Below are 57671 nucleotides of genomic sequence, written 5' to 3'. Positions count from 1 at the left end.
CGGCTCCTACAGGGGGGCTTATGCGCCTGATTCTTGCTGAACCATTCAAATCCCTATGGGCCGGTAAGGATGCCTTCGAGGAAGTCGAGCGCCTGCAGGGGCAGGTTTACCGTGAGCTGGAAGCACGCCGCACTTTGCGTGCCGAGGTCGACGGCAGGGGTTATTTCGTCAAGATTCACCGCGGCGTTGGCTGGGGCGAAATTCTCAAGAACCTGACCACCGCACGTTTGCCTGTGCTCGGTGCTGGCCAGGAGTGGAAGGCGATTCAGCGTCTGAGCGAAGCCGGTGTGCCGACCATGACCGCCGTGGCCTACGGCGAGCGCGGCAGTAACCCGGCGCAGCAGCATTCCTTCATCATTACCGAAGAATTGGCGCCGACCATCGACCTCGAGCAACTGACCCAGGCCTGGCCGGAGCAGCCGCCGTTGCCGGGGCTGAAGTGGGCGCTGATCCTCCGTGTCGCTGACATGACAGGACGCATGCACGCGGCAGGAGTCAATCATCGCGACTGCTACATTTGTCACTTCCTGCTGCACACCGACAAGCCCTTCAGTGCCGATGATTTCCGCCTGTCGGTGATCGATCTGCATCGCGCCCAATTGCGTCCCGCGGTACCGCGGCGCTGGCGCGACAAGGATCTGGCCGGCCTGTATTTCTCGGCGTTGAATATCGGCCTGACCCAGCGCGACTTTCTGCGCTTCCTCAAGGGGTATTTCGCTGCAGCCGGAAGTGTACGTTCGCTACGCCAGATTCTGCGCGACGAAGCCGCGCTGCTGGCCTGGTTGCAGCACAAGGCCGAACGGTTGCTGTCGCGCTACGCACGTAAATACGAAACAGGGGCCAGTCATGAGTGAGTGGCGAGTCACCGCTCTGGCGACGCCAGGGGCTGCCAGAGCGTTTGCTACCCTTGACGCCGTGTTCGCCCTGAAGGGTGAGCCGATTACCCATGATCCGCTCTCGGATGTGATCCGTGTTGAATTCGATGGGCTGCGTTATTACGTCAAGCGCTACCACGGCGCGGGCAAGGGCGTTCGGCGGTTTGTCGGCAGGCCGCGGGTCAAGGCCGAGTGGCAGAACCTCAAGCATTTCGCCGCCTGGGGCATTCCGACTGCGCCCATTGCCGCCTACGGCCTGGAGCGCAAAGGCACCGCCTTTGGTCGGGGCGCGCTGATCACTCAGGAGCTGGTCGACACCATGGACATGTCGCGCCTTGCCGCCAGCGGCGATGCACGCCTGCGTGATCGTGCCTGGGTCGAGGATGTCAGCTACCAGCTGGCCAAGGCCACGCGCACCCTGCACGATCATCACTTCACGCACAACGATCTGAAGTGGCGCAACCTGTTGGTCGACGAGCACCGTCGCCTGTATTTCATCGATTGCCCGACCGGGGCCTTCTGGTGGGGGCCTTTTCTGCGCAGGCGTATCGTCAAGGATCTGGCTTGTCTGGACAAAGTCGCTAAATATCATCTGTCGCGTACTCAGCGGCTGCGCTTCTATCTGCAGTATCGGCGTCGCGAGCGCTTGAACGACAGTGACAAGCAGCGCATCGGCCAGATCGTCCGCTATTTCGAGGGAAGAGAATGAAGGACTTCATCGACAGCGAAGATCGCTCGCTGCTCGAACGTCACGGCCTGGCCAGCTTCGAAGCGCTGTGGGCGCTCGAGCTGCATGCGGTGGATGAACCCAACAAAGCGCCCCGTGGTGGCTGGAGTTCGGTGTACCGGCTCGACCTGGACGGCCACGGGTACTACCTCAAACGCCAGAGCAATTACCTGACTCGCAGCCTGGAGCGTCCATTGGGCGAACCGACCCTGGCTCGCGAGTTCCGCAGTATCCGCCGTTATAGCCTCCTGGGCATTCCTGCCATGAGTGCGTCGTTCTACGCCGAGCGACGCATCGCCGGTGAGCGCCGGGCCATTCTGCTGACCCGAGCGCTGGATGGCTGGCAGGATCTCGACAGTCTGCTGCCAGGCTGGACGCAGCTCGCCGCCGAGCAACGCCTGGCGATCGTCAGTGCCTGTGGGGCGCTGGCCCGTCAGGTGCATGACAAAGGGCAATTGCATGGCTGCTTCTATCCCAAGCACATCTTCCTGCAACCCAGCGACAGCGGTTTCGCGGCTCAACTGATCGATCTGGAGAAGACGCGTCCGCTGTTCTTCGGCGAGCGTGATCGCATCAAGGATCTCGAACCGCTGCTGCGCCGCGCCAATCCGTGGAATGACGAGGATACAGTCGGGTTCCTGACCGCCTATCTGGGGAGTGAGGAGAACGTGGATCATTGGTTGCAGCGCCTGACGGCGCGCTTCAAGGACAAGGCCCAGCGCCCATGAAACTGGCTTCTCTGACCGATGCGGGGCGTAGCCCCGAGTTGCCGCTGCTGCTCGAAACGCCTGCTGGCCAGCTCCTCGAGCTGCAAAGCTTGCTGCGCGTGTTGCCTGGCCAGCGCTATGTGGGGCAGGCGCAGTGGCAAGGGCGTGCGGTGCTGGCCAAGTTGCTGGTCGGCAGCAAGGCCGAGCGACACTTCTCTCGCGAGTTGCTGGGCGCCCAATTACTGGTTGAGCAGGGGTTATGCACACCGTCGTTGCTCGAGCATGGTTCGACCTCTGGCGAGGGCGGCTGGCTGTTGTTCGAGTTTCTCGAAAATGCGCGCAGCCTGGCCGATGACTGGCAGGCGGTGGCCGACCAGCCCTGGTTGAGCGACGCTCAGCAACAGGTGCTGGGCGAAGCCTTGGCCGTCATCGCCGAGCTGCACCGCAAAGGGCTGTGGCAAGAGGATCTGCACCTGGACAATCTGCTGCGCCAGGAGGGTCGTCTGTACCTGATCGATGGTGGTGGCATTCGCGCGGAAGCGCCAGGGCAGCCCTTGTCGCGAGACAAGGTGCTGGCCAATCTGGGCCTGTTCTTCGCGCAGTTTCCCGGTGCCATCGACAGCTTTATCGAAGAGCTGCTGGTGCATTACCTGCTGGTCAATGGCGAGCATGCGCTGCCGCTGGAGGCGTTGCTGAAGGCCGTGACGAAGGCGCGGGCATCGCGCATGCAGGCGTTCATGGCCAAGATCGGACGTGAGTGCACAGCCTTTCGCGTCTGGCGCAGCGCCTCGCGTTTGCAGGTCGTCAGGCGAGAGGAAGACGCACTGCTGGCAACATTGCTGGCTGATCCGGATGCGGCGATTGCCGCAGGCCAGCCCCTCAAACTGGGCGGCTCGTCCACCGTGGCGCGGGTCGAACAGGCAGGCCGGCAGATGGTCATCAAACGCTACAACATCAAGGGCTTCGGGCACTGGCTAAGGCGCTTCTGGCGACCGAGCCGTGCCTGGCACAGCTGGTGCGAAGGCAATCGCCTGGATTTTCTCGGCATCGCCACACCCAGGCCGCTGGCCGTGCTGGAGCGTCGTACCTTGTGGCTGCGCCGCCAGGCTTATCTGATTACCGAACACACGCCGGGTGTGGATATAATTACCCGTTTCGCGCCCTGCCAGGCAGGTGAGTTGCCGCCCGAGGCGGACTTGCAGGCGCTGGAAACCTTGTTCGCGGCGCTGCTGCGTGAGCGCATCAGCCACGGCGACTTCAAGGGCACCAACATATTGTGGCAGGCTGGCCGCCCGGCGCTGATCGACCTGGATGCCATGCAGCATCACGGCAGCGCCAGCAGTTTCACGGCTGCCTATGCCCGGGATCGTGCGCGTTTCTTGCGCAACTGGCCGGCAGATAGCGCCCTGTACCAGGAACTGGATCGGCGTTTGCCAACTATCACCTGAGTCCGCTCCAGGCGGGCTTGGCGAAACCAAACAACCGCGGTTGTCGACGTCCGGCAACCGCACTAAGAGGCTTTATCCGTGGCATTGACGATTCTCGGCCTTTCCGGCGCCCTCAGCCATGATCCATCCGCTGCGCTGTATATCGACGGCAAGTTGATCGCGGCCGCTGAAGAAGAGCGCTTCGTGCGCGACAAGCACGCGAAGAGTCGCATGCCCTACGAGTCGGCCAAGTTCTGTCTGGAGCAGGCTGGTATCAAGCCATCGGACGTCGATGTGGTGGCGATTCCCTTCGCACCCGTCAGCCTGTTCGGCAAAGCGCGCTGGCACTATGCCAAGCGCTACTGGTACGCGCCGGATCGTGCCCTCGATGCCATCCTCATGGGCAACCGTCGCTACAAACGCTACCGCAAGAAGATCGTCTGGTGCCTGGAGCAACTCGGCTTCGACGCCAAGAAGGTCAAGATCGAGCCGGTCGAGCATCACCTGGCTCACGCGGCCAGCGCCTACCACTGCTCGGGCTTCACCGAGAAGACCGCGATTCTCGGTATCGACGGCAAGGGTGAGTACGCCACCACCTTCTTCGGCTATGGTGAGAACGGCCGCATCCACAAGATCAAGGAATTCTTTGACCCGGACTCCCTTGGTGGTCTGTATGGCGCGGTCACCGAATTTCTCGGTTTCGAGATGCTCGACGGCGAATTCAAGGTCATGGGCATGGCGCCCTATGGCGATGCCAGCAAATACGATTTTTCCCGCCTGGCCAAGTTCGAGAATGGCGAACTGGTGATCAACACCGATTACGCCAACGTCATCGGCCTGCGTCGCTACAAGGAAAAGGGCAAGGGCTTCTACTTTTCGCCCAAGCTGATCGAGTGGCTGGGGCCCAAGCGTGAAGGCGACATCGCCGACGATCCCTACATCCACTACGCCGCCAGTATGCAAGCGCTGTTCGAGAAGCTGGCCCTGGAAATGATGGATTACTACCTGGGCGACATCATTCGCGAAACCGGCAAGATCGCCTTCGCCGGCGGCTGTGCGCTGAACGTCAAGCTCAACCAGAAGATCATTGCTCGCCCCGAGGTCAAGGAGCTGTTCGTTCAGCCGGCTTCCGGCGATGCCGGTACTTCGGTCGGCGCCGCCGCCTACGTTTCCCACAAGCGTGGTGTGCCGGTCGAGAAGATGGAGCACGTTTACCTCGGCCCGGCCTACTCCAACGAAGACGTCATCGCCGCTTGCGCACGCCACCCGAACGCGCCGAAATGGCAGCAGATCGACGACATGCCGCAGCGCATCGCCCGGATCATGGTCGACGGCAACCCCGTGGCCTGGTTCCAGGGCCGTATGGAGTTCGGCCCGCGCGCTTTGGGCGGCCGCTCCATCATCGGCTGCCCGAGTATTCCGGGTGTGGCCGACCGCATCAATGAGCAGATCAAGTTCCGCGAGCGCTGGAGACCCTTCTGCCCATCCATGCTCGACACCGTCGCCGAACAGATGCTCAAGGTCGACCACCCGAGCCCGTTCATGACCTTCACCTTCGAGGTCAACGACGAGTGGAAGGAACGCGTCAGCGAAGTCGTCCACGAAGACGGCACCTCTCGCGCCCAGGTGCTCGAGCGCGAATACAACCCGCGCTGGTACGACCTGATGCTGGAGCTGGAAAAGCTCACCGGTAACGGCGTGTCCCTGAACACCTCGCTGAACCGCCGCGGCGAGCCGATGATCTGCTCCCCGACCGATGCGCTGAACATGTTCTTCGGCTCGGATCTGCAGTACCTGATCATGGAAGATATTCTGGTGGTGAAGGACGGGACGATACCGAATGAGCAGCCCTGAGCCCTGGGTTCTGCAGATTTGTCATGGCTATGATGGGCCCTTCCTGGACTGTGCCCGTCAATACGCCAGCCTCTTCGTCGGTACCCGATACAAGGTAATGACGGTTTACCTGACTGGAGCCGCTGACGCCGAGGTCGTGGCCGGCTCCGCTTCGGATGAGGTGGTTTTTCTAGGCTACGGTTCGCGTGACATGCGCGGGCTTAAGGTGCGCGCCATCCGTGATGTCAGCCGTCTGGCTCGCTCGCGTGATTTCAAGCTTTGCATCGCCCACCGGTTCAAGTCGACCTATATTGCCTGCCTTGGCACTGGCTTGCCGGTAATTGGTGTGAACCACGCTTTTGGTGTTTACCAGCGCCTTTCCCGGCGCTTCTTCGCCAATGTTTTTCGTCAGAGGCTGCTGTTGTTGGGCGTCTCCGATGCCGTACGTGACGATATCCGGAATAATCTCGCCGGCTGGTCGCAGGAGCGGATTCTGAGCCTGTACAACCGGATCGATATTGCGCAGGCGCAGGCCCGTGTCATACCTCGTGAAGGCGCTCGCCAGGCTTTGGGGTTGCCTTGTGATGCCTGGGTTGTGGGCAACGTGGGCCGGCTTCATGCGGATAAGGATCAGGCTACGTTGTTGAGAGCGTTTGCCGCAGCGTTGCCGCAGTTGCCGAGCAATAGCGTCTTGGTGATATGCGGGAAAGGGCGCCTTGAGGTTTCTCTGAAGGCGCTGAGTGCCGAGCTCGGTATTGCCGAGCGAACCCTTTTTCTGGGGCAGGTTCCTGATGCTCGTAGATTTTTTCAAGCATTCGATGTTTTTGCCCTCAGCTCGGATCACGAGCCGTTCGGCATGGTGCTTCTGGAGGCCATGGCGGCAGGTGTGCCTTTGATCAGCACTGACTGCGGTGGGGCGCGCGAGGTGGTCAAGGATGTCGGAGTACTGTTTCCGTTGGGCGATAGTGCAGCCCTTGCCGAAAGCCTTGTGAAGCTCTCGACCCTTTCGGTGGAGCAGGTTCGGCAGTGTCGCCTGGCGATGAGCCAGAGGCTGCAAGAGCGCTTCTCGGACTCGGCTGTTCAGCAACGTTTCTGGGCGCTGCCTTTTACCAGCCATTTTCACTGAATCAACCCGGAATTTTTCGATGGCTATGCAGCGAGAGCAGGTGAGCGGAATCCCAAGCATCCGTTTTCTGATCCCTTATTTCGGCCAATGGCCATTCTGGTTCGACTTCTTTCTCGAAGGATGTCGGCGCAATCCCAGTATCGACTGGCTGCTTTATACCGACTGTGCGATTCCTGCCAGCGCACCTGCCAATGTGCAGTTCGTCAGCACCAGTTTCAGTGATTACTGCGCTCTGGTTTCGTCCCGTTTAGGGATCGATTTCCAGCCACGCAACGCTTACAAATTGTGTGATATCAAACCTGCATTGGGCGCCGTGCATGTCGATGATCTTCAGGGTTATGACTTCTGGGCCTTTGGCGACATCGACGTCGTGTACGGCGATCTGCGGGGCTATTTCACGCCCGAGCGCCTGCGGAGCAAGGATCTCTTCGCCACCCATAGTAGAAGAATATCTGGGCATCTGTGTCTATTGCGAAATACCCCCCTCATGCGGGACGCCTTTCGACTGATTCCCGACTGGCAGCGTCGCTACGAGGATCAAGCTCATCAGGCGCTCGACGAAGGCGCTTTCAGCCGGATTTTCGTTCGCCACAAGAACTGGCCGGAACCGCTGCGTGTATTCGTGGCACGTTTCAACGCTTGGAGCCAGCGCAGCGAATTTGTTGAAGCGCACAGCACCTATACTCTTCATGAGGATGGGCGACGCGTGGTGGCCGACAGCTGGTTCCTCCACAATGGTCGGCTGACCAACAGCGAGCAGGGAAACCTAGAGTTGCCCTATCTGCATTTCATGATGTGGAAGAACGAGCAGTGGAAAGGTGTTTCTGCCGATGCGCTGATAGGCCCGCCTGAACTGCACCTTGCCGACTCCTGGCAGGTGGGCGCGCAGGGCTGGCGACCTTGGCCGGTTGGTGAGGTATTGAATGAAACCCACTGAGCTACCTCTCGTCTCGGTCATTGTCCCCTGCTACAACTATGCAACCTACGTGGCTGACGCACTGCGTAGCGTACTGGAGCAGGAGTACGACAATTTCGAACTTATCGTCGTTGATGACGGCTCTCGTGATGAGAGTGTCCCGGTTATCGAACGCACGCTACAGGCTTTCCGGGAGAGCACGCGGGCTCGTCGAATAGAGTTCATTCAGCAAGAGAATCAAGGCGTCAGCGCGGCGCTTAATGCTGGGTTGGCACAGACTCAGGGAACATACATTGCGACTTTCGATGCGGATGATGTGATGCCCGCAGGGCGCCTTGCGCTACAAGCGGCCTATCTGCAGGAGCATCCGGAAGTAGGTTGCCTGGGTGGTGTGGCCGTGCGTATCGACGAGCGGGGCGCGATCTTGCCCAAAAAAGACAAGAACCGACCGATCCGGCGTTATGACTTTGATCAGACACTCGCTGCTGCATTGGTCGTCGGCGGCAATATTGCCGTCTACCGCCGCGATGCGATGATGAAGGTCGGTGGGTACGATCCGGCTATCAAGGTTCAGGATTTCCAGATGACGCTGAGGGTCGCCCATGCCGGGTACTTCGTGGATATCCTGCCTGACGTCGTGACTCTCTATCGCAAACATCCCGATAGCCTGTCAAAAAACTATAAATCCGAGTACGACTATGGGTTGCAGGTGATTCAGCCTTACAAAGGGCATAAGGCTTATGCATCAGCCAAAGCGCGGCTGATCACCAAAGCCCTGCGTATGGCGGTCACGGATGACAAGAAATATGCGTGGAGCCTGCTTCGTCAGGTTCCTCTGCGTGAGTGGGATCGCCAACTTCTGAAGCGAGTCAGGCATCTTCTGTTGAAAAAAGGTACTACTGCAGGGAACCGACATGCTTGAGTCAACGCCTCACCCACAATTCACTGTCAGTGGAGCGCCCGTCTCCATCGACGTTGTCATATTGAGTTTCGCCAAGAATGAAGAGCTTCGGCGTATGACCGAGCATTGCCTCAGTACATTGCTTGCGTCGGAGAGTCCTGATTCGGTTGTTTTTCGAGTCATCGTGGTCGAGTCCAATCATGCTGCGCCGGCTTATGATTTCGCTTCTGTTGAAACAGTCTATCTACCACCACCGTTTAACTATCATCGTTATATGAACCATGGCATCGCCAAAGGAAACAGCCCCTTTGTCGCGATCTGCAATAACGATCTGAGTTTTCACCCTGGTTGGGCTACGAGCCTGCTTAAGGCTTTCTCGGCAGATGACAAACTCTATAGTGCTAGCCCGATTTGCTCGCTGCATCACCCCTGTAATGGATTTGAACTGCATAGCGGTATCCATTATGGATATGGCGTGTTGAGGGAGATATCCGGCTGGTGTTTGGTTTTCAGGCGCGAGATGCTCGATATCACGGGAATGTTGGATGAGCGATTTCACTTCTGGTATGCCGATGATGACTATGCTCACACGCTCAAGGAGAAAGGGCTTTTGCATGGACTAGTGAGTAGTTCGGTGGTCGATCATCTTGATAGTCGAACGCTCAAGACCCACAGCACCCTGCGTCAGTGGCTGATGACGAAAAGATCACAGTACGTATTCGAAAGAAAATGGTCTGGTAAGAGTCGTTACTATTTTTTCAGGAAGTACCTGAAATTGTATTTGAAAATTCCATTGTATTTACTAGGTATAAAGAAGATAAGAAATTAAAGTCCTTTTGTCCGTTTTCTCTTTTGGGCTGCGTTTGGTAGATTCGGGGTTCGTTCGTAGATTTGAGAACTTGCCTGTTGGAATTATTCGATTTTTGAGGCTCTTATGGATTATGAATTAATAGATTTCCAAGTCATGGGTGATGAAACCGGATCATTGGTTGCTATCGAGGGGATGAGGAATATTCCTTTCGATGTGCGGCGAGTCTATTATATCTACGGAACCACCTCAAGCGCTGTAAGAGGCAAGCATGCGCACCGGAATTTACAGCAGCTGATATTTTGTCCTGTTGGCAGTTGCGAATTTACTCTTGATGATGGGCGAGAGCGTAAAACAGTGAGGCTTCAAAGGCCGAACCAAGGTCTTTATATAAAAGGTAACCTTTGGCGCGAGTTCTCTGGCTTCTCTCATGACTGTGTTGTCATGGTTCTAGCATCGAATGTCTACGATGATAGTGATTACATTAGAAGTTATGAGGAATTCTTGCGTGAGGTGGGCGTATGATTCATCCGCTCTCTGATGTGCAGACAAAAAATATAGGAAATGGCACGAAAATTTGGCAGTTTTGTGTTGTTTTAGATGGCGCAGTTATCGGCAAAAATTGCAATATATGCTCTCATTGTTTCATAGAGGGCGGTGCTGAGATTGGTGATAATGTCACGATCAAGTGTGGTGTTCAGATTTGGGCCGGGATTAAAATAGAAGATGATGTGTTTGTTGGGCCTAATGTAACGTTCTGTAATGACAAATATCCTCGCTCGCAGAACGAAAATTGGCAGTTGGACGGCATTGTGGTTCGTAAGGGTGCATCTATAGGCGCGAATGCAACTATTTTGCCGGGGGTTTTAATCGGTGAAAAGGCGATGGTGGCAGCGGGAGCTGTCATCACAAAAAATGTTGAGCCTGGCCAGGTTGTAAAAGGAAAACATTAGGCTTTAGTCAGCTCTATTATTAAAGGTTGCCCATGATAAAGTTTTTAGATTTGCATAAGGTCAACGAGCAGTACGCTACAGAGATTAATGATCGGGTTCGACAGGTGCTGAGCAGCGGCTGGTACCTTCAGGGCAAGCAGAATCAATTGTTCTCAGAACATTTTTCAAGTTACTGTGGTAGCACTTACGCACTAGGCGTGGCGAATGGTTTGGATGCGCTTAGCCTTATTCTGACTGCTTATGGCTTTGGTCATGGTGATGAAATCATTGTGCCTGCAAATACTTACATCGCGTCCATTCTAGCTATTTCTCAGCGCGGCTGCGTTCCGGTTTTGGTTGAGCCAAATATTGATACGTATAATATCGACTTTGATTTGATAGAGGAAAAGATTACTCCTAACACCAAGGCGATTATGGTCGTGCATCTGTACGGCCAGGCAGTTCAGATGGAAAAGATTTGGGCTATTGCTGAGAAATATGGCCTCAAGATTATTGAAGATGCTGCTCAGGCGCATGGTGCTCTTTTTAAAGGTAAGCGGGTTGGAAGTTTGGGCGATGCGGCTGGATTCTCGTTCTATCCAGGAAAAAATCTGGGAGCGATGGGGGATGCTGGCGGTATTACGACCGATGACCAAGATTTATTTGAGCGTATTAAGGCAATTGCCAACTATGGCTCTGATTACAAATATCACCATATTTATAAGGGTGTTAACTCAAGGCTAGATGAGCTTCAGGCTGGAGTGCTGGACGTTAAGTTAAAGTATCTTGATGCAGCTAACGCTAGGCGTAGAGAAATTGCAAATTATTATCGGTGTAATATAGATGATCGCAGTATTGCCTTGCCTGCTATTTATGACGAGGCGGCGCATGTGTGGCATGTTTTCGTTGTGCGTACTGAGAGGCGGGATGAGTTTCAGTCCTATCTTGAGCTTAATGGCATTCAAACTAATATTCACTATCCTACACCTCCTCATAAGCAGCATGCATACGAGGAGTGGGTTGGCATGTCACTGCCGGTAACAGAAAAGATTCATAGGGAAGCAATATCACTACCAATCAGCCCTGTTATGGCCGATGAAGAAGTTAGGCGTGTTGTGGAGGTGGTGAATGGGTGGAGATAAAGATGGCCGGTTGCTATCAATATGTTGCTTAGGGTATTGTCATGCGAGTTACTTGTCCGATGCAATCAAATCAATTTGTGCTATTGATTATGACCGAATAGAAGTTTTAGTTGTTGATGATGGTTCAAGTGACAATAGTGTGGCCATGCTGGAGGCACTGTCTGCTGCTGTTCCATTCAAGATGACGGTTATTGCGCAGAATAATACAGGTAATATTGGTTTAAATTTTAATAATGCTTACAGGTTGGCGAGTGGCGGACTGGTTGCATTCATATCATTGGATGATGTTTATAATCCTGCTGTTATGTTGAAGCAAATTGAAATGATGAATGCTGATTCTGATCTGGCTTTTGTTGCTTCTTCGAAAACAGTCAGTATTGATGATGATGGCTATGTAACTACTAAGGCCGCTCAGCTTCCACTCTATGATCAAGAATGCAATGATGTGGATGGATTGTTAGAGCTTGAATACGCAGAATTTGGGTCTTTCTATATTCAGAGTGCCATTTTTCGTAAGGCTGTTATTGATGCGGTTGGTGCTTTCGATGAGGATATGACGGGGGATGATATTGTCCTTAGAACGAAAATTTTTCGATACTTGCAGAGCAATTCTAATTATCGGTTTGAGATTCTTAAGGAAAATTCCTTCTTCTACAGGTTGCACGGGAGCAATGTTCATAGGAATTTTTTCAGACAAATAAGAATTGTGACGGAGTATCTCGAGCGTTACTGGCCGGAGCGGGAAAATCCGAAAATTTTGATTGATTGGACTTGCTCGTATGTTTCTGATAATCGCTTTGATGACTGTGTGGCATTGTTCTCGATGAATAGACGAACGGCAAGTCTCATCTCTGACGAGAGAATAAAGTCTCGCCTCCGTGTGTCTATCAAAAATGAAGTGGGTTTTTTAAGAAGACTGCAGCGTTTGATTTACAATAGGGTTAAATTGGGTGGCGGGAAAAGAAAAATTACCTTGTTGGGTTTTTGGGTGTTTGAGTATACAAGAGTGAAGAAAACCTCAGTTTCGACTCGGGTCGATGGTTCGGTTCATTATACGGCTTATAAATAGTTGTCAGGTGCTATATTTCATGGCACTCATTTTTGTGAATGCTGATGTGATGATAATAATTGATGTCGTATTCGAGCACGGGTAATGAGCTTAAGGTGTGCGCAGTCCGTATAGCGTCTTTAGGAGAGAAGCTTCCCTTATGTTAGACTCACCATCTTTGTTCGCTAGATGGCATCCCGATGTCTGACACCTCAGGTCGTACCCCCCAGCTTTCCAGCTTCAAGCTCTACATACGCCTGCTGAGCTATATGAAGCGTTACTGGTTCATGTTCGGCGTCAGTATGATCGGCTACATCATTTTTGCCTCGACCCAGCCGATGATGGCGGGGTTGCTCAAGTATTTCGTTGATGGGCTGGCCGCGCCGGATGCTGGAGCGGTAGATCTGCCTTTGCTGGGTAGCATGCAGCTTCTCTATGGTGTGCCGCTGGCCTTGCTGTTGATCACGGTTTGGCAAGGTCTGGGCTCCTTTCTGGGTGGTTACTACTTGGCGCGGGTGTCCCTGGGGTTGGTTCAGGATCTGCGTATCGCGCTGTTCAACAACTTGCTGACCTTACCCAATCGCTATTTCGACAACCATGCCACGGGCTACCTGATCTCCCGGATTACCTACAACGTGGGTTCCGTTACGGGGGCTGCCACGGATGCGTTGAAGGTGATGGTGCGTGAAGGTCTCACGGTGATTTTCCTGTTCGGCTACCTGCTGTGGATGAACTGGAAGCTGACCATGGTCATGGTCGCTATTCTGCCGCTGATCGCCCTGATGGTGAAAAGCGCGAGCAGGAAGTTCCGCAGCCAAAGTCGCAAGATTCAGAGTGCCATGGGCGAGTTGACCCACGTATCGTCCGAAACTATCCAGAATTACCGGGTGGTGCGCAGTTTCGGTGGTGAGCGTTATGAGCGTGAGCGCTTTCTTGAGGCCAGCGAGGACAGCACGCGCAAGCAACTGAGGATGACCCGTACTGGTGCGATCTATACGCCGTCGCTGCAGTTCGTCAACTACGCCGCCATGGCTTTCCTGATGTTCCTGGTGTTGTTCCTGCGTGGCGATGCCAGCGTCGGGGATCTGGTGGCCTATATCACTGCCGCCGGGTTATTGCCCAAGCCGATCCGCCAGCTTTCCGAGGTCAGCTCGACCATCCAGAAAGGCTTGGCGGGTGCCGAGAGCATCTTCGAGCAACTGGATGAAACACCTGAGCCGGATCAGGGCAGCATTGAGAAAGATGTGGTTAGTGGTGCGCTGGAGGTTCGCCAGTTGAGCTTCGTCTACCCGGGGACGGATCGAACCGTTCTGAGTGACATCAGCTTCACCGTCGAGCCGGGGCAGATGGTGGCTCTGGTCGGACGTTCCGGTAGCGGTAAATCGACGTTGGCCAATCTGATTCCGCGTTTCTATCAGCACGGCGAGGGGCAGATCCTGCTCGATGGTACGCCCGTGGAGGACTATCGGATCGAGAACCTGCGCAAACATATTGCCCTGGTTACTCAGCAGGTCTCGCTGTTCAACGATACGGTACTGAACAATATTGCCTATGGTGATCTACGGCAGCTACCGCGTGAGCAGGTTGAGGAGGCGGCTCGCGCCGCTTATGCCAGCGAGTTCATCGAGCGTTTGCCACAGGGCTTCGATACGGTGGTCGGTGAGAATGGCGTCATGCTTTCGGGTGGCCAGCGTCAACGCCTGGCTATCGCGCGGGCGCTTCTCAAAAGCGCTCCGGTGTTGATTCTCGATGAAGCCACATCGGCACTCGATACCGAGTCGGAGCGTTATATCCAGGGTGCTCTGGATCGAGTAATGGAAGGTCGCACGACCTTGGTCATCGCGCATCGGCTGTCTACTATCGAGAAAGCTGATTTGATTCTGGTCATGGATCAGGGCCGTATCGTCGAGCGGGGAACCCACGAGTCGTTGCTGGCTCTTAATGGCTACTATGCGCGCTTGCATGCCATGGGACTTGATGATGAGCGCGATGGTGCACAAGAGGAGCCGACCATTCAGCCCGACGTTTGAGATGGTGCGACTTTTACATGTCGACGCCCCAGGCTGCGTTCGAGCCGTGATGGATTCCCAATGTCTGAAAAGTTAATCAGTGTCATCATCCCGACCTACAACTACGCGGCGGTACTGCCGCGTGCCGTAGGCTCGGTGCTGGCGCAATTGTCGGATGCCGACGCCGAACTGCTGGTCATCGATGATGGCTCGACCGATGAAACGCCCAGGGTTATCGCTGAGTTGCAGATAACACATGGGGAGCGTTTCACTGCCTTGCGCAAGGAAAATGGTGGACTGGCTTCGGTGAGAAATTATGGTATTGCCCAATCGTGCGGGCAGTTTCTGATTTTTCTCGATGCCGATGATGAGATGCTCCCTGGCACTCTGGCAGCATTGAGTGCGCATGTAGCCGAGCAGCCCGAGACCAGGATGGTCATAGGTGGTCATCACTCCGTTGCGTTCGATGGGCAGCGTGCGGTGCATCCCGTGCCATCGATAGCCGCTACGCCCGGGGAGCGCTTGCGGGCGTACTTATTCGATAAAACGCTTTCACTGTGCAACGGTGCCTGCGCCATGCATCGTGACGTTTTTGCCGATGGCCTTTATCCGGAATGTTTCCGCAATGCCGAAGACATTCCTGTCTTCGCCCAGGTTCTGGCGCGTTACCCGTGCACCGCGCTAGGCGCCTTTATGGCGGTCATTTACAAGCATCCGGCCAGCCTACGACGTAATCTTGCGTTCGCCCGGCAAACCGGTTTGGCCTTGGTAGATGAGGTTTTTTCCTCGCAGCGGATGCCGAAACGATATCAGAACTTGAGGCGGCGCTATTTGGGACAGCGCTGTCTATCGCTCTTCAGGCTCTTCAGTAACGCTGGGGAGTATGCCGAAGCTCTGGTCTTTTATCGCAAGGCGCTGAGGGCCGACCCCATGGTGCTGCTGCGCTGGTCATACACCCGTAAGGTGCTGCGTATCTTGCTCGGATCGAATGGTAAGAGGCGTTCCCCGTGACGCGACGTTTCAAGGTGCTGCAATTGCAGAACCGTTACAACGTCAGTGCCGCTGACCTGGCCGAGCAGATCGTCAAGTCCCTGCCTGCTGAACGTTATGACGTGACCACTGCTTTTCTGCGTGGTCGTCCGGAAGACGGTGAGCCACATAGCTGCGCCGCGCGTTCGGTGTATTTCGGATTCAGCCAGGCGGCAACCAAGGGGCTGCGCTTGCGAGTGCTCTGGGCGTTGTACAAACATTGTCGCGAGCAGCGCTACGATGTAGTCGTGGTGCATCGGTTCAAGCCGATCAATCTGCTGATGTTGCTCAATCTTTGCTTGAAGATTCCCGCATGTATTGGCGTTCTACATGGCCTTGGGGAATTCGATCGGGGTTATCGGCAGTGGATCATGCGTCGCTTGCTGACCGATGCCTGGCGTTTCGTCGGCGTGTCTCGGGCGGTTCGTGAGGATCTGCTGGCGTCTCGATGCAACCTGACGCAAGACAATACGCTGCAGATCAACAATGCCATCGATATCGACCGCGCCGAGTCTTTGCAGCTCGGGCGGGGCGTGGCTCGGGAGCGATTGCGGCTAGGATCCGGTGATACCGTCATCGGCACGATCGGCCGGCTGGTTCCGGTGAAGGGACATATCTTTCTGTTGCAGGCCTTCGCACGGCTGAAGGATGACTTTCCCCAAGCCCGTCTAGTGATTATCGGTGACGGCCGTTGCCGGGCAGAGCTGGAGGCCTGTATCAGGCAGCACCAGTTGCAGGAACGTGTGTGTTTGCCTGGCACCCTGGATGACGCGTTGCAGTACGTACAGGCATTCGATGCCTTCGTCATGCCCTCGCTCAGCGAGGGGCTGCCTTTGGCATTGCTGGAGGGCATGAGTGGCAGGCTTCCCGTTCTGGGTTCCAGCATCGATAGCTTGCGGCCCATTCTTCAGGATTGTGGCGGGCGGATATTCGAGCCTGCAGATGTACCTACCTTGGCGCAGCAATTGCGCACGCTACTCGAATTGTCTGCCGAAGCGCGTGAGGCTGAAGGGCAGCAGGCCTATTCCTATTTGCGCCACGCCCATGCCATCGAGGACTTTCGTCGTCAGTACCTGGGACTGCTCGATACCCTGCTGGTCAGATAAAGATGGTCTCTGAACGCGATTGATAATGAGAACGACGGAGCCCTATGCAGGCTTCGACTGATGATGGAGATGCTGGGTTTTGTCGAATAGTCATGTAGGCGCTCAGATACTCGACGCCAAGAGTCCGCTGATTTTGTTGCCTGGGTTGCTTTGCCTGGTGCTTGGCATTGCGTTGCCGAGCAGTGGGCTCTATTACCAGTTGGTCATTGTATTGCTATGGCTGCCGACGCTTTATCTGCTCACGGTCAATCGGCAAGCATGGCGCGACTGGTTTTCCCCTTTGATGGTGGTGTTGACGGTATTTTTTGCCTGGGCGCTGCTCAGTAGTCTCTGGAGCAATGGCGATGAGCCGGGCAGGGAGGTCAAGCATGCCTTGATGATCTACCTGACGCTCTGGGCTGGGGTTCTGGCTGCGGGTCTGGATAAGCGTTGGCTGATCGGTCTGCTTGGCATCAGTTGCTATTTCATGGCGATGCTGGCGGGAGTCTGCATCTATACCGCTTACGTGCTCTATGACTTGCCGCTGAGTTTCCGTTTGACCAGCTTCTGGCAACTGAGCCATCCGATCCTGGCGGCCCATGTATTCGGCTTCTTCCTGATGGTGCTTTTGTACCTCAAGCCGGTACGGCTGGTGCATCAGGCATTCTGGTGCCTGGCGTTGTTGTCGCTGGCCGGCTTCATATTCTTTACCCAGAGTCGCGGTGTCTGGTTCGCACTGGCCGCCGGCTTATTGTTCACAGCGGTTTTGCGTCGAGAGTGGATTTATCGGATTCCTGTCGCTTGCGCAGTTGTTGCGCTTGCCGGGCTTGTGCTGTGGATGCCAGCCTTGCTTACCAATCGGGGACTGTCTTATCGGCCAGAACTTGCAGCCGAGGGGTGGGCTTTGCTGGCGCAGCATCCATTGGGAGGGTTGGGGCTCGGTAGTGTTTATAGCCTGGCTTTGGAAACTATCGGTATGGTCTTCGACCATCCCCATAACCTGTTCATTAATGTGGGACTGGATCTGGGAGGTGTCGGCCTGATCCTCTGGCTGGCTATCTGGGGATTGCTGTTCCTGACCGGTTGGCGAGCCCGCGATTCTATGCTTGGCGGCGCTCTGCTTGGGGTCTGGTGTTTTGCTTCGGTGGCTTTCCTGTCCGATGGTGCCGGGATCTGGAGTAAGCCACGGGAGATCTGGTTTCTCACCTGGATTCCGCTGACCCTGGCGCTGGCCCTAACGCCTGCGATGAAAACGCGCAGCCAGCCGCTGCCATAGCGGCAGCCTGAGCCCTGAGGCCTGCTCGATGCGGGCTGTCGCGCGGCTATCTCTGGCATGCAGCAGGGCCGCTCTCGTCCATAGCGCCCGGATTATCGGGTCGCTTCCAGTCTGGTTCTGCAGCCAGCCGCACAAGCTTTGCATAAGAGGCAGATAGTGCTCGAGTTCCTCGTCCGACAACGCCAACTGGTCATGCCAGAGACGGTAGTGGCTGGCCAACTGTAGATGCCCACATTCGATACCTGCCACCGGCAGCCAGCAGTGCAGGAGCTCGCTGAGATTGGCCTGGTTCTCGGCTGCCAGGCGTTGCGAAGCTTGTTCTGCATGGGTGCGGTAGGCGTAGAGTGGCTGTTCGATATTGTGTAGGCGCAAGGTCGGCGACTGCAGTATCAGGGCCAGAAAGAATCCGAAGTCTTCTGCATAGCGCAGGCTTTCATCGAAGCGGGTGTCGGCGATGGCGCTGCGTCGCAACATCACCGCGGGGCCTGGAATGGTTCGGCCATAGAACAGGTAGTTGGCTTTGAGCGTAGCGTCGTCGCCAGGGTAGACGATGGTGCGGTTTCTACGGCCAAAAGTACGCAGTGCGCATCCGCAGGCGTCCAGTTGCAGTCTGTCCATGGCTGCTAGCTGTTGCTCGAAGCGGGTGGGCAGGCTTTGGTCATCCGCATCCATCAGGGCGATGTAATCACCGCTGCAATGGTGCAGGCCCAGATTGCGTGCTCGTGACACACCGCCGTTAGCTGTGTTGTGCAGTTCGATGCGCTGCTCGCGCCGGGCCAGACGTTCGAGGATTTCCGCTGAGCCGTCGGTGGAGCCGTCATTGATCACGACGATCTGATCCGCCGGCCAACTCTGTTGCAGCAGCGAATTCAGCGCATCCTCGACATAGGGCGCCGCGTTGTACACCGGCAGCAATACGCTGAGTGTGCTCATGTTTTGCTGTTGGTAGCTGCTTGTTGGTCGAACAGGGATCTGAGGCGCTTGCGGAAGTGACTCGCGTCAGCAGGCGTCAGATCCTCTACGTAACCGTCGATGAAGGCCTCGCGGTTTGCCTGCAGCTTGTCCACATCCTGTGGGTAGCGGAACAGGTGCTGAAAGTTGCGCGAGCGCTTCAGCCGGCCCAACGCAGCTTCGCCGCAGGCCATGTCGGAAATGTCGATCAGCCCGAGTCGGCTTGCCTCGTCCTGCACGACGTTACCCAAATGCAAAGAGCGGAAATACACACCTTTGTCATGCAACTCTGCGATCAGTGCACCTAGATCACGGCATAGCTGTGTGTGTTCATCGCTTGGCTGGACGAGCAACTGGCGCAAGGTCTTGCCGGGAAGGGGCCAGTAATGAACCGCGGTGCGTTCGATGCCGCGGATGCGATAAGTCGCGATGATCTCCGGACACAGGATATCGCGTCGTTTCAGTTCTGCGGCGTTGTCAGCAAACCGCTTGGCATGGGAAACCAGGGTGGCTGAGGAGATCAGCCGTTTGCGGCGAAACAGTTTGAGAAAGCTGCCGTCGACCAGTTTGAGGACTTTTTCACCATGATGGTCGGCCTCGATCACTTCAGCATGCTGGCGCAGGGCGGAAAACTGTTCGTTACTGAGGCGTGACATGCAGATCTACTTGCTCGGCGTTGAGGGCGTGCGGCAGTTTACCTGATGTCGTAGCTCAGGACGCGTGAAGCCTGTTGCAGGTTGTCGCTATGCTAGAATCCTTGTCATTTTCAGCGTTCAGAAAGCCGGAGTTCCGCATGAAGTTATCCATGCCCCGTTTCGATCAGGCCCCCGTTCTCGTGGTGGGTGATGTCATGCTTGATCGTTATTGGCACGGCGCTACCTCGCGTATTTCGCCTGAGGCTCCGGTTCCGGTGGTCAAGGTCGAGCAGATCGAGGATCGACCCGGCGGTGCGGCCAACGTTGCGCTGAATATCGCTGCGTTGGGCGCGCCGGCGGTGCTGGTCGGGGTCACCGGTGAGGATGAGGCGGCGGACAGTTTGCGCGATAGCCTTGCGGCAGTTGGCGTGAAAACCTATTTCCAGCAAATCGCCGAGCAGCCGACCATCGTCAAGCTGCGGGTGATGAGCCGTCATCAGCAGTTGCTGCGCATGGATTTCGAGGAGCCTTTCCACACCGATGCCGATGCCTTGGCGCGGCAGGTCGAGCAGTTGCTGGATCAGGTCAAGGTGCTGGTGCTGTCCGACTATGGCAAGGGTGCCCTGCAGAACCATCAGGTGTTGATTCAGGCTGCCCGGGCGCGGGGTATTCCGGTGTTGGCCGATCCGAAAGGCAAGGATTTTTCCATCTATCGCGGTGCCAGCCTGATTACCCCGAACCTCAGCGAATTCGAGCTGATCGTCGGCCGTTGTGAAGACGAAGCGGAGCTGGTCAGCCGTGGCGCCCGTTTGATGCGTGAGCTTGATCTTGGTGCGTTGCTGGTAACCCGGGGCGAGCATGGCATGACCCTGCTGCGCCCGGAGCACGCGCCGCTGCATCTGCCGGCGCGTGCACGCGAAGTGTTCGATGTGACCGGGGCAGGGGATACGGTGATCTCGACACTGGCCGCTTCCATCGCGGCGGGTGAGGAGTTGCCCCAGGCCGTGGCATTGGCCAATCTCGCGGCGGGCATCGTGGTTGGCAAGCTGGGTACAGCGGCGATCAGTACGCCCGAGCTGCGTCGTGCGGTGCAGCGTGAAGAGGGCTCCGAACGTGGCGTACTGAGCCTGGAGCAACTGTTGCTGGCCACTGAGGATGCTCGTGCCCACGGTGAGAAGATCGTGTTCACCAATGGCTGCTTCGATATTCTACATGCCGGTCATGTGACCTATCTCGAGCAGGCGCGTGCTCAGGGTGATCGCCTCGTCGTGGCGATCAACGACGATGCCTCGGTCAGCCGCCTCAAAGGCCCGGGCCGACCGATCAATGCTGTGGATCGGCGTATGGCGGTATTGGCCGGTCTTGGTGCCGTGGATTGGGTGGTGAGTTTCAGCGAGGACACGCCGGAGCGTCTGCTCAAGCAGGTTCAGCCCGATGTGCTGGTCAAGGGCGGCGACTATGGCATCAACCAGGTGGTTGGTGCCGACATCGTGCTGGCCTACGGTGGTGAAGTACGGGTGCTGGGGTTGGTCGAGAACAGCTCGACCACCGCCATCGTCGAGAAGATTCGCAGTCGCTGAACACCAAACCCCGCTGTCCGGCGGGGTTTTACTTTGAATTTTTCATCCGATTGCCATGCAACGTGCCTGCTGTCCGTTAGACAGCTGCGGCGGTATCCAGGCGCACTCTGGGCGTTGAAGTCGTACCTGCGCGGGTGGCGGCGGGGCCGGACTTGTGAGCCTTCGGTGTGAGATTCTGCTGCGCCAGCCAGTCCTTCCAGCGAATGCGTTCATCCCGCACCAGCCAGCCGTCCTGGGGGGCGAAACTCTCGGCCAGCCACAGTCCGCGGGTGTTGGCTGGCACCAGTTGGCCCTGACGCAAGGTCATCAGTTCGGCTGTCGGGTGGCCCTGATCCAGAGGGATCAGATACAGATCCGGGCGCGCATGATCCAGGCGAGCGATCAGCTTACCGTCTTCCAGATGCTCATCGACATGAAGGAGGCTGAGTTGTTTTACCTCTTTGGGCAGATCCAGGCGCAGGTCGTAAACCAGCTGCAGTGAGGCGGTCGGCACGTGCACGTAGGCGCGAGGGCGCTCCAGCAGGTTCAGATTGCCGCATTGCACGGGGCGCGCTGCGCCGGACAAGGGGCTGAGCTGGAAGTGCACGCCCTCGCGGTACTTGAGCGTGCCCTCATAAGGGGCTGGCAGCCAGGTTTCACCGAAGCGGCCGTGGAGCCAGCCTTCGCTGGTCTCCAGCAGGCACTCTTCGGCCACCTCCTGAATTGCTGTCAGCAGCGGCAGGTTGAGCTCGTGGGCCGGTACGTAACCGGAGATCAGCTTGAGGACTACGTCTCCGCGGTCGAGACGCCGCTGGCGCACCAGCAGCCAATATTCGCGGCCTTGCCAGTTCAGGGTCAGGCGTACCGAGACGCCGAGGTTGGCCAGCTCTACCGCAAAACGCTGGCTGTCATTCAGCTCGACGGTTTTGCGGCGCTCCAGCATTTCGCTGAAGTTCAGCGGCCGGCCAAGGCTCTGGTAGGCGAGGCCGTCGGCGGTTGCCTCGACGAATAGCGGCAGGGTCTTGAAGGTAGCGGGGTTCTTGTGGGAAATGATACGCGGCATGTCGGCTCCTTCTTACGTCGGGGTCGGCCGCATATGCGGCGTCAAGGGCGTGCGTGGTACGCCAGATTCATTAATCTCCTGATGCTTTGTTACCGGCATTAGTGCCAACGATTACTTCGGCGGCCATGGCGACATTGTGGGCCAGGTGCAGCGGATTGATGGTGCCGACGATTGCACTGCCGACGCCTGGGTGGCCGAAAATCAGCTCGAAGCTGGCGCGTACCGGATCGACGCCGGCATCGAGGCAGGCATGACCGCTGGCCAGTGCCTTCTTGATCAGGATGCCTTTGGCGTGACAGGCAGCATAGTCCAATACCGGTTTTTCGTGCTGCTCGCCGAGGTTGTAGGTAATCATGGCGCAGTCGCCACGTTCGAGCGCCAGCAGACCACCTTCGACGGTCTTGCCGGAGAAGCCGAAGCCGCGGATAAGCCCAGCCTGCTTGAGTTCGGCAAGGGTGTCGTAGACGGCTTCGTTTTGCAGGATCGACAGATCATCGCCGTTGGAGTGCACCAGCACCAGGTCGATGTAGTCCGTTTCCAGGCGTTTCAGACTGCGCTCCACCGACAGGCGCGTATGAGCGCGGGAGAAGTCGAAGCGGGACTGCCCACCTTCGAATTCCTCGCCCACCTTGCTGACGATCACCCAGTCCTGACGCTGGCCGCGTAGCAGCGGGCCGAGGCGTTGTTCGCTGGTGCCGTAGGCCGGTGCCGTATCGATCAGGTTGATACCCAGCTCGCGGGCCAGATCGAGCAGTTGGTGCACCTGCTGATCATCGGGAATGGTGAAGCCATTGGGGTATTTGACACCCTGATCACGGCCGAGCTTCACCGTGCCCAGCCCAAGGGGAGAAACGCTGAGGCCTGTAGAGCCCAGAGGGCGGTGTAGCTGGTGTAGATCGCGCATCAGAATGATGTCTCCCAGGCGGGGCGGCCAATGACCGGGCGTGGCAACTCGGGCGTGGCGGCGTGCTGGCCAGGGCGAATGCCGTCATGCTCGAGGCTGGCCAGCACGCGGTCGGCGAAGTCCGGCGCCAAGGCCAGTTTGGTCGGCCAGCCGACCAGCAGCGCACCTTGGGCGCTGACAAAGGCATTGTCCGGGCGCACCAGGCCGCTTTGCGCAGGTTCGGCGCGGTCGACTCGCAGGGTTGCCCACTGGGCAGCGGACAGGTCGACCCAGGGCAGCAATTGCGCGAGCTCTTTGCGCGCAGCCTCGATCTGCGCCGCCTCGTCGCGTGCCACGCCGTCGGCTTCGGCCAGGTCGCCGCCGAGGTACCAGACCCACTCGCCATCGGCACTCGGGTGGCTGGTGACCGTGATCCGCGGCTTGGGGCCACCGCCGAGGCAGTGAGCATACAGCGGCTTCAGGGTCGGCCCCTTGACCATCACCATATGCAGGGGACGCAGTTGCTGGGTTGGTTGCGCGACGTGCAAGCTGGTGAGCAGATCGGCATTGCCGCGACCGGCGCTGAGCACGATGCGCTGAGCACGGATTTCTCGGCCATCGACGCGCAGGCCGACGAGTTGTCCATGCTCATGCACCGGCTGGATGTCGTCGGCAGCTAGCAGGCTGTCGCCGGCCAGCTCGGCCAGGCGTGCGATCAGGCTGGGCACGTCGACTACCAGTTCCGCCAGGCGGTAGACCTTGCCCTTGAATTTCGGGTCTTGCAGGGCCGCCGGCAATTGCTCGCCCTTGACCTGATCGACGCGGCCTCGCACGGCTTTGCTGGCGAAGAAGCTGGTGAGGTTGCCGGCCAGGGTGCCGGGCGACCACAGGTAATGCGCATCGGAGAGCAGGCGCACGCCGGATAGATCCAATTCGCCGCTACCGTCCAGCGCTTCGCGCCAGCGCCGTGGCATGTCGGCGATGGCTTCGGAGGCGCCGCTCAGGGCGCCGTGCAGGGCATATTTGGCGCCGCCGTGAATGATCCCCTGGGACTTGACGCTCTGCCCGCCACCCAGGCTCTCGCGCTCCACCAGCAAGGTGGCGTAGCCCCGGGCACGCAGGCGCGCATTCAGCCACAGACCGGCGACACCACCGCCGACGATCAGGACGTCTGTGCTCAGAGTTTGGGACATGCGGGTGCCTCTCAGGAAAACAGGTGCGCAGTATAGCCCCGCAGGGAGGGGAGAGCCTTAAGCTTCAAGCTAGAAGCCAAAGCCAGGCGTTGCACCGGTTTGCTTCAACTTGCCGCTTGAGGCTTGCAGCTGCTTTCAATGGCCGGTAACGCGGGAGAACAGCTGGATCACCACCACGCCGCTGACGATCAGGCCCATGCCCAGCACTGCGGGTAGATCCGGTTTCTGGCCATAGACGAACATGGCCGCGATGCTGACCAGCACGATGCCCAGGCCAGCCCAGATGGCATAGGCAATACCCACAGGGATGGTGCGCACCACCAGGATCAGCATCCAGAACGCGATGCTGTAACCGACGATCACCAGCAGCAGTGGCAGGGGTTTGTTGAGGCCATCGACGGCCTTCATGGAAGTGGTGGCGACCACCTCGGCAGCAATGGCCAGAGCGAGATAGAGATAACCGTTCATCGGCAGCACTCCTATTAACAGAGCGCCAATTCTACGGGCTCACTTTATTAGGTAAACTCATTACCTATCTGGTATGGAGATAGGTTGTGCGCTGGAGTCTTGAACAGCTGGAGGTCTTCGTTGCTGTCGCCGAGGGCAATTCGTTTTCTGCCGTAGCGCGACGGTTTGGACGTGTGCAGTCGGCGGTCAGTACTGCCGTAGCGGCCCTGGAAGACGATCTTGGCGTGCGCCTGTTCGAGCGTAGTAGCGGTCGTCAGCCGCGCCTCACTGAGGCCGGTCAGGCGTTGCTCGAAGAAGCTCGCGAGCTGCTGCGCCAGTGTCAGCGACTGGAGGGGCGCGCGCTGGGGCTGTCGCGAGGCGAGGAGGTCTGCCTGCGTCTGGCCCAGGACGAAGCCTTGCCGATGCCGCCGGTGCTCGACAGCCTGGAGGCGCTGGCCCAGGCCTTTCCGCGGGTCGAGTTGCAAATGACCAGCGGCGGGCAGGGTGTGGTGGCGCGACAACTGCTGGAGCGGCGTGCCGACCTCGGTCTGCTGTTTCATCACGAGGGCATGCCCGCTGAGCTGGAGCGCCGCCGCCTGGGCATGGTGGATATGGTCATGGTCTGCGGCGCCGGTCATCCGCTGGCACAGGGGCGCTCCGTCGGTCGTCGCGAATTGGCCAGGCACCGACAACTGCTGATTACTCTGCAGGACAGTCACTATCCCGGTAACGAGCGGGTCAGCCCCACGGCCTGGCGCACCGACAGTTTTTACGTGATGGCCGAGCTGCTGATGCGTAACCTGGGCTGGGCCTGCCTGCCCCGGCACGTAGCGCAGTACCCGACCTATCAGGGGCATCTGGTCGAGCTGAGCAGCGACTGGATCGCGCCACCGTTGCCGCTGGAACTGGTGTTTCGTCGTGATGAGGCCCTGGGGCCGGCGGCGCAGTGGCTGGCGCAGTACCTGGCCGAACGCCTGTGCGTGTTGGAACCATGAGCAGGGGCAGCACTTGTCCTGGCTTGTGCTGCAATGGTCGCAGCCCCTAAGCTTCCCCGCCATGAATCGACATCTCTATACCCTGCTGTTCCATCTCTGCCTGCCGTTGATCGGTCTACGCCTGATTTGGCGAGCCTGGCGCGCGCCTGCCTATGCCAAACGTGTCGGCGAGCGCTTTGCCTTCGGTCTGCCGCCGCTGCGTTCTGGTGGTATCTGGGTGCATGCCGTATCGGTCGGGGAAAGCATCGCGGCGGCGCCGCTGGTGCGTGAGCTGCTGGCGCGTTACCCGGATCTGCCGATCACCCTGACCAGCATGACCCCGACCGGTTCCGAGCGTATTCGTGCGCTGTTTCCCGAGGAGCAGTTCGCTGGCCGTGTGCAGCATTGCTACCTGCCCTACGATCTGCCCTGGGCTGCGTCGCGCTTTCTCGAGCGAGTTCGTCCGCGCCTGGCGGTGATCATGGAAACCGAGCTGTGGCCCAACTACATCCACCAGTGTGCCCGTCGAGGTATTCCGGTCGCGCTGGCCAATGGCCGATTGTCCGAGCGCTCCGCCAGAGGCTACGGACGCTTTGCCAAGCTCACTGCGCCGATGCTCGCCGAGCTGACTTTGCTCGCGGTACAGAGCCAGGTCGAGGCGCAGCGCTTCATTGCCCTCGGAGCCCGGCCTGAAGCGGTAGAGGTGACCGGCTCGATCAAGTTCGACCAGCAAGTGGATGCAACTGTGTTGGCGCGTGCCACTACGCTGCGTGAGCAATGGCAGGCGCAGCAACGGCCTGCGTGGATCGCCGCCAGCACCCGTGAGGGAGAAGATGCGCTGGTGATACAGGCGCATCAGCAATTGCTCGCTACTCAGCCGGATGCTCTGCTGATTCTGGTGCCCCGTCATCTGGAGCGTTTCGACAGTGCTGCCGCGCAGCTGCGTGAGGCAGGCCTGAGTTTCGTGCGTCGCTCTTCAGGCGAGGCTGTTGGCCCTAATGTGCAGGTACTGCTCGGCGACAGCATGGGCGAATTGATGTTTCTGTATGGCCTGGCCGATGTCGCCTTCGTCGGCGGCAGCCTGGTCGAGACGGGCGGCCATAACCCGCTGGAGCCAGCGGCGCTGGGGCTTCCGGTGATCATGGGGCCGCACCGCTTCAACTTTCAGGAGATCACCGCGCAGTTGCTCGAGCGTGGCGCGCTCTGCGAGGTAGCGGATGCCAAGGCGCTCGGCGCCCAGGTCGCGTTGCTGTTGCACGAACCTGCACGTGCGGCGGCCATGCGCGAGGCCGGCCTGGCAGTGCTCAAGGCCAATCAAGGCGCGCTGCAGCGGTTGCTGGATGGGTTGGCAAGGCTGCTCGCATAGAACCTGTTCGTGATCTTTCAAGGCAGGTTTCTGGTATTCAGGCAGCAAAGTAGCGGAAGCGGGCAATCGCAGGTCGTAGGATGGGTGCAACCCATCGGCAATTGATGAGTTTCACCCATCCTACGACTGGGTATCGTCGCTTCGCGCCTCAACCTGCGTGGCCCGATCCGTCTACCGTTCTGCGATCGCAGTGGTGGACAAAAAGAGCGTTGTCCACCCTACATCTGCTCCCACCTTTCAGCAGGCCAGCACGAATTTCCCGGGTGTCGCTTCGCTCGACCCGGGCTACGTCTGATCAGGTTTATTCGTCGCCTTGCAGGCGTGCTTCGGCGGCCTTGGCCAGATCCGAAGGCAGGAAGTCGCGATCCGGGTTGTAGTCCGGTTTCAGGTAACGACCCAGGGCGTCCAGGTCTGCGGGGCTGAGGGTGCCGGCAGCCTGCTTCAGGCGCAGGTTGTTGAGGATGTAGTCGTAGCGTGCGTCGTTGTAGTTGCGCACCGCGTTGTACAGCTGGCGTTGGGCGTCGAGCACGTCGACGATATTGCGTGTGCCTACCTGATAACCGATTTCCGTGGCCTCCAGTGCACTCTGGTTGGAGATGATCGACTGGCGGCGGGCCTGCACGGTTTCCACGTCGGTATTCACCGCGCGATACAGGTTGCGGGTGTTCTGCACCACCTCGCGGCGTAGCCCTTCACGTTGCTGCTCGGACTGGCTGAGGCGCTGATAGGCTTCGCGGGCCTGGGAGCTGGTCAGGCCACCGCTGTACAGCGGGATGTTCAGTTCCAGGCCGATGCTGCGCTGGCTTACGTCGCCGCTGTAGTGGGGCTCGCCCGGCCTTTCGGTATTGGTGAAACCGAGGTTGTCGTTGTCGCCGCGCTGATAGCTGGCCACGGCGTCGAGGGTCGGCGCGTGCCCGGCCTTGCGCTGACGCAGGGTTTCTTCGGCGGCGTTGACCGCGAAATTGCTGGCCTGCAGGTTGAGGTTCTGCGCTGCGGCCGTGTTGACCCAGGCGGTAGCGTCGTTGGGCATCGGAGTGAGAATCGGCAGGCTGTGCTGGATGCCTTCGATGCTGCGGTACTCGCGGTTGGTCAAGGTGATCAGGGCCTGGAAGGCGTCCTCCACCTGACGGTCGGCGATGATCCGGTTGGCTCGCGCCGTATCGAAGCCGGCCTGGGCCTGGAGCACGTCGGTCTTGTCCGACAGGCCAACCTCGAAGCGCTCGTTGGCCTGGTCGAGCTGGCGTTTGAAGGCGGCCTCTTCGGCCTTGGTCGAGGCCAGGTTGTCCTGGGCGCGCAGCACCGAGAAGTAGGCGTCGGCGCTCTGCAGTATCAGGTTCTGTTCAGTGGCAGACAGCTCCAGGGCTGCCTGCTCGCTGACCGCCTCGGCGGCCTGCAGCTGGAACCAGCGATCGGCGCGGAACAGCGGCTGGCTGAGGTTGGCCTGATAAACCGTGCCGCTACGTGACAGGGTCGCGGCCGGCGTCTCCAGTGCGGTGCGGGTATCGTTCATCCGTGCGCCGGCGCTGAGGTTCGGCAGCAGGCCGGCGCGGGCCTGGGGTACGCCTTCGCGGCGGGCCTGGAAGTCGGCACGGGCGGCGGCCAGGTCTGCATTGTTGGCGGCGGCTTCCTGATACACCGACATCAGATCGGTACGCACCGATAGTGGGGCAGGATCTGCCCAGGTCGTGGCGGTTGAGGCGGCGGTCACGGCTACGGCCAGGGAGAGTCTGCGCAGCATGTCAGTGAATCCTAGAGTGGGCAGTAGTCGGCGAGACTAAGCCCGGCCATCGGGGTGGTCAAGGCGCGCGGTGCCGACTATGTAAACGTCACTATCCGACCTGCGGGTCGTATCCACGTTGCCGCCGTTGCCGGCTGTCAGTAGACTGGCCGGGTTCTTGTCGGGGTGCCTCGAATCGGAGGCTGAGATCGGATAGTTCCGGATCCCGTTGAACCTGATCAGGTTAAGGCCTGCGTAGGGAACAAGAGGTATCCGCCTCTACAGATCGTTGAAAAACGTAGGCGAGGCAGCCAGCGCAAGGCAAAAACAGGCGAAAACGCGGAGTGTACGAGTAGTACATGAGCATTTTGAGGCTGTTTTTAACGCCGCGATGGCAAGGCAGCTAGTTTTTCAGCGATCTGCCCGGTGGATACCCCCGCACCGCGTCTGTGGTGTGCCCGCGCCCAGGCTGTCCGATCATGCCGGCGCTCTATCATGACTCCCGCATGTTCCGACAGCTCTTGGCGCGGCGTTGCTTCATCACGCATCGATCAGGTTCGCTCCGACATCCAGCCGAGGAGCCAACCGATGAGCGTCAAACAACAACAGAATCTCAGCGAATCCGCACAAGTCGACCAGCAGTCGATCCAGCCCTTTCCCCGTTCGCAGAAAATCTACGTCCAGGGTTCCCGCCCGGACATCCGCGTGCCGATGCGCGAGATCAGCCTGGATGTGACGCCTACCGACTTCGGTGGCGAGATCAATGCCCCGGTCACCGTGTATGACACCTCCGGCCCTTACACCGACCCGAGCGTGACCATCGACGTACGCAAAGGGCTTGCCGATGTGCGTTCGGCGTGGATCGAGGATCGTGGCGACACCGAGCGCCTCGAAGGCCTCTCTTCGGAGTTCGGGCAACGCCGCCTGGCTGATGCCGAGCTGACCAAGATGCGCTTCGCCCACGTACGCAACCCGCGTCGTGCCAAGCCCGGCAAGAACGTCAGCCAGATGCATTACGCGCGTCAGGGCATCATTACTCCGGAGATGGAATACATCGCCATCCGCGAGAACATGAAGCTCGCCGAGCACCGCGCCGCCGGTCTGCTCGAGGAACAACATGGCGGCAACAGTTTCGGCGCCAGCATTCCCAAGGAGATCACCGCGGAATTCGTCCGTGACGAAGTGGCCCGCGGCCGCGCCATCATCCCGGCGAACATCAACCACACCGAGCTGGAACCGATGATCATCGGCCGCAACTTCCTGGTGAAGATCAACGGCAATATCGGCAACTCGGCGCTGGGATCAAGCATCGAGGAAGAAGTCGCCAAGCTGACCTGGGGCATTCGCTGGGGTTCGGACACGGTGATGGATCTGTCCACCGGCAAGCATATTCACGAAACCCGCGAATGGATCATCCGCAACTCGCCAGTGCCGATCGGCACCGTGCCGATCTATCAGGCGCTGGAGAAGGTCAATGGCGTGGCCGAAGACCTGACCTGGGAGCTGTTTCGCGACACCCTGATCGAACAGGCCGAGCAGGGCGTCGATTACTTCACCATCCACGCCGGCGTGCTGCTGCGCTATGTGCCGCTGACCGCCAAGCGGGTTACCGGCATCGTCAGCCGCGGTGGTTCGATCATGGCCAAGTGGTGCCTGGCGCACCACAAGGAAAACTTCCTCTACACCCACTTCGAAGATATCTGCGAAATCATGAAGGCCTACGACGTCAGCTTCTCGCTGGGCGATGGCCTGCGTCCGGGCTCCATCGCCGACGCCAACGATGCCGCACAGTTCGGCGAACTGGAAACCCTTGGCGAACTGACCAAGATCGCCTGGAAGCACGACGTGCAGTGCATGATCGAGGGCCCCGGCCACGTGCCGATGCAACTGATCAAGGAGAACATGGACAAGCAGCTGGAGTGCTGCGACGAGGCGCCGTTCTACACCCTCGGGCCGCTGACTACCGACATCGCACCGGGCTACGACCACATCACCAGCGGCATCGGGGCGGCGATGATCGGCTGGTTCGGTTGCGCCATGCTCTGCTACGTCACGCCCAAGGAGCACCTCGGTCTGCCGAACAAGGATGACGTCAAGACCGGCATCATCACCTACAAGATCGCCGCCCATGCGGCCGACCTGGCGAAAGGCCATCCGGGCGCGCAGATCCGCGACAACGCGCTGAGCAAGGCGCGCTTCGAGTTCCGCTGGGAAGACCAGTTCAACCTGGGCCTCGACCCGGATACCGCACGCAGCTTCCACGACGAAACCCTACCCAAGGACTCGGCCAAGGTCGCTCACTTCTGTTCCATGTGTGGGCCGAAGTTCTGCTCGATGAAAATCACTCAGGAAGTGCGCGAGTACGCCAAGGTCAATGGTCTGTCCGACGAGAGCAAGGCAGTCGAGGCAGGCTTCAAGGAGCAGGCCGAGCGTTTCAAGGAAGAGGGGTCAGTGATCTACCGACAGGTGTGAAGCCCAGCCGGGTGAGCGGCATGGTTGCCGTTCACCCGGACTTCACTCAGCGTGCAGCACCACCTGGCACGTAGACCGGGCGCAGGATGCCCTGCAGCTGGCTGTAGGGAATCTTTATCTCCGGGTGGCCGTCGGAGTAGGGCGCTAGGCGCGCGACATCGTATTTGAGCAGCACGGCATCAGGGTTCAAGGCGATGTTCGGCGTGCGCTCGAATGGCCAGGTCTGACGGTAGTCGGCATCGTCACCGTGGCCCTGAGCGATCAGCCAGGCCTGGTGGGCGCGCTGGGCGATCTGCCAGAACGCCGTTTCTTCGCCGGGGACGAGGATGTCCTGCAGGCTCAGTACCTTGTTCAGCTCGCGGTCGTAATTCAGGTAGGTGCGCCCGGGTACGCCATGGGCACCGCCAATGAAGTGGTAGCTGGACAGCTCGATCACCACCAGGCGGTCATGTTGGCTCAGTACCTTGGCCTGCAGATAGCTGACCCAGCCGGGTTTGCCGTTGGCGAGAAACTCGCGCTCGTGATCGGCCAGCGATTGCGGTCGGGTATCGGTGGCGGCGCTCACCAGGCCAAGCAGGGTCGATTCGATGCGCGCATTGAGCTCGGGCTGATCGGCCAGGCGCTGCAGCTCGATATTGACCAATGGGCAGTCCTGGGCGGTGCAACCCGGCGCTTTGTGTTCCCAGCGCTCATGGATGGTGGCGAGGGCTGGCGGCGTGTCGGGTTTGGACAGGCTTTGGCAGGCGCCGAGCAACAGACCGAGGCTGAGGATAGCGCCGAGGCGGGCAATGGTGGATGTATTCATGCAGGAAAAGCCATTGGCGAAGGACGGGTGTTCGACTGCCTGACGGCAGGGGAGTTCGCGATTATTCGCCAACGCGAGCGGATCGGCCAGGCTTTCGCTGCATCGCTTGCGGGAGAGCCTTAACAGACCCTAGGATGCATTCAATCCGCACGTAACGAGAGAGCAGCAGATGACCGAAACCTTTACCCCCGGCCCGGATGCGGTGGAAATCATCGAGCGTGAAGAGTGCTTCCGAGGTTTTTATCGCCTGGATCGCTTCCGCCTGCGCCACCAGCAGTTCTCAGGCGGTATGGGGCCGGTGCTTAGCCGTGAACTGTTCATCCGCCACGATGCCGTTTGCGTGCTGCCCTACGATGCGGTGACCGACAGCGTGGTGCTGATCGAGCAGTTTCGCGTCGGCGCCATGCACAAGGCCACCAACCCCTGGTTGGTCGAGCTGGTGGCAGGCTTGATCGACAAGGACGAAGAGCCCGATGAAGTGGCGCTACGTGAAGCCGAGGAAGAAGCCGGGCTGACGCTGACGTCGTTGTGGCCGATAACCCGCTATTTCCCGTCGCCGGGCGGCTCCGACGAGTTCGTGCATCTGTTCCTCGGTCGTTGCGACAGCGCCGGGGTGGGCGGCATACACGGCCTGGAGGAAGAGGGCGAGGACATTCGCGTGCAGGTATGGCCTTTCGAGGATGCCTTGCAGGCGGTCAGGGATGGGCTGATCAACAATGCGGCGAGCATCATCGCCTTGCAGTGGCTGGCGCTGAATCGCGCCGAGGTAAGGGGCCTATGGGGGTAAATCTGCTGCGTGAGCGCTACCGGGTCGATCTAATCGAGCTGCAGGCTGCTTGCGAGGCCAATTACGCACGGCTGATGCGTTTGTTGCCAGGTATGCGCGAAGCCCAGGGCGCGCGGCGCGTGGCGCTCAGTCAGGGCGAGCGGCAGCTTGGCGTGTTGGCGCTGGAAGTGGTGGAGAGGTGCCCATACACCTCCACGGTGCAGGTGCGTCAGGAGCACAGCCTGCCCTGGCTGCCGGTACCGCAACTGGAAGTGCGCGTCTATCACGACGCACGCATGGCCGAGGTGACCGGTGCCCAGAGCGCGCGACGCTTTCGCGGCATCTATCCCTATCCCAACGCGGCCATGCACCAACCGGACGAGAAAACCCAGCTCAACGTGTTTCTCGGTGAATGGCTGAGCCACTGCCTTGCATGTGGGCACGAGACCGAGCCGCTGGTTTGAGCTAATTCTTTGTCATAAGAATGCTTCGGGTTTCTGTGAACTAGTCACTATTAGTGGGTTTACCGGGCCACATCGCGATTCCATAATTTGCACTTGCCCTCCATGGAGAAGCACTTTGTCGAGTGCGTATGCGTCCACCCCCGCTGATTCTTCGGTATTGCTGGTGCAGCTTACCGACAGCCATCTGTTTGCCGGCACGGACGGCAAGCTGCTGGGCATGGACACCGCTGACAGCCTGCGCCAGGTGGTCGATCTGGTGCTTGAAGAGCAGCCGGCCATCGACATGATTCTGGCCACTGGTGATTTGTCCCAGGACGGCAGCCCGGCCTCCTATGCGCGCTTTCTCGAACTGAGCGCCGCGCTGAGAACGTCAGCCCGCTGGATTCCCGGCAACCATGACGACATCCTGGCGATGCAGGCGGCCTGCGTGGGTAGCGATCTGCTGGAACCGGTCGTGGATCTCGGCACCTGGCGGTTGATCATGCTTGATTCGTCGATCCCCGGCGCGGTGCCCGGTTACCTCCAGGAGCCGCAGCTGGCGCTGTTGGAGCGGGCATTGAGCGAGGCGCCGGATCGTCACCATCTGATCTGCCTGCATCACCACCCGGTGGATATCGGCTGTCAGTGGATGGCGCCGATCGGGCTGCGCAACCCCGATGCGCTGTTCGCCGTACTGGATCGGTTTCCCCAGGCGCGGGCGATTCTCTGGGGGCACGTCCACCAGGCGATCGATGAGATGCGCGGCAAGGTGCGGCTTCTGGCCTCACCGTCGACCTGCGTACAGTTCACGCCAGGCAGCGAGGATTTTCAGGTCGATAGCACGGCGCCCGGCTACCGCTGGCTGCGTCTGCACAGTGATGGGCGGCTGGAAACCGAGATATCGAGGGTCAGTGGCATCGTTTTCGAGCCTGACTACAGTGTTGGCGGGTACTAGGGTCTGTTGACGCGGCAACGCGGCTTGCGCTGAAACGTCATCAGACCCTGGTGTCGCGACAACGGTCATATGTCGGCCAGGGTGGTCGATGAGCCGAGGCGGCGAACGGGATATCGTAATGTGGGATGGCAGCCATAAGGCGATAGCAGACGGTCGTAGGATGGGTGAAACCCATCGGAAATTGATGGGTTTCACCCATCCTACGGGCTGGTGGATGAAAAGAGCGTCATCCACCCTACGTCTGCTTACGCCTTTGAGCGACCACTCAGCCTAATCGCTCGGATACCACATTTGATGGGTGACGCTACACTAGCAACGCTTGCGGCCTATAGGGCGGCGCTAGTAGCCTCTCGTTATGACTACAGGCATTCTTTATATCCATGGGCTCAATAGTTCGCCGGCTTCCACCAAGGCCAGCCAACTGACCGTCGCCATGACCGCCATGGGGCTGCAAGCGCAACTGCGGGTTCCTGTCCTGCATCATCACCCGCGCCAGGCTATTGCCGAGCTCGAGGCGCTGATCGCTGAACTCGGCCGCCCCACTCTGGTCGGCAGCTCCCTGGGCGGCTACTATGCGACCCATCTGGCCGAACGGCATGGCCTCAAGGCGCTGTTGATCAACCCGGCGGTGTGCCCGCACCGGCTGTTCGACGGTTACCTCGGCCCGCAATGCAACCATTACAGTGGCGAAACCTGGGATCTGACTGCCGATCACGTGGCGGCACTGGCGGAACTCGAGACTCCGCCGCCCACGGATCCGGCCCGTTATCAGGTATGGCTGCAGACCGCCGATGAAACCCTCGATTACCGGCACGCCCAGGCGTACTACCGGCATTGCGCGCTGCGCATCGAGGCCGGCGGTGATCATGGCTTCCAGGGCTTCGCAGAGCGCCTGCCCATGCTGTTCGCCTTCGCCGGCATCGCGCCCGTGTCCTGACCGGCCGCGCCCGAACCCCGATCAATCAGAGCATTTCAGAGACCTATGGCCCAGCAAAACGCCTACAACGCAGATGCCATCGAAGTCCTTTCCGGCCTTGATCCGGTGCGCAAGCGGCCGGGGATGTATACCGACACCAGCCGCCCCAACCACCTGGCCCAGGAAGTCATCGACAACAGTGTCGACGAAGCCCTGGCGGGTCACGCCAAATCCATTCAGGTAATCCTCCACGAGGACAACTCCCTGGAAGTGAGCGATGACGGTCGCGGTATGCCGGTGGACATTCACCCGGAAGAGGGCGTACCTGGTGTCGAACTGATCCTTACCAAGCTGCACGCCGGCGGCAAGTTTTCCAACAAGAACTACCAGTTTTCCGGCGGTCTGCACGGTGTGGGTATCTCGGTGGTCAACGCCCTGTCGACCCGTGTCGAAGTGCGGGTCAAGCGCGACGGCAACGAATATTCCATGGCCTTCGCCGATGGCTTCAAGGCCAGCGACCTGGAAGTGATCGGCACGGTCGGCAAGCGCAACACCGGCACCAGCGTGCATTTCTGGCCGGACGGCAAATATTTCGATTCCCACAAGTTCTCGGTCAGCCGCCTCAAGCACGTGCTCAAGGCCAAGGCCGTGCTGTGCCCCGGCCTGGCGGTGAGCTTTCATGACAAGGCGAGCGGCGAGCAGGTCGAGTGGTTATATGAAGACGGCCTGCGTTCCTACCTGGTCGATGCGGTCAGCGAGTACGAGCGCCTGCCCAACGAACCCTTCTGCGGCAGCCTGGCCGGTAACAAGGAGGCGGTGGATTGGGCGCTGCTGTGGCTGCCGGAAGGCGGCGACTCGGTGCAGGAAAGCTACGTCAACCTGATCCCTACCGCCCAGGGCGGTACCCACGTCAACGGTCTGCGTCAGGGCCTGCTGGACGCCATGCGCGAATTCTGCGAGTTTCGCAACCTGCTGCCCCGTGGGGTCAAGCTGGCCCCGGAAGACGTCTGGGAGCGTATCGCCTTCGTGCTCTCGATGAAGATGCAGGATGCTCAGTTCTCCGGGCAGACCAAAGAGCGGCTGTCCTCCCGAGAGGCTGCTGCGTTCGTCTCCGGTGTGGTCAAGGACGCCTTCAGCCTGTGGCTCAACGCCCATCCGGAGTTCGGTCAGCAGTTGGCCGAGCTGGCCATCAGCAACGCCAGCCGCCGTCTCAAGGCCGGCAAGAAGGTCGAGCGCAAGAAGATCACTCAGGGCCCGGCATTGCCCGGCAAGCTGGCCGATTGCGCCGGGCAGAACCCGATGCGTTGCGAGCTGTTCCTGGTCGAGGGCGACTCCGCCGGTGGCTCGGCCAAGCAGGCGCGGGACAAGGAGTTTCAGGCGATCCTGCCGTTGCGCGGCAAGATCCTCAATACCTGGGAAGTGGACGGCGGCGAAGTGCTGGCCAGCCAGGAAGTGCACAACATCGCCGTGGCCGTCGGTCTCGACCCCGGCTCCAGCGATCTGGGCCAGTTGCGTTACGGCAAGATCTGCATCCTCGCCGATGCCGACTCCGACGGCCTGCACATCGCCACGCTGCTCTGCGCACTGTTCGTGCAGCATTTCCGTCCGTTGGTGGATGCAGGTCATGTGTACGTGGCGATGCCGCCGCTGTATCGCATCGATCTCGGCAAGGAAATCTACTACGCCCTGGACGAACCAGAGCGCGACGGCATTCTCGATCGTCTGGTGGCCGAGAAGAAACGCGGCAAGCCGCAGGTCACCCGCTTCAAGGGCCTGGGCGAAATGAACCCGCCGCAGTTACGCGAAACCACCATGGATCCCAATACTCGGCGGCTGGTGCAACTGACCCTCGAGGACTTCGAGGGTACTCGCGAAATGATGGACATGCTGCTGGCGAAGAAGCGTGCCGGCGACCGCAAGTCCTGGCTGGAGTCCAAGGGTAACCTGGCCGAGGTACTGCTCTGATGCGGCACCTGCTCGGCGCCCTGTTGCTGGCGTCAGTGACGCCGCTGCTCGCCGATACGCCAGCGCTCGAGGAACTCAAGCTGCTCAGCGAACACCCGGTCGCCGGGATGGACGCCGGCAATCTGTCCGGCCTGGCCTGGTGCGGCGACGCGCTGTGGGCGGTATCCGACCGCGAAGACGATCGCCTCTATCGCCTCGATTCTTCCGATCGTATCTGGCAGGCCGAGGTCGAGCATTTCGTGGCGCCACCGGCGCCGGTGATGCCGCTGCCCTGGGGCCTGCGCATGCGCGCCTGGGTGTCCGGCCTGGTGCGCGGTGGCCATCTGGATTTCGAAGGCATCTCCTGCGACGCCAAGGGCAATCGCTATCTGGTCAGTGAAAGCCGCGCCGCGGTGCTGCAGGTGCCGCCAGCCGCCGATGCGCAGTGGCTGACCCTGCCCGAAGGCATGGTGCGCCAGGCGCGCGCCAGCGGCATGCTGCTGCATTTCAACTCGCTGTTCGAAGGCATCGCCGTCGATCCGGCAGGCGAGCGCCTGTGGCTGGCGGCGGAAAAACAGCGGCGCGGCCTGGTGGTGCTGCATCATCGTCGCGCTACCTGGCTCTGCGAAGGCGGTTGCGTGCTGCTCAGCGAGGGCGGCCAGGAAGCCTCACCCGAGGCGCTGGGCGGGGCGCCAGCGCCGGTGGACTTCTCCGGCCTGGCTTTTCACAACGAAAAACTCTTTACCCTGGAGCGTCAGGCCCATCGCATCTGCCGCCGTACGCCAGCGACCGGCGACGCCGAGCGCTGCTGGTCATTCGCCGCTGAGGCGCTGACCGACGAACGTCGCTATCCCATGAGCTACGGTGTGGCCGAGGCGCTGTCGATCGACGAGGAGGGCGCCTGGGTCGGTGTCGACAATGGCGGCCATGCGCGTGGCGATGGCGAGAAGCGCCCGGTGGTCTGGCGCTTCGCCGCACCTGCCGGTGGCTGGGGCGTGACGCGGTGAGCGAACAGACCGCCGGCCGTCGTGCCGGCCGGGTGATGCTGGTGCTGGCCTGGGGGGCGGGGCTGCTGCTGGCCACGCATTTCTTCGGCAAATGGGAAGATGACAAGAACCATCCCAACCGCCAGCCGCAGTCGGTGCATGGCAGCGATTACGTCGAAGTGCGTCTGGCCAGCAGCCGCGGCGGGCATTATCTGGTCGATGGGCAGATCAACGGCGATCCGGTGACTTTCCTGCTCGATACCGGCGCTACCCAGGTTGCCATACCCAGTCAGGTCGCCCGCAGTCTCGGCCTGCAGTCTGGCGCGCCCGTGCAGATCAGTACCGCCAATGGCCGCGCCACGGCGCACCGCACGCGCCTGGAGCGCCTGCAGCTTGGCGATATCGTCCTGCATGACGTATCCGCGCTCATCGCGCCGGGCATGGACGGCGATGAAGTCCTGCTGGGCATGAGCGCCTTGAAACAACTTGAATTCAGTCAGCGCGACGGCACCTTGATGTTGCGCCAATCAACCTTGCAATGAGGCACGCATGAGCGAAACCCTCGATCTGAGCCTGGACGGTGTCGAACGCCGCTCCCTTGCCGACTTCACCGAGCAGGCTTATCTCAACTATTCGATGTACGTGATCATGGATCGCGCGCTGCCGCATATCGGCGACGGTCTCAAACCGGTGCAGCGTCGTATCGTCTATGCCATGAGCGAGTTGGGGCTGGACGCCGATTCCAAGCACAAGAAATCGGCGCGTACCGTCGGCGATGTGCTCGGCAAGTTCCACCCGCACGGCGACTCGGCCTGCTACGAAGCCATGGTGCTGATGGCGCAACCGTTCAGTTACCGCTACACCCTGGTCGATGGCCAGGGCAACTGGGGGGCGCCGGACGATCCCAAGTCCTTCGCCGCCATGCGTTACACCGAGGCGCGTCTGTCGCGCTATTCCGAAGTGCTGCTGACCGAGCTCGGTCAGGGCACGGTGGATTGGGTGCCGAACTTCGATGGCACCCTGAACGAGCCGGCGACCCTGCCGGCGCGGCTGCCCAACCTGCTGCTCAATGGCACAACCGGCATCGCCGTGGGCATGGCCACCGACGTGCCGCCGCATAACCTGCGCGAAGTCGCGGCCGCCTGCGTACGCCTGCTCGACGAACCCAACGCCACGGTGGAGCAGCTCTGCGAGCACGTGCTCGGCCCGGACTATCCGACCGAGGCGGAGGTCATCACCCCGCGTGCCGATCTGCTGAAAATCTACGAAACCGGTCGCGGCTCGGTACGCATGCGCGCCGTGTATAGCGTCGAGGACGGCGACATCGTGGTCACCGCGCTGCCGCACCAGGTGTCCGGTGCCAAGGTGCTGGAGCAGATCGCCGGCCAGATGCAGGCCAAGAAGCTACCGATGGTCGCCGACCTGCGCGACGAGTCGGATCACGAACATCCCTGCCGCATCGTCATCATCCCGCGTTCCAACCGGGTGGATGCCGATGAGCTGATGCAGCACCTGTTCGCCACCACCGAGCTGGAGTCGAGCTACCGGGTCAACAGCAACGTCATCGGCCTGGATGGCAAGCCCCAGGTGAAGAACCTGCGGCAATTGTTGCGCGAATGGCTGGAGTACCGCGTCAATACGGTACGCCGCCGTCTGCAATTCCGTCTGGACAAGGTCGAGAAGCGCCTGCATCTGTTGGAGGGCTTGCTGGTTGCCTTCCTCAACCTGGATGAAGTGATCCAGATCATCCGCACCGAGGATCATCCCAAGGCACGCCTGATCGAGCGTTTCGCGCTGAGCGAGGTGCAAGCCGACTACATCCTCGACACGCGCCTGCGCCAACTGGCCCGCCTGGAAGAAATGAAGATCCGTGGCGAGCAGGATGAGCTGGCCAAGGAACGCGACAAGCTGCTGACCCTGCTGGGCAGCGAAGCCAAGCTGAAGAAGCTGGTGCGCAAGGAAATCATCGAAGACGCCGAGAAGTATGGCGATGACCGCCGTTCGCCGATCGTTGCCCGTGCTGAAGCCAAGGCGCTTTCGGAAACCGAGCTGATGCCGACCGAGCCGGTCACCGTGGTGATCTCGGAAAAAGGCTGGGTACGCTGCGGCAAGGGCCACGACATCGACGCCACCGGGCTCTCCTACAAGGCCGGTGACGGCTTCAAGGCAGCGGCGCCGGGGCGTTCCAATCAATACGCGGTATTCATCGATTCCACTGGGCGTAGCTATTCGCTGGCGGCGCATTCGCTGCCGTCGGCACGGGGCCAGGGCGAGCCGCTGACCGGTCGTCTGACGCCACCGCCAGGCGCCACCTTCGAGTGCGTACTACTGCCCGATGATGAGGCGCTGTACGTGATCGCCTCGGACGCCGGCTACGGCTTCGTGGTCAAGGGCGAAGACCTGCAGGCCAAGAACAAGGCCGGCAAGGCCCTGCTCAGCCTGCCCAATGGCGCGCGGGTAGTGGCACCGCGGCCACTGGCCAATCGCGAGGAAGACTGGTTGGCGGCAGTCACCACCGAAGGTCGTCTGCTGTTGTTCAAGGTCGCCGACCTGCCGCAACTGGGCAAGGGCAAAGGCAACAAGATCATCGGTATCCCCGGTGAGCGCGTCGCCAGTCGTGAGGAGTACCTTACCGACCTGGCCGTGCTGCCCCAGGGCGCGACGCTTGTATTGCAGGCCGGCAAGCGTACCCTGTCCCTGAAGGCCGATGACCTTGAGCATTACAAGGGCGAACGTGGTCGACGCGGCAACAAATTGCCGCGTGGCTTCCAGCGCGTCGACGCTTTGCTGGTCGAGTAAACGCCTACTGGCAAGTGGCCTGCTACTGGAGTTGCAGGCCGGTTTGACGGATGATATCGCTCTTGCGTGCCCGCCTTGTGGTGGGACGTATACCGTCTTTTTCGGATCAAGGCGCTCGATGGCAAGCACATTGCTTATGGACAGGGATTATTTGACACCTCGCCGGGGGTTTGTCGACGCGGTGATTTACCTATTTTTTGTTTTTTGACCCTTTACCTGTAGCCATGGTCGCTGGCGATAGTGCCAGCTGGAAGACATTGATGATTGTTAAGCGGCTTCCTCTCACGCTTCTCCTGGCTGGTCTGCTGACGCTGACCGGCTGTTCGCATTTCATGCCCGTCTCGCTCTATCAGCTCGATGGTGGCACCAGCGCCACCAAAACCGCTGACAAGGACGGGATGAGCGTACTGCTGGGCCCCATCACTGTCGCGGATTATCTACAGCGTGAAGCGCTGCTGCAGCGCCAGGACGACGGCAGCCTGAGCACCGCCGGCAATGCCCGCTGGGCAGGCAGCCTGGCTACCGATCTGGATCGCCAGGTGTTGCGCCAGTTGTCGGGCCGGATCAACAGCCAGCGTCTGGTGCTCGCTTCGGACAACCCAAGCTTCAAGGCCCAGGTACAAGTACTGTTATCCGTGACTCGCCTGGATTCCGGCCCACGCCAGCCTGCAGTGCTTGAAGCGCAATGGCGCCTGGTTGGTCAGGAAGGGCAGTTGCTCGATAGCCGGCTGGTACGCCTGGAAGAGAAGCACCAAGGTGCTGTAGCTGATCAGGTGCGCGCCCAGAGCGTTGTGGTGCAGCAACTGATCGAGCAACTGGCTACTGCTGTGAAGAGTCACGCTAACACGCCGATCGCTACCGAGGAGCCGCGCAAGAAAGCGCCGGTCCCGGCCGCGCGCCAGGAACCGCCGAAAATGCCGGTAGCCGAACCGATCCGGATCGACGCGGAAGTATTCCGCTTCTGATCCCGGGAGCAGGTTCCGAGGCGAATCAGGCTTTGCCTGGCTCGTCTTGGACTTCGATCCTTTGGTACCCCTCTAGGGTCTGTTGACGTTTCAGCACGACCGCGCCGGAGCCCGTTTTGCCGCGAGGCAAGGCACGAGCCGCGAAGTTTAGCTGGCTAAATGAGCCGGCGAGAAACGCAGCATCGCGGCAAAACGGGCCCGGCCCTTCGGGTTGCGCGGGAAATCTCGCCATGCGTCGTTGGAGGACTTGGCAAGGGAACGACCATTCCCTGCGTCCTCCGCCTAGCCTGGCGAGATTTCTCGCGGCAACGCGGCTTGCGCTGAAAGGTCAACAGACCCTAGCACTCCTGCCGTCCGTATCGCCTCGTCGAGGAATACGGTTACGGCCGGGTGCTTGCGCTCGCCCTTTCGGTAGGCGAGGAATATCTTGCGCTGAATGGCCGGAGCCAAACGCACGGCCGTGACGTTTTCCAGCGGTCGCACCAGACGCAAGCCCGAGACCACCGAAATCGAATTGCCGGACGCCACCATCGCCGCGACCATTTCGAAACCGGCACAGTGCGCGTTGATGCGTGGCACGAAGCCGGAGCGTCGGCACAGGTTGCCGATGAACTCGCCGAACGAGCTGTTGGTGGAGTCCAGCGCCCAGGCTTCGTCCTGCAGGTCGGCGATGGTCAGGGTGCTGCGCGATGCCAGCGGGTGGCTCGTCGGTAGCAGCACGTGCAGGCGGTCTTCGGTCAGCGGGATCAGCTCGTAGTGCTCCTGACGCGATTTGGCCGCACCGGCCAGGTCATCGACTACCGCCACATCGATCTGCCAGGCACTCAGGGCACTCAGGCTCTCCTGCGGCTCCAGATCGGCCACCACCACGTCCAGGCGCGGATAGGCCTCACGCAGATTGCGCACGATGGGGGCGACCAGCGCCGCTGCGATCGAAGGAAACGCGGCCACTCGCAGTTCACCGGCGATTTCGCTGCGCATCTGCGCCAGTTCCGAACGAGCTTCGTCGAGAATCACCAGGATACGTTCGACGTGTGCCACCAGCCGACCACCTGCTGGCGTCAGCACCACGCCACGACCCCGCCGCTCGATCAGTGCCACATCGGCCTCGCGCTCCAGCTGCGTGATCTGCTGGGAAACCGCAGAGGGCGTGAGGTGCAGGAACTCGGCGGTAGCCGCCATGGTGCCGCAGCGGGCCAGCTCGCGAAGGGTGCGTAAACGGATCAGATCCATGGGTAGGCTCTATAGGTAAGATTTTCTAATCAATATGGTAAGAATAAATCAGTATACATAATGAAAATAGGGTCTTAGATTTTTCCCATCGACGGTGCGTAACCGGGCACCTGTCTTCACCTCATAAAAGAAAAACACCGCCATGGCCATTAGCGTATTCGACCTGTTCAAAGTGGGCATCGGCCCATCGAGCTCGCACACCGTCGGGCCGATGCGCGCCGCCGCCCTGTTCACCCATGCTCTGGAAAACCAGGGCCACATGCCCCACGTCGTGCGGGTGGTGGCCGAGCTGTACGGCTCGCTGGGCGCAACCGGCAAGGGCCATGGCAGTGACAAGGCGGTGCTGCTTGGCCTTAGCGGCCATGAGCCGGATACCGTCGATGTCGATCAGGTAGCCGACTATATCGAGATCATTCGCAGCCATAAGCGCATCACGTTACCTGGCGGGCATGACATCGCTTTCAACGAAAAGACCGACCTGAAGATGATTCGCAAGGCGCTACCGCTGCATGCCAACGGCCTGCGCTTCGCTGCCTTCGATGCGGCCGGCCTGCAGGTGCATGAGGCCACCTACTATTCGGTCGGTGGCGGTTTCGTGGTCAATGAGTCGGTGCTGGCCGACGGCTCGCGACACAAGGAAATCGCACCGGACGCCACCAGCCTGCCACTGCCGTTTCGCTCCGGTGTCGACCTGCTGAATCTGGCTCAGGAGCACGGCATCAGCATCGCCGAGGTGATGCGCCGCAACGAGCGGCATTGGCGCAGCGACGAAGAGATCGACAGCGGCTTGCTGGCGATCTGGCGTGTGATGCAGGCCTGTGTCGACCGCGGCTGTCGTACCGAGGGCATCCTGCCTGGCGGCTTCAAGGTCAAGCGCCGTGCTGCGCAGTTGGCCGAACGTCTTGGCGTGTTCCAGCGCAGTCCCCAAGAAGACCCGTTGCGCATGCTCGACTGGGTCAATCTCTGGGCGCTGGCCGTCAACGAAGAAAATGCCGCGGGTGGGCGCGTGGTCACGGCACCCACCAACGGCGCGGCGGGCATCATTCCCGCAGTGCTGCATTACTACGCCCAGGCCATCGCCGGAGCGGACGACAAGGGCATCATCGATTTCCTGCTCACGGCCGGTGCCATCGGCATTCTCTACAAGGAGAATGCCTCCATCAGCGGTGCCGAGGTCGGCTGCCAGGGGGAAGTTGGCGTGGCTTGTTCGATGGCTGCCGGCGCGCTGTGCGCGGTGCTGGGCGGTACGCCCGAACAGGTCGAGAACGCTGCGGAGATCGGCATGGAGCACCACCTGGGGCTGACCTGCGATCCGGTCGGCGGGCTGGTGCAGATCCCCTGCATCGAGCGCAACGCCATCGCCTCGGTCAAGGCCATCAATGCGGCGCGCATGGCTTTGTATGGCAATGGCTCGCACCACGTGAGCCTGGACAAGGTGATCAAGACCATGCGCGAAACCGGCGCCGACATGCTGACCAAATACAAGGAAACCGCACGCGGCGGCCTGGCCGTGAACATCATCGAGTGCTGAGCCGTTCGTCAGCCTGAATCCCATGGGATGCGTGGCCTGACGGGCCCGCATTCTGCGTTGAAAGTCCCACAACAATAACAAGCGAGACCTACCTGCATGACCACCCATACCATCTAAATGGCGCTGATCCCATCCCCCTCCCTTATAATCGCGTGATGTCGTGGGGTGACCTGCCCGGTTGGCGTGGCTCATGCCCCTGCTGACCTGTCCCCCAATGCCATCAAGCCTAGAATTCTGGACAGCGTCTACTACATGAATACTCTAAAACGCATTGCCTCCGCCTATTCCAATACCAGCCTGGTGCTCCGCATTTTCATCGGCCTGGTGCTGGGCATTCTGCTCGCCTATTTCTCGCCGGCCTCCGCGCTCAAGGTCGGCCTGCTTGGCGAACTGTTCATCCTCGCTCTGAAGGCGGTCGCGCCGGTACTCGTGCTGGTGCTGGTGATGTCCTCCCTGGCGGCCCACCAGAGTGGCCAGCCCACCCACATTCGCCCAGTGCTGATGATGTATCTGATCAGTACCTTCAGTGCCGCGGCCCTGGCGGTATGCGCCAGTTTCCTGTTTCCCACCACACTGTCGTTGGATATCAGCTCGGCTGAAGGCAATCCGCCGGGCAGCATCATCGACGTGCTGCACAACCTGTTGACCAGCATCTTCGTCGGCCCGGTGCAGGCGCTGAACACCTCCAACTACATCGCCATCCTGGCCTGGGCAATAGCACTTGGCTTATTCCTGCGGCATGCCGCGCCTACCACCCGAGTGTTTTTGGGCGACATGTCCGATGCCATCACACGGGTTGTGCGGTTTGTCATCGAGCAGGCGCCGATCGGTATCTTCGGCCTGGTTGCCAGTACCCTGGCGGCCTCCGGCTTCGAAGCGCTGTATGGTTACGCCCGCCTGTTGCTGGTGATGGTGGGCTGCATGCTGGTGGTCACGCTGGTGGTCAACCCGCTGCTCGCCTACATCAAGATGCGCCGCAATCCTTATCCGTTGCTGTTCACGGTGCTGCGCGAGAGCGCGGTGACTGCCTTCTTCACCCGAAGCTCGGCGGCCAACATTCCGGTCAACCTGCGTCTGTGCGAGAAGCTCAAGCTGGACAGGGACACCTACTCGATCACCATCCCACTGGGCGCGACCATCAACATGGCTGGCGCCGCGATCACCATTTCCGTGATGGCCCTGGCCACCACTCACACGCTGGGTATCAGCGTCGATCTGCCGACCGCGCTGCTGCTCTGCGTAGTGTCGTCTCTCGCTGCCGCGGGTGTGTCCGGCGTGGCCGGTGGTTCGTTGCTGCTGATCCCGATGGCGACCAGCCTGTTCGGGGTGGATACCGACATCGCCATGCAGGTCGTGGCCATCGGCTTCGTCATCGGTGTGGTGCAGGACTCCTTCGAGACCGCCCTGAACTCGCACACCGATGTGGTCTTCACCGCGGCGGTGTCCTACGCCGGTGAAGAGCGTGGTGCTGCCGAGCAGGCCACCCGCATCGATACTCAGGCGTCCCGTAGCTGAAAGCCTCTGCATGAGAAAAAACGCGCCTCAGCAGGCCGTGTGAAAACGTAGCGAGCGAAGGTCAGGCAAGGCAAAAACCGGCGAAAAAGCGCAGTTTACGAGTTGTAAATGAGCATTTTGAGCCGGTTTTTAACGCCGCATGACCGAGCGCAGTAGTTTTCACACAGCCTGTCAGGGCGCGTTTTTGTTGGGCGAAAGGCTGGCTTAACGACTACACATACTGCGCCGCCGCATACCCCGAAGCCCAGGCCCACTGGAAGTTGAAGCCGCCCAGATGGCCGGTGACATCGAGCGCCTCGCCGACGAAATACAGTCCCGGCGATTTCAGCGACTCCATGGTCTTGGACGACACCTCTTTGGTGTCGATGCCGCCGAGGGTGACTTCCGCGGTGCGATAGCCTTCGGTGCCGGCGGGTACCAGCTGCCAGTCTGCCAGACGCTCGGCTATGGCCTTGAGCTCGGCCGGGGTGTACTGCTTCATCGGTTTGGAGGCGAACCAGTGTTCGGCCAGCAGGCCGGCCATCTTCTTGGTGAACAGCTCGCCCAACAGGGTCTTCAGCTCGCTGTTGGGGCGCTCGCCTTGCTGTTCCTGCAACCATTGCGGCAGGTCGATATGTGGCAGCAAATCGATGCTGACGCTGTCGCCAGGTTGCCAGTAAGAGGAAATCTGCAGGATCGCCGGGCCGCTGAGGCCACGGTGGGTGAACAGGATGTTCTCGACGAAACTCTGGCCATTGCAACTGACCCGGCAATCCTCTACCGAGGTGCCGGACAGCTCGCTGCACAACATTTTCAGCTGCGGATCGGTCAGCGTGAATGGCACCAGGCCCGCGCGGGTCGGCAACAGAGTGTGGCCGAACTGACGGGCGATCTGATAAGCGAAGCCAGTGGCGCCCAAGGTCGGAATCGACAGCCCACCGGTGGCGACCACCAGGGATTCACAGCTCACCGGGCCGAGGCTGGTGCTCAACCGGTAGCCATTTTCGCCGCGCTCGATGGTACTCACCGACGTGTCGAGGCGCAGGTCGACGCCGGCCTGCTCGCATTCGTCCAGCAACATGCCGAGGATGTCGCTGGACTTGTGGTCGCAGAACAACTGGCCGAGTTTCTTCTCGTGGTAGGGCACGCCGTGCTTGGTGACCAGGGCGATGAAATCCCACTGGGTGAAGCGCGCCAGGGCTGATTTGCAGAAGTGCGGGTTGTGCGAGAGGAAGTTACTCGGCTCGCAGTACATATTGGTGAAGTTGCAGCGCCCGCCGCCGGACATGAGGATCTTCTTGCCGGCTTTGTTGGCGTGGTCGAGCAGCAGCACGCTGCGGCCACGCGCGGCGGCGCTCATGGCGCACATCAGCCCGGCCGCGCCGGCACCGATGATGACAACCTGGGGTGAAAGCACGGCAATGTCCTCGCATACGCTAGGCGCCAGGCATCGCTGCGGGCTGACGCGAAACGGCGCAGTTTACCTGAAGGCGTGATTCAGCTGTCGGCAGCTGACGCTGTGATAGCGCCTGATCCGCCGGCTCGGGCTCGGGGCGCTGTTGTGGGCATTTACAGGCGAGCGGCGAATGTTGGCCGGGTTTCAGTCGCCGCCGCCATGCTTTGATGGCGGACTTTTTTACGAATTGCACATTGCCTTGGCTGGTCTAGCGATTATGCTCAATGAGTGAAGGGTAGCCATTTGCCATTATTTGCCTGCCACCATCTCAGCCGCGCCGTCGGGTGGCGCACGCAGTGCGTTCACCCTTGGTTTTCGGAGCCCAAGACCATTGAAAAGCTGGCGAGCGTGGTTCCTGTCGCTGTTCCTGCTGCCCTGGGCCGCGGCCGCTGAGCACCTGCATCTGGTCGCCGATACCTGGCCGCCGTTCACCGATCAGCGGTTACCTGGCAATGGCGTTGCGGTAGAACTGGTGACGACCGCCCTGGGCCGCGCCGGCTACACCAGCGATTACCGTGAGGTGCCCTGGGCGCGTGCCATCCTGGGGTTGCAGCGGGCTGACTACGATGTGCTGGTGAATGCCTGGTACAGCGACGAGCGTTCCGGGTTCGGCTACTTTTCCGAGCCATACCTGATCAATCGAATCCGTCTCGTGCAGCGCAAGGGCGATGTCATTGCCTTCACACAGCTCTCCGACCTGTATCCCTATCGGATCGCCGTGCTACGTGGTTACGCCTATTCCCAGGAATTCGGTGCCGACAACAATTTGCGCAAGGTCGCTGTCAGCAGTTTCGAGAGCGCCGCGCACATGGTGCAGCGTGGCCGGGTGAGCCTGGCGCTGGAAGATGAATACGTCGTGCGGTTTCAGTTCAACCACCAGCTCAAGGGCATGGCCGATCAACTGGAATTGCTGCCAACGCCCTTGAGCGAGAACGGCCTGCACATTCTCATCCGCCTCAGTCATGGCAAGCATGCCGAGATCGCCAAGCGCTTCGACGCCGCGATCGCAGCCATGCGCGCCGATGGCAGCTATGCCGCGATCATGGAGCGTCACGGCCTGTAGGAACGTGGCTGCTACTGCCAGAGCGTACGTGCGCGACCCTGACGCTTGGCCTGATAGAGTCGCTGGTCGGCCAGGTGCAGAAGGCTTTCCAGGTCATCCGGTGCGCCATGGTAGACACCTGCGCTGAATGACAGCGGCGGTGCGCCGATGGCGTACTTGAGTTGCCCGCACTGCTCACGCAGGCGATCGAGTGCCTGGCTCAACTGCTCGGCGTCCTGCTGGCTGACCATGGCGAACTCCTCGCCGCCCAGGCGGCCGAGCAGGGCATCGGGGAAGGCCGCACTCAGCGCCCGTGAGAACGCGATCAGGGCGGCGTCGCCACTGGCGTGGCCGTGCTCGTCGTTGATCTGCTTGAAGAAGTCCATGTCGAGCATCGCCACGCTCAGGTTGCGGCCACCGCGCTGGGCCTGCTGGAACTGTTGAATGCCCTGCTCGTAGAAGGCTCGGCGGTTATTCAATCCGGTCAGCGCGTCGAATTGCGCGGCCTGCTTCAGTGCGCGCATCAGGTCGCGGCGCTCCAGGGTCGAGATCACCCGGCAGTTCAGTTCTTCAGGGCAGAACGGCTTGCGCAGGAAGTCGTCGGCGCCGTGCTTGATGAACATGGCGCTGAGCGAGCCCTTGGCGTCGGCGGACAGGCCGAGGATGATCAGTTCGTTGCGTTTCATCTTCTGGCGCAGCAGCTTGACCAGTTCGAAGCCGCTGATGCCGGGCATGCTGTGGTCGACCACCAGCAGGTCGATATCCGGTTGTTCCTTGAGGATGCGCAGGGCTTCGTCGCCGTCGCAGGCATCGATGATCTGGTAGCGATGCGGCGCCAGCACATGACGAATGAAGTGGCGCGTGGCCTCGGAGTCCTCGGCAACCAGAATCTTCACCTGGCTGTTGCTCTCCAGTCGGTGCAACAGGCGGAAGGCGTACTCGTAGGAGTGCTGGCTTTCCTTGAGTACATAATCGACCACGCCCTTGAGCAGCAGGTCGTCGCGGCGCTTTTCGTTGTACGAGCCGCTGAGCACGATGCACGGCAGTGCGTAGCGCATCACCAGATCGACGCTTTCGCCATCCGGCGCGTCCGGCAGATGCAGGTCGACGATGGCGGCGAAGAACAGCTCCGCCGAGGTTTCCAGCATCACCTCGGCTTCAGCCAGAGAAGCACAGAACACCGGTTGCAGATCCGTTTCCTGGCGGAACAGGTGTTCGAGGATTTTCAGTACCAGCGGGCTGTCTTCGATGACCAGAATATTGCGCACGGAACCCCCTGTGGCCGATCTGCGGTTGCCTTGAGTCTATAACGTGCGCACGCGTAACGAGCGGCCTTTGATCTTGCCTTCGCTAAGGTGCTTGAGCGCCTGTTTGGCGACGTTGCGCTCGACTGCGACATAGGCCTGGAAGTCGAAGATGGCGATCTTGCCGACCTGGCTGCCGGGGATACCCGCCTCGCCAGTGAGAGCGCCGAGGATGTCGCCAGGGCGCAGTTTGTCCTTGCGCCCTGCGCCGATGCACAGGGTGATCATCGGCGGTTGCAGCGGCTCACCGGCACGGGCTTTGAGACTGTTCAGCGGGTGCCAGGTCAGCGGGCTCTTCTGCAGGGCTTCGATGGCCTGGGCACGGTGCGCCTCGGGTGGCGCCACCAGGCTGACGGCGATGCCCTTCTCACCGGCGCGGCCGGTGCGGCCGACGCGGTGAATGTGGATCTCGGCATCACGCGCCAGCTCGACGTTGATCACCATGTCCAGGGCATCGATATCCAGACCGCGGGCTGCGACGTCGGTGGCCACCAGAACCGACAGGCTGCGGTTGGCGAACATCGCCAGCACCTGATCGCGGTCACGCTGCTCCAGGTCACCGTGCAGTGCCGAGGCCGAGATGCCCGCCGCGGTCAGATGATCGACCACTTCCTGGCACTGCTGCTTGGTGAAGCAGAAGGCTACGCTGGACTGCGGTCGGAAGCTGGCCAGTACATCGACCACGGCCTGCATGCGCTGCTCCGGCGAGATTTCGTAGAAGCGCTGCTCGATCTGGCTGTCGTCGTGCAACGCCTCGGCCTTGACCTGCTGCGGGTTGCGCATGAAAGTCGCGGACAACTGCTTGATGCCGGCCGGGTAGGTCGCCGAGAACAGCAAGGTCTGGCGGCGCTCCGGGGTCTGCCCGATGATCTCGGCGATGCTGTCGTAGAAGCCCATGTCGAGCATGCGGTCGGCTTCGTCGAGCACCAGGGTATTGAGGCCGTCCAGCTTCAGCGTGCCCTTGGCCAGATGCTGCTGTACCCGACCCGGCGTGCCAACGATGATCTGTGCGCCGTGCTCCAGGGAGCCGATCTGCGGGCCGAAGGGCACGCCACCGCAGAGGGTGAGAATCTTGATGTTGTCTTCACCCCGCGCCAGGCGGCGCAGTTCCTTGGCGACCTGATCGGCCAGCTCACGGGTCGGGCACAGCACCAGCGCCTGGCAGCCGAAGTAACGCGGGTTGAGCGGCGCCAGCAGGCCGATGCCGAAGGCGGCGGTCTTGCCGCTGCCGGTCTTGGCCTGGGCAATCAGATCCATGCCCTTGAGCATGACCGGCAGGCTTTGCGCCTGGATCGGCGTCATCTGCGCGTAACCGAGGGACTCGAGGTTCGCCAGCATGGCGGGCGACAGGGCAAGCGAGGAAAAAGCGGTGGCGGTCACGGTACAAGGCCTAGGTCTAAAGGCGCCTAGTGTAACAGGCGCCGTGCCAGCTTCCGTTCCTATCGCTACTCGTCGATGTCGACCTTGACCCGCCGGGCGCTGCGGCCGTCATCCGGGGACAACTGCAGGAAGATCCCCGCGGCCAGTATCGACAGTAGACCCACGCACAGGTAAGTGGCCTGGAAGGCACCCAGCACGCCATCCGTCGCGCCCCTGTCCAGGCTGAAGCCACCGAGCAGCGCGGCTGCAGCGGCGATGCCGAGGCTCATCGACAGTTGTACCACCACCGACAGCAGGCCGTTGCCGCTGCTCGCTTCGCTATCGCGCAGGTCGATCAGGGTCACGGTGTTCATGGCGGTGAACTGCAGTGAATTGACGGCGCCGATCAGGCCCAGTTGAATGACCAATTGCACGTGGGAGGTCTGCCCGTCGACCAGGGCCATGCTGGCGATCAGCAGGCCGAGCAGCACGGTATTGCTGGTGAGGATACGTCGGTAACCGAGGCGGTCGATCAGCGGCTTGGCCAGGGGCTTCATCGCCATGGCGGCCAGGGCCAGGGGAATCATGCTCATGCCGGCCTGGGCTGGCGAGTAGCCCATACCCAGTTGCAGTAACAGTGGCGTGAGAAACGGCAGGGCACCGCTGCCCAGGCGGGCAAAGATGTTGCCGAGAATCCCCACGGCGAAGCTGCGGGTATGGAACAGGCTGGGCGGGAACAGGGCGTTGGCTGTACGCCCGGCGCGCAGCCAGTAGGCCGCGAGGCAGGCCAGGCCGCCGAGCAACAGGAGCATCACCCGCACATGGGGCAGATGCAGTTCGCCGAGGCCTTCCAGCGACAGGGTGATCAGCAGCATGGCGGCGCCGAACAGCAGGAAACCGACCAGATCGAAACGGGTGCGCTCGGGGCCGCGCAAGTCCGGCATGAAGCGAAACGCGGCCCAGCAGCCGAGGGCGCCGACCGGCAGGTTGAGCAGAAAGATCCAGTGCCAGCTGGTGTACTCCACCAGCCAGCCGCCCAGCGTCGGGCCGATCAGTGGGCCGAGCAGACCGGGCAGGGTGATGAAGCTCATGATCCGCACCAGCTCGCTACGCGGATAGGCGCGCAGCACCACCAGGCGACCCACCGGCATCATCAGCGCACCGCCGAGGCCCTGGATGATGCGTGCGATCACCAGCATGTTCAGCGACTGCGAGACGGCGCACAGCAGCGAGCCGAGGCTGAACAGCAGGATGGCGCCAAAGAAGATATGCCGCGTGCCGAAGCGGTCGGCCAGCCAGCCGGAGGCGGGAATCAACAGTGCCACGGTGAGCATGTAGGCGATGACCACCGATTGCATGCGCAGCGGGTCTTCGGAAAGATCCGCGGCCATGCTCGGCAGGGCGGTGTTGAGAATGGTGCCATCCAGCGTCTGCATGAAGAATGCGATGGCGACGATCCAGGGCAGCAGGCGGGCAGTGCGGGCGTCGAGCAGGGTCATGGTGATCGGCGGTCGGCAAGTGGTAGCGCAGTTTGACCGATGATGGGCGGGAATGTCTCAGCGATTGCAGCGGCCGCTTCGAGTCCCCGGGGAGCTCGAAGCGGCGATGGCCTCAGGATGCAGAGCGCATCGCTTCGGCCATACGTTGCGGCGTGCCGCGTACTGGCGCGCCAGCGGCCTTGTAGTACGGCGCGGTGCTGCGTGGCAGGGCCTCGTGGCCGCGAATGCGGTCGGCGATCTTCTCGGCGATCATGATGGTGGTGGCATTGAGGTTGCCGGTGATGATTTCCGGCATGATCGATGCGTCCACCACGCGCAGGCCCTGCAGGCCGTGCACACGGCCTTGGCCATCGACTACCGCCATGTCGTCTTCGCCCATCTTGCACGAGCAGGAGGGGTGGAAGGCGGTTTCCGCATGTTCGCGGATGAAGGTGTCCAGCTCGTCGTCAGTCTGCACATGAGCACCGGGGCTCAGTTCGCGGCCGCGGTACGGATCCAGGGCCGGCTGGTTCATGATCTCGCGGGTCAGGCGGATACCGTCGCGAAATTCCTGCCAGTCCTGTTCATGGGACATGTAGTTGAACAGGATACTCGGGTGCTGGCGCGGATCCTTGGACTTCAGCTGCACGCGCCCGCGGCTCGGCGAACGCATGGAGCCGACGTGGGCCTGGAAGCCGTGTTCGTTCACCGCGTTGCTGCCGTTGTAGTTGATCGCCACCGGCAGGAAGTGGAACTGCAGGTTCGGCCACTCGAACCCCGCACGGGAGCGGATGAAACCGCCCGCCTCGAACTGGTTGCTGGCGCCGATGCCGTCGCCTTTGAGCAGCCATTTGGCGCCGATGCCTGGCTGGTTGAGCAGCTTCAGAGCCGGGTACAGCGACACGGGCTGGGTGCAGGCGTACTGCAGATACATTTCCAGGTGATCCTGCAGGTTGGCGCCGACACCGGGCAGATCGTTCAGTACTTCGATGTCCAGGTCGCGCAGCAGCTCGCCCGGGCCGACGCCGGAGCGCTGCAGGATCTGCGGCGAAGCGATGGCGCCAGCGCACAGCAGCACTTCACGGCGCGCGCTGGCGGTAGTGGCCTCGTTGGCGTTGCCGACCAGGTAGCTGACGCCGCTGGCGCGCTTGCCGTCGAACAGAATGCGGTCGGTGGTGGCGTGGGTGACGATGGTCAGATTCGGGCGCTCGCGTGCCTGATCCAGATAACCACGCGCCGTGCTGGCGCGGCGACCTTCCGGGGTCACCGTGCGATCCATCGGGCCGAAGCCTTCCTGCTGATAGCCGTTGAGGTCGTCGGTACGTGGATAACCGGCCTGCACGCCTGCCTCGACCATGGCGTGGAACAACGGGTTGTTACCGGCCTTGGGTGTGGTCACGCTGACCGGGCCGTCTCCGCCGTGGTAGTCATTGGGGCCGATATCGCGGGTTTCCGCCTTGCGGAAATACGGCAGGCAGTCCAGGTAGCTCCAGTCCTCGAGGCCGGGCTGCTTGGCCCAGTTGTCGAAATCCATGGCGTTGCCGCGGATGTAGCACATGCCGTTGATCAGCGATGAGCCGCCCAGGCCCTTGCCACGCCCGCATTCCATGCGACGGTTGTTCATGTACGGTTCGGGGTCGGTCTCGTAGGCCCAGTTGTAGCGCCGGCCCTGCAGTGGGAAAGCCAGGGCGGCGGGCATCTGGGTACGGAAGTCGAGGCGATAGTCGGGGCCGCCGGCTTCCAGCAGCAGTACGCTGACGTCGGCGTCCTCGGTCAGACGGGTTGCCAGCACGTTACCGGCCGAGCCGGCGCCAATGATGATGTAATCGTATTCCATAAAGCAGCACCCTCTGGGTGAAAGCGGCAAGCTTCAAGCGGCAAGAAAAAGCCGAAGGCGCTTTCTCTTCTACTTGCAGCTTGTGGCTTGTAGCTGTTTTCGTCAGAACACCGAGGCGTAATCGCCCAGCTCGACCTGCACGGATTTGATGCGGGTATAGTGAGCCAGGGTGGTCAGGCCGTTCTCGCGGCCGACACCGGATTGTTTGTAGCCGCCCACTGGCATCTCGGCGGGGGATTCGCCCCAGGTGTTGATCCAGCAGATGCCCGCTTCCAGCTTGTGGATAACCCGGTGCGCACGGGTCAGGTCGCGGGTGACGATGCCGGCGGCCAGGCCGTAATCGGTGTCGTTGGCGCGGCGGATGACTTCTTCCTCGCTGTCGTAGACGAGGATGCTCATCACCGGGCCGAAGATCTCCTCGCGCACGATGGTCATGTCGTCACGACAGTCGGTGAACACGGTCGGTGCCACGTAGGCGCCGTTGGCGTAGTCGCCATCCGTCACGCGTTCGCCGCCGACCAGCAGGCGCGCGCCTTGCTGGCGACCCTTCTCGATGTAGCCGAGGACGCTTTCCATATGGGCGAAACTGACCAGCGGGCCGAAGTTGGTCTGCTCGTCCTGCGGGCTGCCCAGACGAATGCGTTTGACCCGCTCGAGCACCTTGCTTTCGAAGCGCGCCTGCAGGGCACGAGGCACGAAGACCCGGGTGCCGTTGGTGCACACCTGGCCGGAGCTGTAGAAGTTGGCCATCATCGCGATGTCGGCGGCGCGTTCCAGGTCGGCATCTTCGAAGATGATCAACGGCGACTTGCCGCCCAGTTCCATGGTCACTTCCTTGAGCGACGAACTGGAGGCGCTGGCCATGACCTTCTTGCCGGTGACGGTGCCGCCGGTAAAGGAAATCTTCTCGATCCGCGGATGCTCGGTGAGCCACTGACCGACTTCGCTGCCGCTGCCGGTGAGCACGTTGAACACGCCATCCGGCAGGCCGGCTTCGCTGTAGATTTCGGCCAGCTTGAGGGTGGTCAGCGAGGTGACTTCGCTGGGCTTGAAGATCATCGCGTTGCCGGCAGCCAGGGCCGGAGCGGATTTCCACAGGGCGATCTGAATCGGATAGTTCCAGGCGCCAATACCGGCGACCACGCCCAGTGGCTCGCGACGTGTATAGACGAAGCTGGTGTCGCGCAGCGGGATCTGCTCGCCCTCGATGGCTGGGATCAGGCCGGCGTAATACTCGAGCACGTCGGCACCGGTGACGATGTCGACGAAGCGGGTTTCGCTCAGCGGTTTGCCGGTGTCCAGGGTTTCCAGCTCGGCCAGCTCATCGTTGCGCTCACGCAAGATGTCCACGGCGCGACGCAGGATGCGCGAGCGCTGCATGGCGGTCATCGCGGCCCAGACTTTCTGGCCCTGCTCGGCGCTGACAACGGCACGCTCGACATCTTCCTGGCTGGCGCGCTGAACGTTGGCCAGCACCTCGCCATTGGCCGGATTGATGCTCTGGAAAGTCGCGCTGCTGCTGGAGTCGACATAGCGGCCACCTATATAGAGCTTCTGGTCTTCGAATCGGGCCATGGGGCGTGCTCCTGATCGGGCCAGGACGCTGCACGCGCCCTGGCGGATGGATCGGCGTGATCGAGATGAAAAGACATGTCAGCCGATTTGGTTAAAAAACAGCCTACTTTATTTTTATTGATCGATCAATCAATAAAGATTCCAGGCGCGACGAGCATCGAGCCGAATACGACATGTGGATCAGCTTTGAACTGAGTTTGGAGGGATGCTGCCGTGTAGGAGCTGCGGGGGTGCCTAGCCTTGCGGGCTGCAATCGCAATGGTGGATGAAAAGAGCGTCAGCTACGCGCCCCGATCCACCCTACGGGGTGAGCGTCCGCTTCCGCTGGCTTAGCGGACGGTCGTAGGATGGGTGCAACCCATCAGAAATCGACGGGTTGCACCTGCGCGGCCCGCCCCATCCTACTTAATAAGAGGGGGCTTGCAGGTGATCGATGCCGATCATTGCGCGAGGATGCAGCGAGTAAATCAGCCGGCCTTGGCCAGTTGCAGGTCGAGGTAGTCGTAGGCGATCTGCGCCGCCTGGCGGGTATCGAAATTCTCCCCGGACAGCGCGCCGCGCAGCCACAGGCCATCGATAAGGGCAGCCATGCCGCGGGCGGCGGCGCGGGCCTGGGGTTGCGGCAGCACGCGGCGGAACTGGCCGCATAGATTGGAATACAGGCGCTGGTCGTTGACCCGCTGCAGGCGCCGCAGGGAGGGCTGGTGCATGCTGCTGGCCCAGAACGCCAGCCAGGTTTTCATCGCGGGCCCGCTGACCTGGGTCTCGTCGAAGTTGCCGTCGATGATCGCCCGCAAGCGAGCCTGCGGGGTGTCTTCGCGCAGCAAGCGGTAGCGCGCGTGCACGGCTTCGCTCAGCGCCTGCATGAGGTGGCGCATGGTCGCTTCGAGCAGGCCGTTCTTGTCCTGGAAGTAATGGCTGATGATGCCGTTCGACACGCCGGCGAGGCGCGCGATGTAGGCGATGCTGGCATCGCTCATGCCAACCTGGTCGACGGCTTCGAGGGTCGCCGCAATCAGTTGCGAGCGGCGGATCGGCTGCATTCCGACCTTGGGCATCGTGTTCTCCGGTGGGGACTGTCGCCGCAGTCTAACAGAGGCATTCTCGCTGCCGGAGTGTGTTAACGGAGGCTGTCGCTGGTGATCGCCGGCTATCCGCTGGGCTTCTGCCCCAATCAATCGCGCCACCGGCCGCTTTCATCGATACGACCGTGGGCCTGCATCATGGAGTATCTCGACGGCGCCACACGCTGGCCAGCCAGGGCTGTTGCTCGCGTGGCAGGCCAGCCGGGCGATAGTAATGTTCCAGCTCGTCGAAACCGGCGGCAACCAGCAGGAGGCGCCAGCTTTCCAGGTCATGCCAGGCACCGTAGCGTTCTCCGCTCCAGCCTTCCCGATTGTCGCCCCTCGGGTTGGAGCTGAACAGCACGCCGCCAGGTTTCAGGCTGGCACGCAGCTCCTTCAGCACTCGCGGCAGCTCCTGGCTAGGAATATGGAAGAGTACGGCGTTGGCGAAGATGCCGTCGAAGTGTTCTGGCGGTAGGTTCAGGGCGAGAAAGTCCTGCTGCCAGACCTCGCAGCCGCTGTCGGCATGGGCCATGGCGACGAATTGCGGGCAGCCGTCCAGCCCGACTGGGCGATGGCCGAGCGCCGCGAACGTGCGCAGGTCGCGGCCTGGGCCAC

At 60.6% G+C, this 57671-nt stretch carries 50 protein-coding genes and 1 riboswitch (1 of these 51 running past the window's edge); of the genes, 33 read left to right on the top strand and 17 right to left on the bottom strand.

Annotation, left to right across the window (positions count from 1 at the left end; translation table 11 throughout):
* Window positions 1–20: 20 nt before the first annotated feature.
* From rfaP to DNK10_RS04935, 17 genes are all read left to right on the top strand, one after another.
* Window positions 21–854: a lipopolysaccharide core heptose(I) kinase RfaP gene (gene rfaP / locus DNK10_RS05015; RefSeq protein WP_131190771.1), complete on the top strand. Its 834-nt coding sequence runs from the start codon at window positions 21–23 to the stop codon at window positions 852–854.
* Entirely contained in the window at window positions 847–1584 is a 738-nt protein-coding gene (locus DNK10_RS05010; protein ID WP_131190770.1) for a lipopolysaccharide kinase InaA family protein, read from the top strand. The genes rfaP and DNK10_RS05010 overlap by 8 nt, the downstream gene beginning before the upstream one ends.
* The gene (locus DNK10_RS05005; RefSeq protein WP_131190769.1) at window positions 1581–2330 is read left to right on the top strand and encodes a lipopolysaccharide kinase InaA family protein; all 750 of its coding nucleotides are present in this window, start codon (window positions 1581–1583) and stop codon (window positions 2328–2330) included. The genes DNK10_RS05010 and DNK10_RS05005 overlap by 4 nt, the downstream gene beginning before the upstream one ends.
* Entirely contained in the window at window positions 2327–3757 is a 1431-nt protein-coding gene (locus tag DNK10_RS05000) for a lipopolysaccharide kinase InaA family protein (protein ID WP_131178167.1), read from the top strand. Before DNK10_RS05005 ends, DNK10_RS05000 begins: the two co-directional genes overlap by 4 nt.
* Before the next feature lie 78 nt (window positions 3758–3835).
* Window positions 3836–5590 carry a carbamoyltransferase family protein gene (locus tag DNK10_RS04995; protein WP_131190768.1) on the top strand — a complete coding sequence of 585 codons (1755 nt, stop codon included), beginning with the start codon at window positions 3836–3838 and terminating at the stop codon, window positions 5588–5590.
* Window positions 5577–6695, top strand: coding sequence for a glycosyltransferase (locus DNK10_RS04990; RefSeq protein ID WP_131190767.1), 1119 nt, complete (start codon window positions 5577–5579; stop codon window positions 6693–6695). The genes DNK10_RS04995 and DNK10_RS04990 overlap by 14 nt, the downstream gene beginning before the upstream one ends.
* 19 nt (window positions 6696–6714) lie before the next feature.
* Window positions 6715–7632: a DUF6625 family protein gene (locus DNK10_RS04985; protein WP_244216200.1), complete on the top strand. Its 918-nt coding sequence runs from the start codon at window positions 6715–6717 to the stop codon at window positions 7630–7632.
* The gene (locus DNK10_RS04980; RefSeq protein ID WP_131190766.1) at window positions 7619–8533 is read left to right on the top strand and encodes a glycosyltransferase family 2 protein; all 915 of its coding nucleotides are present in this window, start codon (window positions 7619–7621) and stop codon (window positions 8531–8533) included. The genes DNK10_RS04985 and DNK10_RS04980 overlap by 14 nt, the downstream gene beginning before the upstream one ends.
* A complete protein-coding gene (locus DNK10_RS04975) occupies window positions 8526–9341 on the top strand; it encodes a glycosyltransferase family 2 protein (protein WP_131190765.1) in 816 nt (271 codons plus the stop codon). Before DNK10_RS04980 ends, DNK10_RS04975 begins: the two co-directional genes overlap by 8 nt.
* 105 nt (window positions 9342–9446) lie before the next feature.
* On the top strand, window positions 9447–9845 hold the full coding sequence (locus DNK10_RS26115) for a sugar 3,4-ketoisomerase (protein WP_131190764.1): 399 nt from the start codon (window positions 9447–9449) through the stop codon (window positions 9843–9845).
* Entirely contained in the window at window positions 9842–10273 is a 432-nt protein-coding gene (locus DNK10_RS26110; protein ID WP_131190763.1) for an N-acetyltransferase, read from the top strand. Before DNK10_RS26115 ends, DNK10_RS26110 begins: the two co-directional genes overlap by 4 nt.
* A 32-nt stretch (window positions 10274–10305) precedes the next feature.
* On the top strand, window positions 10306–11394 hold the full coding sequence (locus DNK10_RS04960) for a DegT/DnrJ/EryC1/StrS family aminotransferase (protein ID WP_131190762.1): 1089 nt from the start codon (window positions 10306–10308) through the stop codon (window positions 11392–11394).
* Window positions 11381–12463, top strand: coding sequence for a glycosyltransferase family 2 protein (locus tag DNK10_RS04955; protein WP_131190761.1), 1083 nt, complete (start codon window positions 11381–11383; stop codon window positions 12461–12463). The genes DNK10_RS04960 and DNK10_RS04955 overlap by 14 nt, the downstream gene beginning before the upstream one ends.
* A gap of 179 nt (window positions 12464–12642) precedes the next feature.
* Window positions 12643–14472 carry a lipid A export permease/ATP-binding protein MsbA gene (gene msbA, locus DNK10_RS04950; RefSeq protein ID WP_131190760.1) on the top strand — a complete coding sequence of 610 codons (1830 nt, stop codon included), beginning with the start codon at window positions 12643–12645 and terminating at the stop codon, window positions 14470–14472.
* Window positions 14473–14532: 60 nt separating this feature from the next.
* Window positions 14533–15462 carry a glycosyltransferase family 2 protein gene (locus DNK10_RS04945; RefSeq protein WP_131190759.1) on the top strand — a complete coding sequence of 310 codons (930 nt, stop codon included), beginning with the start codon at window positions 14533–14535 and terminating at the stop codon, window positions 15460–15462.
* A complete protein-coding gene (locus tag DNK10_RS04940; protein WP_131190758.1) occupies window positions 15459–16586 on the top strand; it encodes a glycosyltransferase family 4 protein in 1128 nt (375 codons plus the stop codon). The genes DNK10_RS04945 and DNK10_RS04940 overlap by 4 nt, the downstream gene beginning before the upstream one ends.
* 79 nt (window positions 16587–16665) lie before the next feature.
* Window positions 16666–17841 carry an O-antigen ligase family protein gene (locus tag DNK10_RS04935; protein ID WP_131190757.1) on the top strand — a complete coding sequence of 392 codons (1176 nt, stop codon included), beginning with the start codon at window positions 16666–16668 and terminating at the stop codon, window positions 17839–17841.
* Here DNK10_RS04935 and DNK10_RS04930 read toward each other — a convergent pair.
* Both DNK10_RS04930 and DNK10_RS04925 read right to left on the bottom strand, forming a co-directional pair.
* Window positions 17800–18774 (bottom strand): glycosyltransferase family 2 protein, encoded by a 975-nt coding sequence (locus DNK10_RS04930; protein WP_131190756.1) that lies wholly within the window; start codon window positions 18772–18774, stop codon window positions 17800–17802. The two genes, DNK10_RS04935 and DNK10_RS04930, sit on opposite strands and share 42 nt — an antisense overlap.
* Entirely contained in the window at window positions 18771–19448 is a 678-nt protein-coding gene (locus DNK10_RS04925) for a lipopolysaccharide kinase InaA family protein (RefSeq protein ID WP_131190755.1), read from the bottom strand. The genes DNK10_RS04930 and DNK10_RS04925 overlap by 4 nt, the downstream gene beginning before the upstream one ends.
* A gap of 137 nt (window positions 19449–19585) precedes the next feature.
* Between DNK10_RS04925 and hldE the strand changes: the two genes are divergently transcribed.
* Entirely contained in the window at window positions 19586–21007 is a 1422-nt protein-coding gene (gene hldE, locus DNK10_RS04920) for a bifunctional D-glycero-beta-D-manno-heptose-7-phosphate kinase/D-glycero-beta-D-manno-heptose 1-phosphate adenylyltransferase HldE (RefSeq protein WP_131178153.1), read from the top strand.
* A 76-nt stretch (window positions 21008–21083) separates the two neighbouring features.
* On the opposite strand, the gene DNK10_RS04915 is transcribed toward hldE, so the two are convergent.
* From DNK10_RS04915 to DNK10_RS04900, 4 genes are all read right to left on the bottom strand, one after another.
* Window positions 21084–22049: a metal ABC transporter ATPase gene (locus DNK10_RS04915; protein ID WP_131190754.1), complete on the bottom strand. Its 966-nt coding sequence runs from the start codon at window positions 22047–22049 to the stop codon at window positions 21084–21086.
* Between the two features lie 70 nt (window positions 22050–22119).
* Complete coding sequence (locus DNK10_RS04910) at window positions 22120–22953, bottom strand: aldo/keto reductase (protein ID WP_425273841.1); 834 nt, start codon at window positions 22951–22953, stop codon at window positions 22120–22122.
* Window positions 22953–24125, bottom strand: a complete 1173-nt coding sequence (locus tag DNK10_RS04905) for an NAD(P)/FAD-dependent oxidoreductase (RefSeq protein WP_131190752.1) — start codon at window positions 24123–24125, stop codon at window positions 22953–22955. Before DNK10_RS04905 ends, DNK10_RS04910 begins: the two co-directional genes overlap by 1 nt.
* A gap of 135 nt (window positions 24126–24260) precedes the next feature.
* Window positions 24261–24593, bottom strand: coding sequence for a DMT family transporter (locus DNK10_RS04900; protein ID WP_131190751.1), 333 nt, complete (start codon window positions 24591–24593; stop codon window positions 24261–24263).
* Between the two features lie 86 nt (window positions 24594–24679).
* Here DNK10_RS04900 and DNK10_RS04895 point away from each other — a divergent pair, with 86 nt between their 5' ends.
* Window positions 24680–25567: a LysR family transcriptional regulator gene (locus DNK10_RS04895; RefSeq protein WP_131178147.1), complete on the top strand. Its 888-nt coding sequence runs from the start codon at window positions 24680–24682 to the stop codon at window positions 25565–25567.
* 61 nt (window positions 25568–25628) lie between these two features.
* Window positions 25629–26912 (top strand): lipid IV(A) 3-deoxy-D-manno-octulosonic acid transferase, encoded by a 1284-nt coding sequence (waaA, locus tag DNK10_RS04890; RefSeq protein ID WP_131190750.1) that lies wholly within the window; start codon window positions 25629–25631, stop codon window positions 26910–26912.
* A 301-nt stretch (window positions 26913–27213) separates the two neighbouring features.
* Here waaA and DNK10_RS04885 read toward each other — a convergent pair whose 3' ends face one another.
* Window positions 27214–28650 (bottom strand): TolC family outer membrane protein, encoded by a 1437-nt coding sequence (locus tag DNK10_RS04885; protein WP_131190749.1) that lies wholly within the window; start codon window positions 28648–28650, stop codon window positions 27214–27216.
* Window positions 28651–28801: 151 nt separating this feature from the next.
* A riboswitch (TPP riboswitch) is annotated at window positions 28802–28908 on the top strand.
* 309 nt (window positions 28909–29217) lie between these two features.
* Here DNK10_RS04885 and thiC point away from each other — a divergent pair.
* Window positions 29218–31101: a phosphomethylpyrimidine synthase ThiC gene (thiC, locus tag DNK10_RS04880; RefSeq protein WP_131190748.1), complete on the top strand. Its 1884-nt coding sequence runs from the start codon at window positions 29218–29220 to the stop codon at window positions 31099–31101.
* 46 nt (window positions 31102–31147) lie between these two features.
* Here thiC and DNK10_RS04875 read toward each other — a convergent pair whose 3' ends face one another.
* Window positions 31148–31906 (bottom strand): RsiV family protein, encoded by a 759-nt coding sequence (locus tag DNK10_RS04875; RefSeq protein ID WP_131190747.1) that lies wholly within the window; start codon window positions 31904–31906, stop codon window positions 31148–31150.
* 169 nt (window positions 31907–32075) lie between these two features.
* Between DNK10_RS04875 and DNK10_RS04870 the strand changes: the two genes are divergently transcribed.
* The 9 genes from DNK10_RS04870 to DNK10_RS04830 all read left to right on the top strand — a co-directional run bounded on the left by DNK10_RS04870 (window position 32076) and on the right by DNK10_RS04830 (window position 41680).
* Window positions 32076–32693: an NUDIX domain-containing protein gene (locus DNK10_RS04870; protein ID WP_131178142.1), complete on the top strand. Its 618-nt coding sequence runs from the start codon at window positions 32076–32078 to the stop codon at window positions 32691–32693.
* The gene (locus DNK10_RS04865) at window positions 32684–33136 is read left to right on the top strand and encodes a DUF1249 domain-containing protein (protein WP_131190746.1); all 453 of its coding nucleotides are present in this window, start codon (window positions 32684–32686) and stop codon (window positions 33134–33136) included. The genes DNK10_RS04870 and DNK10_RS04865 overlap by 10 nt, the downstream gene beginning before the upstream one ends.
* A 115-nt stretch (window positions 33137–33251) precedes the next feature.
* Complete coding sequence (gene cpdA / locus DNK10_RS04860) at window positions 33252–34070, top strand: 3',5'-cyclic-AMP phosphodiesterase (RefSeq protein ID WP_131190745.1); 819 nt, start codon at window positions 33252–33254, stop codon at window positions 34068–34070.
* Window positions 34071–34425: 355 nt separating this feature from the next.
* Window positions 34426–35007 carry a YqiA/YcfP family alpha/beta fold hydrolase gene (locus tag DNK10_RS04855; RefSeq protein WP_131190744.1) on the top strand — a complete coding sequence of 194 codons (582 nt, stop codon included), beginning with the start codon at window positions 34426–34428 and terminating at the stop codon, window positions 35005–35007.
* A gap of 45 nt (window positions 35008–35052) precedes the next feature.
* Entirely contained in the window at window positions 35053–36951 is a 1899-nt protein-coding gene (gene parE, locus DNK10_RS04850) for a DNA topoisomerase IV subunit B (RefSeq protein WP_131190743.1), read from the top strand.
* Window positions 36951–37937 carry an esterase-like activity of phytase family protein gene (locus DNK10_RS04845; protein WP_131178137.1) on the top strand — a complete coding sequence of 329 codons (987 nt, stop codon included), beginning with the start codon at window positions 36951–36953 and terminating at the stop codon, window positions 37935–37937. Before parE ends, DNK10_RS04845 begins: the two co-directional genes overlap by 1 nt.
* Window positions 37934–38458 (top strand): retropepsin-like aspartic protease family protein, encoded by a 525-nt coding sequence (locus DNK10_RS04840; RefSeq protein ID WP_131178136.1) that lies wholly within the window; start codon window positions 37934–37936, stop codon window positions 38456–38458. The genes DNK10_RS04845 and DNK10_RS04840 overlap by 4 nt, the downstream gene beginning before the upstream one ends.
* A 7-nt stretch (window positions 38459–38465) precedes the next feature.
* Window positions 38466–40715, top strand: a complete 2250-nt coding sequence (gene parC / locus DNK10_RS04835; RefSeq protein WP_131178135.1) for a DNA topoisomerase IV subunit A — start codon at window positions 38466–38468, stop codon at window positions 40713–40715.
* A 260-nt stretch (window positions 40716–40975) separates the two neighbouring features.
* Entirely contained in the window at window positions 40976–41680 is a 705-nt protein-coding gene (locus DNK10_RS04830) for a PqiC family protein (protein WP_208738779.1), read from the top strand.
* A gap of 282 nt (window positions 41681–41962) precedes the next feature.
* Here DNK10_RS04830 and DNK10_RS04820 read toward each other — a convergent pair whose 3' ends face one another.
* Entirely contained in the window at window positions 41963–42913 is a 951-nt protein-coding gene (locus tag DNK10_RS04820; protein WP_131178132.1) for a LysR family transcriptional regulator, read from the bottom strand.
* Between the two features lie 142 nt (window positions 42914–43055).
* Here DNK10_RS04820 and DNK10_RS04815 point away from each other — a divergent pair, with 142 nt between their 5' ends.
* Together DNK10_RS04815 and sstT are read left to right on the top strand one after the other, a co-directional pair.
* Window positions 43056–44444 (top strand): L-serine ammonia-lyase, encoded by a 1389-nt coding sequence (locus tag DNK10_RS04815; RefSeq protein WP_131190740.1) that lies wholly within the window; start codon window positions 43056–43058, stop codon window positions 44442–44444.
* 252 nt (window positions 44445–44696) lie between these two features.
* A complete protein-coding gene (sstT, locus tag DNK10_RS04810; RefSeq protein ID WP_131190739.1) occupies window positions 44697–45959 on the top strand; it encodes a serine/threonine transporter SstT in 1263 nt (420 codons plus the stop codon).
* Between the two features lie 211 nt (window positions 45960–46170).
* Here sstT and DNK10_RS04805 read toward each other — a convergent pair whose 3' ends face one another.
* A complete protein-coding gene (locus tag DNK10_RS04805; protein ID WP_131190738.1) occupies window positions 46171–47355 on the bottom strand; it encodes a BaiN/RdsA family NAD(P)/FAD-dependent oxidoreductase in 1185 nt (394 codons plus the stop codon).
* Window positions 47356–47725: 370 nt separating this feature from the next.
* Here DNK10_RS04805 and DNK10_RS04800 point away from each other — a divergent pair, with 370 nt between their 5' ends.
* The gene (locus DNK10_RS04800; protein WP_131190737.1) at window positions 47726–48457 is read left to right on the top strand and encodes a substrate-binding periplasmic protein; all 732 of its coding nucleotides are present in this window, start codon (window positions 47726–47728) and stop codon (window positions 48455–48457) included.
* An 11-nt stretch (window positions 48458–48468) separates the two neighbouring features.
* On the opposite strand, the gene DNK10_RS04795 is transcribed toward DNK10_RS04800, so the two are convergent.
* From DNK10_RS04795 to DNK10_RS04765, 7 genes are all read right to left on the bottom strand, one after another.
* Window positions 48469–49704, bottom strand: coding sequence for a diguanylate cyclase domain-containing protein (locus tag DNK10_RS04795; RefSeq protein WP_131190736.1), 1236 nt, complete (start codon window positions 49702–49704; stop codon window positions 48469–48471).
* 36 nt (window positions 49705–49740) lie between these two features.
* Window positions 49741–51120 carry an ATP-dependent RNA helicase DbpA gene (gene dbpA / locus DNK10_RS04790; protein ID WP_131178126.1) on the bottom strand — a complete coding sequence of 460 codons (1380 nt, stop codon included), beginning with the start codon at window positions 51118–51120 and terminating at the stop codon, window positions 49741–49743.
* A 65-nt stretch (window positions 51121–51185) separates the two neighbouring features.
* Window positions 51186–52598 carry a multidrug transporter subunit MdtD gene (gene mdtD, locus DNK10_RS04785; protein WP_131190735.1) on the bottom strand — a complete coding sequence of 471 codons (1413 nt, stop codon included), beginning with the start codon at window positions 52596–52598 and terminating at the stop codon, window positions 51186–51188.
* A 112-nt stretch (window positions 52599–52710) separates the two neighbouring features.
* Entirely contained in the window at window positions 52711–54414 is a 1704-nt protein-coding gene (gene betA / locus DNK10_RS04780) for a choline dehydrogenase (RefSeq protein WP_131190734.1), read from the bottom strand.
* 102 nt (window positions 54415–54516) lie between these two features.
* The gene (gene betB / locus DNK10_RS04775; RefSeq protein ID WP_131190733.1) at window positions 54517–55989 is read right to left on the bottom strand and encodes a betaine-aldehyde dehydrogenase; all 1473 of its coding nucleotides are present in this window, start codon (window positions 55987–55989) and stop codon (window positions 54517–54519) included.
* Window positions 55990–56456: 467 nt separating this feature from the next.
* Window positions 56457–57047, bottom strand: a complete 591-nt coding sequence (betI, locus tag DNK10_RS04770; RefSeq protein ID WP_131178122.1) for a transcriptional regulator BetI — start codon at window positions 57045–57047, stop codon at window positions 56457–56459.
* Between the two features lie 163 nt (window positions 57048–57210).
* Window positions 57211–57671, bottom strand: the 3' portion of a protein-coding gene (locus tag DNK10_RS04765) for a class I SAM-dependent methyltransferase (RefSeq protein ID WP_131190732.1). It continues 175 nt past the right edge of the window; only the last 461 of its 636 coding nucleotides appear in the window; its start codon lies off the right edge, out of view; it ends in the stop codon at window positions 57211–57213.

Source organism: Phytopseudomonas daroniae, from assembly GCF_004327275.1.
In the GTDB taxonomy this organism is placed as follows: domain Bacteria; phylum Pseudomonadota; class Gammaproteobacteria; order Pseudomonadales; family Pseudomonadaceae; genus Aquipseudomonas; species Aquipseudomonas daroniae.
This window is presented reverse-complemented; position numbering and strand designations above follow the sequence as displayed.

What these genes read in the sequence shown, in the direction of transcription:
- rfaP (WP_131190771.1), top strand. Translation starts at nt 21, where the DNA reads ATGCGCCTGATTCTTGCTGAACCATTCAAATCCCTATGGGCCGGTAAG.
- DNK10_RS05010 (WP_131190770.1), top strand. Translation starts at nt 847, where the DNA reads ATGAGTGAGTGGCGAGTCACCGCTCTGGCGACGCCAGGGGCTGCCAGA.
- DNK10_RS05005 (WP_131190769.1), top strand. Translation starts at nt 1,581, where the DNA reads ATGAAGGACTTCATCGACAGCGAAGATCGCTCGCTGCTCGAACGTCAC.
- DNK10_RS05000 (WP_131178167.1), top strand. Translation starts at nt 2,327, where the DNA reads ATGAAACTGGCTTCTCTGACCGATGCGGGGCGTAGCCCCGAGTTGCCG.
- DNK10_RS04990 (WP_131190767.1), top strand. Translation starts at nt 5,577, where the DNA reads ATGAGCAGCCCTGAGCCCTGGGTTCTGCAGATTTGTCATGGCTATGAT.
- DNK10_RS04985 (WP_244216200.1), top strand. Translation starts at nt 6,715, where the DNA reads ATGGCTATGCAGCGAGAGCAGGTGAGCGGAATCCCAAGCATCCGTTTT.
- DNK10_RS04980 (WP_131190766.1), top strand. Translation starts at nt 7,619, where the DNA reads ATGAAACCCACTGAGCTACCTCTCGTCTCGGTCATTGTCCCCTGCTAC.
- DNK10_RS04975 (WP_131190765.1), top strand. Translation starts at nt 8,526, where the DNA reads ATGCTTGAGTCAACGCCTCACCCACAATTCACTGTCAGTGGAGCGCCC.
- DNK10_RS26115 (WP_131190764.1), top strand. Translation starts at nt 9,447, where the DNA reads ATGGATTATGAATTAATAGATTTCCAAGTCATGGGTGATGAAACCGGA.
- DNK10_RS26110 (WP_131190763.1), top strand. Translation starts at nt 9,842, where the DNA reads ATGATTCATCCGCTCTCTGATGTGCAGACAAAAAATATAGGAAATGGC.
- DNK10_RS04960 (WP_131190762.1), top strand. Translation starts at nt 10,306, where the DNA reads ATGATAAAGTTTTTAGATTTGCATAAGGTCAACGAGCAGTACGCTACA.
- DNK10_RS04955 (WP_131190761.1), top strand. Translation starts at nt 11,381, where the DNA reads ATGGGTGGAGATAAAGATGGCCGGTTGCTATCAATATGTTGCTTAGGG.
- msbA (WP_131190760.1), top strand. Translation starts at nt 12,643, where the DNA reads ATGTCTGACACCTCAGGTCGTACCCCCCAGCTTTCCAGCTTCAAGCTC.
- DNK10_RS04945 (WP_131190759.1), top strand. Translation starts at nt 14,533, where the DNA reads ATGTCTGAAAAGTTAATCAGTGTCATCATCCCGACCTACAACTACGCG.
- DNK10_RS04930 (WP_131190756.1), bottom strand. Translation starts at nt 18,774, where the DNA reads ATGAGCACACTCAGCGTATTGCTGCCGGTGTACAACGCGGCGCCCTAT.
- DNK10_RS04925 (WP_131190755.1), bottom strand. Translation starts at nt 19,448, where the DNA reads ATGTCACGCCTCAGTAACGAACAGTTTTCCGCCCTGCGCCAGCATGCT.
- hldE (WP_131178153.1), top strand. Translation starts at nt 19,586, where the DNA reads ATGAAGTTATCCATGCCCCGTTTCGATCAGGCCCCCGTTCTCGTGGTG.
- DNK10_RS04915 (WP_131190754.1), bottom strand. Translation starts at nt 22,049, where the DNA reads ATGCCGCGTATCATTTCCCACAAGAACCCCGCTACCTTCAAGACCCTG.
- DNK10_RS04910 (WP_425273841.1), bottom strand. Translation starts at nt 22,953, where the DNA reads ATGCGCGATCTACACCAGCTACACCGCCCTCTGGGCTCTACAGGCCTC.
- DNK10_RS04905 (WP_131190752.1), bottom strand. Translation starts at nt 24,125, where the DNA reads ATGTCCCAAACTCTGAGCACAGACGTCCTGATCGTCGGCGGTGGTGTC.
- DNK10_RS04900 (WP_131190751.1), bottom strand. Translation starts at nt 24,593, where the DNA reads ATGAACGGTTATCTCTATCTCGCTCTGGCCATTGCTGCCGAGGTGGTC.
- waaA (WP_131190750.1), top strand. Translation starts at nt 25,629, where the DNA reads ATGAATCGACATCTCTATACCCTGCTGTTCCATCTCTGCCTGCCGTTG.
- DNK10_RS04885 (WP_131190749.1), bottom strand. Translation starts at nt 28,650, where the DNA reads ATGCTGCGCAGACTCTCCCTGGCCGTAGCCGTGACCGCCGCCTCAACC.
- thiC (WP_131190748.1), top strand. Translation starts at nt 29,218, where the DNA reads ATGAGCGTCAAACAACAACAGAATCTCAGCGAATCCGCACAAGTCGAC.
- DNK10_RS04875 (WP_131190747.1), bottom strand. Translation starts at nt 31,906, where the DNA reads ATGAATACATCCACCATTGCCCGCCTCGGCGCTATCCTCAGCCTCGGT.
- DNK10_RS04870 (WP_131178142.1), top strand. Translation starts at nt 32,076, where the DNA reads ATGACCGAAACCTTTACCCCCGGCCCGGATGCGGTGGAAATCATCGAG.
- DNK10_RS04865 (WP_131190746.1), top strand. Translation starts at nt 32,684, where the DNA reads ATGGGGGTAAATCTGCTGCGTGAGCGCTACCGGGTCGATCTAATCGAG.
- DNK10_RS04855 (WP_131190744.1), top strand. Translation starts at nt 34,426, where the DNA reads ATGACTACAGGCATTCTTTATATCCATGGGCTCAATAGTTCGCCGGCT.
- parE (WP_131190743.1), top strand. Translation starts at nt 35,053, where the DNA reads ATGGCCCAGCAAAACGCCTACAACGCAGATGCCATCGAAGTCCTTTCC.
- DNK10_RS04845 (WP_131178137.1), top strand. Translation starts at nt 36,951, where the DNA reads ATGCGGCACCTGCTCGGCGCCCTGTTGCTGGCGTCAGTGACGCCGCTG.
- parC (WP_131178135.1), top strand. Translation starts at nt 38,466, where the DNA reads ATGAGCGAAACCCTCGATCTGAGCCTGGACGGTGTCGAACGCCGCTCC.
- DNK10_RS04830 (WP_208738779.1), top strand. Translation starts at nt 40,976, where the DNA reads ATGATTGTTAAGCGGCTTCCTCTCACGCTTCTCCTGGCTGGTCTGCTG.
- DNK10_RS04820 (WP_131178132.1), bottom strand. Translation starts at nt 42,913, where the DNA reads ATGGATCTGATCCGTTTACGCACCCTTCGCGAGCTGGCCCGCTGCGGC.
- DNK10_RS04815 (WP_131190740.1), top strand. Translation starts at nt 43,056, where the DNA reads ATGGCCATTAGCGTATTCGACCTGTTCAAAGTGGGCATCGGCCCATCG.
- sstT (WP_131190739.1), top strand. Translation starts at nt 44,697, where the DNA reads ATGAATACTCTAAAACGCATTGCCTCCGCCTATTCCAATACCAGCCTG.
- mdtD (WP_131190735.1), bottom strand. Translation starts at nt 52,598, where the DNA reads ATGACCCTGCTCGACGCCCGCACTGCCCGCCTGCTGCCCTGGATCGTC.
- betA (WP_131190734.1), bottom strand. Translation starts at nt 54,414, where the DNA reads ATGGAATACGATTACATCATCATTGGCGCCGGCTCGGCCGGTAACGTG.
- betB (WP_131190733.1), bottom strand. Translation starts at nt 55,989, where the DNA reads ATGGCCCGATTCGAAGACCAGAAGCTCTATATAGGTGGCCGCTATGTC.
- betI (WP_131178122.1), bottom strand. Translation starts at nt 57,047, where the DNA reads ATGCCCAAGGTCGGAATGCAGCCGATCCGCCGCTCGCAACTGATTGCG.